Origin of the sequence: Streptomyces sp. NPDC005866 (assembly GCF_040629895.1) — a bacterium.
Classification (GTDB): Bacteria; Actinomycetota; Actinomycetes; order Streptomycetales; family Streptomycetaceae; genus Streptomyces.
Map to the genome: position 1 here is coordinate 1 of NZ_JBEXWP010000037.1, position 54175 is coordinate 54175.

A 54175-nucleotide genomic window follows, 5' to 3' on the forward strand; every position below is an offset into this window, starting at 1 on the left:
GCTTCACCTGCAACGCGGACACCAACGCAGCAACCAACGTCGCGGCAGGACAGGGCGGGATTCCCCGCCCCCGGCGCTCAGCCGGTGCCGGAGGGACAACACCGCCCACACGTCGGTCGAGTGTCCGTGAACCTAAGCCCGTATGGGCTGGAATCCCCCTCTTTTAAGAGGGGGAGGATGTCAAGAGGTGTTCGGCTATCCCCACCTACACCGAGATCGCCGGCATGCTCGACCGCAGCCCCGCCTCGGTACGTCAGCTCGCCCACCGGGCCCGCGCCCATGTCCACGCCCGCCGCCCCCGCTACCGCGCCCACCCCCGCGTCCGGCGGGAGGCGACCGAGCGGTTCGTCTCGGCCGCCCTCGGAGGCGACATCCACGCCCTCATGGAGATCCTCGCCCCCGACGTGACCGTCTGGATCGACGGCGGAGGCGTGCGGCAGGCGGCAGGGCTGCGCCCGGTCCACGGCCGGGAGAAGGCCGCCCGCATGCTGGCCGGCTACGCCACACGGCGCGCCGGGGACCTGGACGTCCACTACCGTCGCGTCAACGGCGACGACGCGGCGGTGCTGTTCACGGGTGACTCCCCGTACGCCGTGATGGTCATGGACCTCACCCCGGACGGCGACCAGGTCTCCGGCGTCTACGTCGTCACCAACCCGGCCAAGCTCACCCATGTACGACCGGACGAGGACCCGGCCTCGGACCGCCCTGAGCCCTCTCACGAACAGCGCCCCGGTGAGACCCCGGTTCAGTAGCGCGCCGTGCTCTCCAGCAGCGGCGGATAGACCGTACTGGGCACCCCGTCGACCGTGGCGCCCGCGTACTTGAGCATCGCGCCCATCCGGCCGTTGAGGGAGTGCGGGAAGCCGAGGGCCGGGGCCGAGACCTCGTCCAGTAGCGCTGTCTGCTCCGGTGCCAGGTGTACGTCGAGTGCGGTGACGTTCGCCTCCAGGTGGCCGAGCGTGCGCGGACCGATCAGCGTCGAGGTGACGCCGGGGCGGTTCTGGACCCAGGACAGCGCCACGGCGGCGGGGCTCGCGCCGAGTTCGTCGGCGACGGCGCCGAGGGCCTCGATCACGGCGAACTGGTCGTCGGTGGGCTGCCCGATGACGGCCGACCGCTTGGTATCGCCCGGTGCGGTCCGGCCCCTGCGGTACTTGCCGGACAGATAGCCGTTCTTGAGCGGGCTCCAGGGCAGCAGACCCATCCCCGCGTCCTGGGCGAGGGGGATCAGCTCGCCCTCGATGGTGCGCTCCAGCAGCGAGTACTCCATCACGCCGTCCTACCGATCTGCCCGCCCTCGCGGTCGGCGACGCTTCCGCGGAGCTCGTCGACGCCGCGGTCCGGCTGGTCCGGCTGCTCGACCGGCCCGCTGACATCCCGGTCCTCGCCCCGATGGTCGAACGGGAGATCCTGTGGCGGCTGATCAGCGGCGAGCAGGGCGCGCTGGTCCGGCAGATCGGGCTCGCCGACAGCCGACTGACCCAGATCGGCCGGGCCGTCCGCTTCATCCGTGACCACTTCACCGACCCGCTGCGCATCGAGGACCTCGCCCGGCTCTCCGGGATGAGCGCCTCCCCGTTCCACCGGCACTTCCGGGCGGTCACCGCGATGACCCCGATCCAGTACCAGAAACACATCCGCCTCCAGGAGGCCCGGCTGCGCCTGATGAGCAGTACCGAGGACGTGGCCGACGTCGGCTATGCGGTCGGCTACGACAGCGCCTCCCAGTTCAGCCGCGAGTACCGGCGCCAGTTCGGCCGGCCTCCGGGGGTGGACGCGGCCCGGCTGCGCGGGGCCGACGAGGAAGTCTTCCAGCGCCCGGAGAGTGTCTGAGCCGCGTCTGAGCGCGGCCGCACAGGTCAGTACGCTGGACGGATGCCAGAACACATATCCGAACGGTCTCGGCTGCGGACGCTGCGCGGGGACTGCGCCCGCTGCTTCGGCCTGTGCTGCGTCGCTCTGCCGTTCACCGCCTCGGCCGACTTCGCGGTCAGCAAGCCCGCCGGGAAGCCCTGCCGGAACCTCGGCGGCGACCACCGCTGCGGTATCCATGCCGAGCTGCGGCAGCAGGGGTTCACCGGCTGCACGGTCTACGACTGCTTCGGTGCCGGTCAGCGGGTCTCGCAGGTCACCTTCGGCGGGCAGGACTGGCGGACCGGGTCCGATGAGCACGCCCGCCGGATGTTCGACGCGTTCTCTGTCGTACGGCAGCTGCACGAACTGCTCTGGTACCTCACCGAGGCGCTGGGCCTGCCCGCCGCCCGCCCGGTCCACGGCGAGTTGAGACAGCTGCTGGAGACCACCGAGGAACTCACCGGTCAGACACCCGAGGAACTCGCCGTTCTGGACGTGGCCGCCCACCGGCAGCAGGTCAACGTACTGCTGCTGCGCACCAGCGAACTGGCTCGCGCGGGCGTGCGGGGCCGGAAGCGGGACCGCCGGGGCGCGGACCTGATGGGTGCCCGGCTCAGGGGCGCCGGACTGCGTGGTGCGAGCCTGCGCGGGGCCTGTCTGATCGCCGCGGATCTCACCGGCGCCGACCTGCGGGACACCGACCTGATCGGTGCCGACCTGCGCGACGCCGATCTGACCGGCGCGGACCTCACGGGCGCGTTCTTCCTGACCCAGCCACAGCTCGACTCGGCCCGGGGCGGTGCCGGCACCCGGCTGCCGGAGTCAGTCACCCGCCCCGTGCACTGGACAGCCGTCGCCCGCTGAGGCTGGTGCGTCCTCCGGTACGGTCACCGGCGCCGGGGCGGGACGGCGCCGTTCCAGCCGTAGCCGCAGCCCCTCCGGCATCAGCGTCAGCCGCTCGGTCACCCGCAGCCGGTAGCCGGGGTCGGCCTTCAGGCCGTAGCGGCGCAGCAGCAGGCCGAGGACCAGGGTCGCCTCGTGCAGGGCGAACTGGCGGCCGATGCAGGCCCGCGCACCCGTGCCGAACGGTTTGAAGGCGTGCGGGGCCCGGCCCCGTGCCGCCTTCGGCTCGAAGCGGTCCGGGTCGAAGCTCTCGGCGTCCGGACCCCACACCTGCGGGTCACGGTGCAGCATCGGGGTCAGGACCAGGGCCCAGGCGCCCCGGCGCATCGGATGGTCCCCGGCGAGCACGGTGTCCTGGCGGGCCTCGCGGGCGAAGGCGGGGGCCGTGGGCCACAGCCGCAGCGACTCGTCGAGGACCCGGCGGACGTACCGGAGCTTGGCGACCTGGTCGTAGCCCGGCGCCGGGGTGTCGCCCCAGACGCGGTCGACCTCGGCGGCGGCTCTGGCGGCGATCTCGGGGTGCAGGGAGAGGTAGTGCAGGGCGAAGGAGAGCGCGCCCGAGGTGGTCTCGTGGCCGGCGACCAGGAAGGTGATCACCTGCCGTCGTACGTTCTCGGCGGACAGTCGCTCCCCGGTCTCCGGGTGGGCCGTCTCCAGCATCCGGTCCAGCAGATCGCCCTCCCCGCGGCCGGTCCTGCGCCGCTCGGCGACCAGGTCGTCGACCGTGCGGTTGAGGTGGTCGATGTCGGCCGCGTTGCGCCGCGCGGCCTGCCGCAGCAGCAGCGGGGCCAGCGGTGAGGGCACGCTGTTGAGGCGCTGTGCGTAGGTGAGCGTGCCGACCATCGCGGTCACGAAGGGGTGCGGCCGGTCCCGCTCGAACGAGCCGAAGTCATGCCCGAACCCCGTGCGGGCGATCGTCTCCAGGGTCAGTTTGGTCATGTCCCCGGCCACGTCGACCCAGCGGCCGGCGGCCAGCTCCCGGTCCCAGTGGCCGGTCAGCCGGCCGGCTACCGACAGCATCATCGCGTGATAGCCCTCCATGGCCTCCCGGCTGAAACCCGGGGCCAGGACGTCATGCGCCAGCTGCCAGTTCGGCTCGTGGTTGTACGCCGTGAACAGGCCGTCCCCGGCGATCGGGCGCAGGTTGGCGACCCCCAGGCCCACGTGTTTGGCGAACCGTGACTCGTCGGCCATGTCGGCGGCCGGTCCGGCGCCCCACACGAACACGAACTCGTTGCCGAAAGCCCGGCGCCGGAAGATCGGGCCCAGCTGCCGGGCGAAGCGCATCGAGTCCTGGAGCGGCTTGTGCCGGTCGACGCCCAGGACGTCGCCGAGGAGGGGCAGCCGGTGCGGCGGGTGCGGTATCCGGTGCAGCTCGGGCCAGCCCTGCTCGGCGCTCCGGAACCCCTTCGGCAGCGGGCCGTCCGGCCCCGGCTCCGTCTGCGTGGCCGTCTCCGCCATGACGCGATCTCCCTAGGTACTGCGGCAGGTTGAGCTAGTTGTACGTGGGTTCAATAGGCGGACTCAGTCTCATCCTGTTGTTGAACCAACGTCAAGTAAAGTGCGGGCATGGTCGCGAACCAAGGTGAGCGCAGCCGCCGCAGACTCAGTACCGCGGCACGCCGTGAGCAGCTCCTCTCGGTCGGGGCCAGGCTCTTCTCCGAGAGTCCGTACGACGAGGTGTGGATCGAGCAGGTCGCCGAGATCGCCGGTGTATCCCGGGGTCTGCTGTACCACTATTTCCCCACCAAGCGTGATTTCTTCGCCGCGGTGGTGGAGCGGGAGAGTGAGCGGATGCTGCGGATGACGGCGGCCGAGCCCGGGGTGCCCGCCCGGGAGCAGCTCGCCGCGGGCCTCGACGTCTACCTCGACTACGTCCACACCCACGCGCACGGCTTCCGTGCCTTCCATCGCGCGGAGGCCTCCGGCGACCAGGCCGTGCGCCGTGTGTACCGGCAGGCCCAGGCCGCCCAGGAGCGGCAGATCCTCGCCGCGCTCGCCGCCGACCCCGAGTTCGGTCCCGCTCTCGAACGGCGTCCCGACACCCGGCTGGCGGTGCGCGGCTGGCTCGCCTTCACCACCCATGTCTGCCTGGAGTGGTTGCGTACCGAGGAACTGACGCGGGAGCAGATGCGGGATCTGTGTGCGCGGGCGCTGCTGGGCGTCATCTCCTGAGCGACGCGGTCCCTTTCCTCACCCTGTTCTCACGCACGTGACGCGCTCCGTGCTTGGCGTACTCCACGATCTCCGATAAGTTAGGTGAGGCTTACCTAAGGAGATTTGGGATGGGTGACGAACAGGCAGCCTGTTCGGCCGGGCCCGGCGCGGCCGAACAGGCCCGGTCGCTGCTGGCCACGGCGTGGTCGTGCATGGTGACCGCGGACGGCGGACGCGAGGAGTTCGTCGGCGCGCACTCCGTCGCCGACGACGGCCGGGTGCTGCTGCACGTGCCGGAAGACAGTGCCCTGCTCGCGGCCGCGATCTGTGCCCCGCGCGGCGAGCCGTCCGCGGTGCTGGAGTTCGCCGACGTGGCGCCCGTGCCGGTGCGCAACCGGATCCGGGCCCGGCTGTGGATGGCCGGCTGGTTCGTGCCCACCGACGAGCACCTTGTCTTCCAGCCCACCCGTGTGGTGCTGCGCCGGCCCTCCGGCGCGGTCGTCGTCGACCTCGACGAGTTCGCCGCCGCCCACCCCGACCCGCTGGCCGGCGCCGAGGCCGGACTGCTGACCCACCTCGCCGGCGCCCACCCGGACGCCGTCGAAAGGCTCACCAGGCTGGTCGAGCCCGAGAGCCTGCACGCCGCGACCCGCGTCCAGCCCCTCGCCGTGGACCGGCACGGACTGACCCTGCGCATCGAACGCACCCGCGCCCACGGCGACGTACGGCTGACCTTCCACGCGCCCGCCGACGACATCGCCCAGCTCACCGAACGCGTGCATGTCCTGCTGGCCCAGGCCAGTGCCGCCGCCTCCTGCCCGCGGACCCTACAGCGGCAGCGCGCAGACGGCGACGGGTGACGCGAACGGCGCGCCCGCGAGCCGGAGTTCACCGCCGCGCGGACCGACGGTGAAGACACTCACGGTGCCGGACCGCTGGTTGGACGCGAACAGCAGCCCGCCGTCCGGCGAGAACGCGATCTGCCGGGGAAAGTCCCCTTCCACCGGCACCGTGTCCAGCAGCCGCAGCCGGGCCCCGCCGGCCTCGACCGCGTACCGCGCGAGCGTGTTGTCGCCCCGGTTGGCCAGGTAGGCGTAGGCACCGTCCGCGGTGACCAGGATCTGGGCGGGGTAGTTGGTGGTACCCGCCTTGCTGCCGGTGGACTGTGGATCGCCGATCGAGAGGCGGCCGCCGGCCGGGTCATAGCCGCACACCGCGATCGTGTTGTCCACCTCGTTGGCCAGGTACGCGTACCGCCCGCCCGGATGGAAGGTCAGATGGCGCGGGCCGGCCCCCGGCTTGGTCTGGGCCTGGGCGACCTCGGTGAGCCTGCCCTTCGTGAGGTCGAGACGGTAGCTGTAGACCGTGTCGGTGCCCAGGTCGACGGCGAGGACATGGCCGCCGTCCGGGCTGGTGATGACCTGGTGGGCGTGCGGGCCCTGTTGGCCGGGGCCGGGCGGCGGGCTCGAGTGCGTGACCAGGTCCGTGCGCTCACCGAGGGCGCCCGTGGCCTCGATCGGATGGACGGCCACACTGCCCGAGGTGTAGTTGGCGCTCAGCAGCCAGCGGCCGCTCGGATGCACCGAGAGGTGGCAGGGGCCGGCCCCGCCCGTGCTCCGGCTGCCGAGGATCTTCCGGTCCGCCAGCCGTACGGCGGTCACACCACCGTCCGGGCGCTCGTTCACCGCGTACAGCGTGCGGCCGTTCGGATGGACGGCCAGATACGACGGGTCGGCGACGCCGGTGAGCGTGCCGGTGCCGGTGATCCGACCGCTCTCGGGGGCGTAGGTGGCGAGGCCGATGCCGGTGCCACCGCCGTCCACGGAGGTGTAGGTGCCGAGGTAGAGCGGGCGGGGACCGGCCCGCCGCTTCGTCGGGGACTCGGCCGCCGGGCGCGGTGCCGGGTGCGTCTCCTCGGGCGGTGCCGCCGGTGCCGGGACCGCCACCACCGCCGCCGCGCCGGCGACCGCGCCGACGAACCGGCGCCTGCTCCAGCCGCCGCGCGTCGCTTGCGTACCACTGCCCATGCCCGCACCTCAGGTCGTCGGTCGCCTCGGTCGTCACAGCAACCTTGGCGCGGGCACGTGGTCGAAGGCAAGACGGGCAACGGCCGTTGCAGAAGTTGCAACGACTGTTACCAGTCGCCATCCTCCACCGGCTTGCCGGGCGTGTCCTTCAGGGGGATCACCTGCCCCTGGGACGGCTGCTGCCAGGGCTCCAGGTCGTCACCGAGCCAGTCGCCGACCGGCTTGACCGTCTCCAGGGCGTCCGTGGGGGCGAGATCCTGGGCGTCCTGGTCGTAGTAGTCGTACCAGGGCAGTCCGGCGCGGGTGTACGCCGCCCGGTCCACCGGTGACGGCGGCGGTGCCTCGTCCGTGATGCGGCGCCACTCCGGGGGCGTGACCAGGTGCACGAAGATCCGGCCGGCGGGGCTGTCGGCCCAGTCCCGCAGCGGCCGGTCGTCCTGGTAGACCTCCTGGCGCATCGAGCCGCCGACCCCGAGGCCCATCGCGGCCGAGGTGGCGGGCGGGGCGGCGTCGGGTGCGGCGGCCATCATCGGCAGTGCCGCGCCGTAGCCGCCGGGCGCTCCCGCCGCGGGCGTCCGCTCCCGCCGCAGCCGCTCCTCGTGGCGCCAGTCGGCGAGGGGCCTCTCCTTGAGCGCGAAGGACTGGAGCTGCACTCCGCCCCACACCTCCTCGCCGGTGACCTGCCCTTCCACCGTGGCGCCGAGACCGAGCGGCACCGCCACGAACTGGCGGACTGTGCCCTTCCCCGAGTTGATGCCGTCCAGCCAGGGCTGCCGGGGCAGGCTCAGGTAGTTCTGCGGCTTCCGGGACAGCCGGTCGCGCCACGGCTCGCCGCAGACCGCGCACACCTTGCCGACGCCGACCTGCAGGGCGGCCGGTTCCACCGTGCCCGCGAAGCTCAGCCACATCGCCTCGCGCAGATACACCGGCAGCATCACACCGCCACGCGCCCGCCACCCGGCCGGGACCGTGTCCGGATAGTCGCTGACCCGACGCAGCGGGAACTCGCCGAGCCCCGGCGGCAGCGGATGCGTCCCCGTCTCCGGCAGCCGCAGCGTGCGCACGAAGCGAACCGCCACCCCGCCCGGCAACCGCAGTGTGTTCCCGTCGATCCGTACCGCCGTGTCGGTCATGGGCGTGCTCCCTTCCCCGTTCTGAACTCAGAACGCCCCGCATCACCCGGCCGGTTCCGCAGCAGCCGCTCCGATACGCCGACCCGCTCCCGCAGCCAGGTCAGCCACGGCCGCTTGGCCCGCTGCTCGCCGGAGACGCGGTCCAGCTCCTCCAGCAGACGGCGGGTGCGGTGCTCGGTGTCCAGCTCGTCGAGGAGCCGGTTGACCTCCGTCAGGACGGCTCCCAGGAGCTGCCAGTTCCGGTCGTCGCGGCAGGCCTCGTCCCGGAGCAGGTCGGCGAGCTTGTCGCGGGTGCCGGTCGCGGTGTGCAGCTCGGCGGAGAGCCGGGCCTCGGCCGATTCGGCACTCTCGCTGATACTGGTGGTCACCAGCACCGCGAAGCTCACCACGGCGTCGGCGATCTGGGACAGCAGCTGCTCCACGGCCGCCCCGGTGTCCGGGGCGAACAGCGGTTCGGGTTCGCGGGCCTTGGCCAGGTCGGTGAAGGTGCGGGCCAGCACGCGCAGCACGACCGTGCAGATCTCCAGCGTGTCCAGACCGGTGCGCAGCACCACCCGGTGCAGCAGGCCCTCCTTGACCCGGGGATTGAGCCGCAGACTGTCCTCGGCCTGCCGCAGGGCCGCGTCCACCTCGACGATGGCGTGGTCGAGCCGGCGGGCCTCGTGCAGCCGCTCGGCCGCCTGCCGCCACGGCGTCATCCCCGACGCCTCCTCGCCCATCCGCAGCATCAGCTGCCGCAGCCGGCGGGCCAGGCCCTCGATCGACTCCCCCGCCTCGTCCACCCACACCGGGGGAGGGAGCAGCAGATTGCAGGCCATCCCGACGACCGCGCCGATCAGCGTCTCCACGATCCGCGCCCACGCCGTACTGCTGATGGTCGTGACCCCGAGCACCAGCATGGCGCTGATCGCCACCTCGGGCACGTACTCGTCGACGCGCACCAGACGCCCCACCGCCAGTGAGGCCACGATGAGCAGGGCCAGGCTCCACCAGGTCAGCCCCACCAGCTGGCTGAAGGCGATGGCGACCAGCACACCGGCCACCACCGAGTTGACCCGGCGGAAACCGTTGGTGAGGGTGGCGTACAGGGTCACCTGCACGACCAGCAGCGCGGTCAGCGGGGCGGTCAGCGGTGCCGGTTCCGGGCTGAGACGGAGCGCGAGGACGTAGGCGATCGTGGCCGCGGCGGCCGAGCGCAGCGTCTGGACGACCACCGGGTCCCGACGGCGCCGCAGCAGTTGCGGCAGACCCTTGGTCCACTTACGTACGTCTGGCATCCCTTGGCCTGTTCCCACTCGTGCGTCACGTCGAACGTGTTTTCCACGGATCACTCGGGCGCCGGTGGCTGGATGACCAGGGTGGACTACGGAGGGTTCACCAAGGTCGCGCCCCGGCACCCGCAACCGAACACCAGGCCGACGCGTCTCCTGCTCCCGAGGTGTTGAACGGACGGGCCGGGCGAAAGGGTTGGAACGTTGAACTTCGGTTCGGTGCTGTGCACGGTGGCGGGCCTCGGACTCCTCGGGGTCGCGGTACGTGAAGGCGCGGTGGTACGGCGGCTGCGCCGGCACGGGCTGCACACCTGGGGAGTCGTCGTGGACAACGTGCGCACCAACGACAGCGAGGGGCCGAAGTGGATCCCGGTCATCGCCTTCACGGACCGCTTGGGCTACCGCGTGCAGTTCTCGCCGCGCATGCACGGGTCCGGCATGGGGCTGGCGACGGGACGGCAGGTGGAGGTCGTCTACCTCGCGGCGAACCCACGGATCGCCCGGGTACGCATGTGGCGGCACGTGGTGGGACCACTGGTGTTCCTCATGTTCGGTGGGGCTGTCTTTCTGGGAGCCGGGGTGCTCATCGCCGTGACGAGCTGATGGTCCGCCGCACCCTCACCCGCTTCGGAGCTCCGGAGGGTGCGGGCACCGCCTGCCCGGCCGGGACGGGCGGCCAGACGCCGGTCAGTACGCCCGAGGCGTAGGCGCGGGCGACCAGTTCGGTGCGGTTGGCCGTGCTCCAGCGGGCCGACATGTGGCGCAGACGGTAATGACGCCGTCCTTGCTCAGACCGAGGTCGCGGGCGGAAGCCGCGCCACTACTCGATCTCCTCGTCGCCCGCCGTCGACCCCCACCACGCCGACCTGTGATGATCTCCCTACCGGAGGTTCCCGCCAGCTCCGGCAAGGCCACCTACCGCGGTACCGGCTCCGGCCACCTCGCGACGCTGCGCCCCCGCGACACGCTGTTCGTCCGCGTCCAGCCCTGCCGGGAGGCCTTTCGTGTCGACGGCAGCGCACCGGTCGTCATGATCTCCGCGGGCACGGGCCTGGCCCCCTTCCGGGGCGCCGTCGCCGACCGCACCGCCGCGCTCGCGGCGGGCGCCGAACTCCGTCCCGCCCTCTGCTACTTCGGCTGCGACGCCCCCGGCGCCGACTTCCTGCACGCAGAGGAACTCCGCGGCGCCGAGACCGCCCGAGCCGTGTCGCCGCGCCCGGCCTTCAGCACGGCGGGCACCTTCGTCCAGCACCGCATCGCCGCCGAGGCCGACGAAGTCTGGGCACCGCTCGGCGCCGGAGCCCGGGTGTACGTCTGCGGCGACGCCAGCAGGATGGCCCGGGCGTGCGGGAGGCGTTCCGTACGATGTACCGGGAACGGACGGCCGGCGGAGATGCCGGAGAATGGCTGAACTCCCTGGTGGCGGACGGCCGTTATGTGGAGGATGTGTACGGGGGGGTCCTGATCGGCCCCCTCGGCCGGAGCGCCCCGCAAGGGGCGCGGGGAACCGCGCGACCAATGCCTTTCGGCCGGCAGCCGCGCACAACCCGTGGCCCCACGGTGCTCACGTCTCCTGATGAAAGCCTTAGCTCATAGCGTGAACTAAGGGTTGGGAAAATATCGCTTCCCGCCGCCCGAAGGAGTATGTTGCAGGTCGGGCAGGGTTCGTGAAGGGAGCCACATGGCGGGGCGGAACGGGCGCACGGTACGCGACCTCAGGAGGGCCAACCGCACGGCCGTACTGCAGCGGCTCTATTTCGACGGCCCCCTCAGCCGCTTCGAGCTGGGCCCGGCCACGGGCCTGAGTTCCGGCTCGGTCAGCAACGTGGTCGCCGACCTGGTCGCCGACGGCCTGGTCGAGGAGGCCGGCAGCGTCGACTCCGACGGCGGCCGCCCCCGCACCCTGCTGCGCGTCGCCCCGAACAGCGGTCACATGATCGGCGTCGATGTCGGCGAGACCCGGGTCAGGGTGGAGCTGTTCGACCTCACGCTCACCGAACTCGCCCGCGTCGAGCGCCCGCTGGAGCAGCAGGGCTACGACGTCGAGGTGATCGTCGGCCACATCCGCGACGGCATCGCGGAGGTCCTCGCGACCGAGGGGGCCTCGCCCGAGCTGCTGCTCGGCGTGGGGGTCGGCGTCCCCGGCATCGTGGAGCCCACCGCCGACCGGGGTGCCGTGGTGCACGGCCAGACCATCGGCTGGGACGCCGTCCCGCTGGAGGCCCTGCTCCGCTCCGGCTGCCAACTCCCCGAACAAGTGCGGTACTTCATCGACAACGGCGCCAAGACCCTGGGCCAGGCCGAGATGTGGTTCGGCGCCGGGCGCGGCGCGGACAACGCGGTCGTGGTGCTGTTCGGCTCCGGCGTCGGCGCCTGTCTGGTCACCGCCGAGGTGGAGCACGGCCGGGCCGTCGAGTGGGGCCATCTGACGGTACGGGTGCGGGGCCGCCGCTGCCGCTGTGGCGCGCTCGGCTGCCTGGAGGCGTACGCCGGCGCCGAGTCGCTGCTCGCCCGCTGGCGCGAGGAGGGCGGCCGTCCGGCCGAGGGCACCGACGAGGAGACCGCGCTCACCGCGATGCTCGCCGCCGCCTACCCGCCCGAGGGCACCGAGCCCGACCCGATCGCGCTCGCCGTCCTGGAGGAGACCGCCGAGTACCTGGGCGCCGGCCTCTCCGACCTGATCAACCTCTTCCAGCCGGAGCGGATCCTGATCGGCGGCTGGGCCGGCCTCCAGCTCGGCGCCCGCTTCCTGCCCGCCGTACGCCGGTACGCGACCACGTACGCACTGCGCCACCCCGCCGAGCAGGTCACCATCGACCTGGGCCGGCTCGGCCCGGACGCCGTCACCGTCGGGGCCGCGATCCTGCCCCTCGCCGACTTCTTCAGCCGCGGCGGCCGCCGCGCGGAACCGGCGACCGAGGACCGGCTCCCCGCCTGGCGTACGGCACTGGCGGAGCGGACCCCGCGCTGATCCCGGCCGGGGCGCGCCGGACGTTTCGCAATCTCCCGCCGCGGTACACGCGGGAACGGGACGCCTGGAACGACGCCGCGAGGGGAGTACACCGTGGGAGAGAAGCAGGGCGACAAGCCTGTGCCCCGGGACCTGCAGGACCAGCAGGCCGGCCCGGGTAAGGACCGGTGGGACGCGGCCGAGGGGCCGGACAAGGACCCCGGCGCCGACATCCCCGACACCGACGAGGCCGGCACGGGACCCCGGGGCGCGCCACGCTCGGGCGCGGTACACCCCGAGGATCCGCTGCCCGACGAGCCGTCGGCCTGAGCGCGGGAGGGACAGCCATGACCCTCGCAGACCGACTCCGCTCCTGGCCCGTCTACCGCCAGCTCACCGGCCCCGACCGCACCGGCCGGGGCGCGGCCGCCAAGTCGTCGTACACCGGGAACCTGCGCCCGCGCACCGAGAGCGCCGAGCGCGTGGTGCAGTCGGTGTGCCCGTACTGCGCGGTCGGCTGCGGCCAGCAGGTTTACGTCCGGGACGAGAAGGTCGTCCAGATCGAGGGCGACCCGGCCTCCCCGGTGAGTCGCGGCCGCCTCTGTCCCAAGGGCTCGGCCACCCTCCAGCTCACCACCGGACCCGCCAGGGAACACCAGGTCCTCTACCGGCGGCCGCACGGCACCGGCTGGGAGCCCCTCGACCTGGACACGGCGATGGACATGGTCGCCGAACGCGTGATCCGCACCCGGCGTGAGACCTGGGAATGGGAGTACGAGGGCATGCGCACCGCCCGCACCATGGGCATCGCCAGCCTCGGCGGCGCGACCCTCGACAATGAGGAGAACTACTTCATCAAGAAGCTGCTGACCGGCCTCGGCGTGGTCCAGGTGGAGAACCAGGCCCGGGTCTGCCACAGCTCCACCGTCGCCGGCCTCGGTACCTCCTTCGGGCGCGGCGGCGCCACCACCTTCATGCAGGACCTCCAGCACTCCGACTGCATCGTCATCGAGGGCTCCAACTTCGCCGAGTGCCACCCCGTCGGCTTCCAGTGGGTGATGGAGGCCAAGCTGCGCGGCGCCACGATCATCGACGTCGACCCGCGCTTCAACCGCACCAGCGCCCTCGCCGACCTGTACGTCCCGATCCGCGCGGGCACCGACATCGCCTTCCTCGGCGGGATCATCAACCACGTACTGACCGAGGAGAAGGACTTCCGCGAGTACGTCCTGAAGTACACCAACGCGGCCACCCTGGTCAGCGAGGACTTCCGGGACACCGAGGACCTCGACGGCGTCTTCTCCGGCCTCGACGAGGAGAAGGCCCACTACAACCCCACCAGCTGGCAGTACGAGGGCGTGGAGGTGCAGCAGCCCACGGGCGAGGCCGACGAACAGTACGAGGAGCGCACCCGGAAGGCGGCGGGCGCCGAGGCGCACGGCTCCGGCGGCGCCCGCACCGGACACCGCGCCCCCAGCGACGAGACGCTCCAGCATCCGCGCTGCGTGTACCAGATCCTCAAGCGCCACTACGCCCGCTACACCCCCGAGATGGTCGAGAACGTCTGCGGCATCCCACGTGAGTCCTTCCAGAAGGTCTGCGACGCCCTGACCGCCAACTCCGGGCCCGACCGCACCAGCTCCTTCGTCTACGCCGTGGGCTGGACCCAGCACTCCACCGGCAGCCAGTTCATCCGCGCTGCGAGCGTCCTCCAGTTGCTGCTCGGCAACATCGGACGCCCCGGCGGCGGCATCCAGGCCCTGCGCGGCCACGCTTCCATCCAGGGCTCCAGCGACATCCCGACCCTGTTCAACCTGCTGCCCGGCTACATCCCGATGCCGCACGCCCACGCCGACATGAACCTGGACAACTTCATCGAGGCGAGCCGCACGGTGAAGGGTTTCTGGTCGAACATGCGGTCCTACGTCGTGAGTCTGCTCAAGGCGTACTACGGCGACGCGGCCACCGCCGAGAACGACTTCTGCTTCGACCATGTGCCGCGGCTGACCGGCTCGCACTCCACCTACGACACGGTCATGGCCCAGCTCGACGGCGACTGCAAGGGCTACTTCCTGCTCGGCGAGAACCCGGCCGTGGGCTCCGCCAACACCCGTCTCCAGCGCCTCGGCATGGCCAACCTGGAGTGGCTGGTGGTCCGGGACTTCTCCCTGATCGAGTCGGCGACCTGGTGGCTGGACGGCCCCGAGATCGAGACCGGCGAACTGCGCACCGAGGACATCGGCACCGAGGTGTTCTTCTTCCCGGCCGCCGCCCACACCGAGAAGTCCGGTTCCTTCACCAACACCAACCGCTGGGTGCAGTGGCACCACGCCGCCGTCGAACCCGAGGGCGACGCGCGCAGCGACCTGTGGTTCGTGTACCACCTGGGCCGCCGCATCCGGGAGAAGCTGGCCGGCTCCACCGACCCCATGGACCGGCCGATCCTCGACCTCGCCTGGGACTACCCGGTCAGCGGGGAACACGATGAGCCCGTCGCCGACGCCGTGCTGGCCGAGATCAGCGGCCACGGCCCCGACGGCGGGCCGCTGAGCGCCTACACCGAACTCAAGGAGGACGGCTCCACCCGCTGCGGCTGCTGGATCTACTGCGGTGTCTACGCGGACGGCGTCAACCAGGCCGCCCGCAAGAAGCCCGAGTGGGAGCAGGACTGGGTGGCCGCGGAGTGGGCCTGGGCCTGGCCCGCCAACCGCCGCATCCTGTACAACCGTGCCTCCGCCGCGCCCGACGGCACCCCGTGGAGCGAGCGCAAGAAGTACGTCTGGTGGGACCCGGAGGAGGGGAGGTGGATCGGCCGGGACATCCCGGACTTCGTGCCCGACCGCGCCCCCGATTACGAACCCGACGAGGACGCCGAAGGCGTGGCCGCACTGCGCGGCGACGACCCGTTCATCATGCAGGCCGACGGCAAGGGCTGGCTCTACACCCCGGCCGGCCTGGAGGACGGCCCGATGCCCACCCACTACGAGCCCCAGGACTCCCCGTTCCCCAACGCCCTGTACCCGTCCGTCCCGCGCAACCCGGTGCGCCAGCTGCTGCCCCGTGAGGGCAACCGCTACCACCCGAGCGGAGACGAGAAGGGCGCCGAGGTGTACCCGTACGTCGTCACCACGCACCGCCTCACCGAGCACTTCACGGCGGGTGGCATGAGCCGTTGGTCGGAGTATCTCTCCGAGCTGCAACCGGAGTTCTTCTGCGAGGTCTCGCCCGCCCTGGCCCGCGAACGCGGCCTGGAGAACGGCGGCTGGGCCACGGTCGTCACCGCCCGCAACGCCGTCGAGGCTCGGGTGCTGGTCACGGACCGGATTCGGCCGCTGCGCGTCCAGGGCCGTACCGTCCACCAGATCGGCCTGCCCTTCCACTGGGGACCCAACGGCGTGTCGACCGGCGACGCGGCCAACGAGCTGGTGGCCATCGCCCTCGACCCCAACGCCCACATCCAGGAGGACAAGGCGCTGTCCGCCGACATCCTGCCCGGCCGCCGTCCGCGCGGCCCGGACCTGCCGAAGCTGGTCGCCGAATACCGCAGGCGGGCCGGTATCACCGCGGCCACCGGAACGGAGGTACGCAAGTGAGCGAGGAACGCGTCGGGTTCTTCACCGACACCTCCGTCTGCATCGGCTGCAAGGCCTGCGAGGTCGCTTGCAAGGAGTGGAACGCCCTTCCCGAGGACGGCCTCTCCCTGACCGGCATGTCGTACGACAACACCGAGGCGCTCGGCGCCTCCACCTGGCGGCACGTGGCCTTCATCGAGCAGCCGCGCCCGGACGGCCGCACCGAACTGCCCGTGGTGGACGGCGAGTCCGCGGACACGGGGGCCTCCGACATGCGCTGGCTGATGTCCTCCGACGTGTGCAAGCACTGCACGCACGCCGCCTGTCTGGATGTCTGCCCGACCGGCGCGTTGTTCCGCACCGAGTTCGGCACGGTCGTCGTCCAGGAGGACATCTGCAACGGCTGCGGCTACTGCGTGCCCGCCTGCCCGTACGGCGTCATCGAGCAACGGCCGTCCGACGGGCGGGTGTTCAAATGCACGATGTGCTACGACCGCCTCGGTGCCGGGCAGGAACCGGCCTGCGCCAAGGCCTGCCCGACGGAGTCCATCCAGTTCGGGCCCCTGGACGAACTGCGCGAACGGGCCGCCCTGCGCGTCGACCAGCTGCACGAGCAGGGGGTCACCGACGCCCGGCTGTACGGCCACGATCCTGACGACGGCGTCGGCGGCGACGGCGCGTTCTTCCTCCTGCTGGACGAACCCGAGGTGTACGGGCTGCCCCCCGCTCCCGTGGTCACCACCCGCGATCTGCCCGCCATGTGGAAGCACGCGGGGGTCGCGGCCCTGTCCCTGCTGGGCGGCCTGGCGGCCTGCTTCGCGGTCGACGGCAAGACGTCAAAGGCGGGGCGGACGGGACTGACAGGACTGGCGGGACTGACGAGAGGGAACCGGCGATGAGCGTCACCGACCGTGCAGGACGCAAGCGGCGCGGACGAGGTGAGCAGGCCGTCGTCCCCCGGGCCGAGTTCCAGTCCTACTACGGCCGCCCGGTCATCAAGCCGCCGTCCTGGGCCGCCCCCGACATCGCCGGGTACTTCTTCCTCGGCGGGCTGGCGGGTGCCGGATCGGTTCTCGCGGCGGGCGCGCACCTCACCGGTCGCACGACGAGCGCGACCGCACTGAAGGTGTCCTCGCTGGCCGCCGTCTCCCTGTCGGCCGCCGCGCTCGTCCACGACCTGGGCAAGCCGAGCCGGTTCGCCAACATGCTGCGGGTGTTCAAGCCGACCTCACCGATGAGCATGGGGTCCTGGCTGCTCAGTGCCTACGGGCCTGCGGCGGGTGCGGCCGCCGCGAGCGCCGTGACCGGCCGGTTGCCGCGGCTCGGGGGCGCGGCAACCGGCGCCGCGGCGCTGCTCGGGCCGGCGGTCGCCACATACACCGGGGTGCTGGCCGCCGACACCGCCGTACCGGCCTGGCACGGCGCCCACCGTGAACTGCCCTATCTGTTCGGTGCCTCGGCTTCGGCCGCGGCGGCCGGAATGGCCCTGGTGACCGGACCCACGCACGAGAACGTACCCGCGCGCTGTGCCGCCGGGCTGGCGGCGCTGGCGGACGCGGCGGCGGAGCGGGCAGCGGAACGGCGGCTGGGCATGGTCGCCGAGACCTGGCGGGAAGGACGGGCCGGCACCCTGCTGCGGGCCGCGCGGTACCTCACCGCGGCCGGCGCCCTGGGAGCCGTCGCTCTCGGTGGCCGCCGGGCGCCCGCGGTCGCCTCGGGACTCGCCCTCCTCGCCGGCTCTGCGTGCACACGCTTCGGCGTGTTCGCGGCGGGCGTGGCGTCGGCGGAGGACCCGAAGTACACGGTGGTCCCGCAGCGGGAGCGGATCGAGAACGAGAAGAGCGAGTAGGTAGTGCGGCTCAGCCGCGAGTCGTGACGGGGGAGTCGTGACGGGGGGCGGGGACGGCGGTCAGCCGACCTTGCGGCCGTGCATCGGCTCCGTCGCCGTCCCCGCGCCCTCGCGCATGCCCTCCAGGAACTCCCGCAGAACCTCGGTCGAGGTGCGGCGCGGTCGCCAGCCCAGTTCCTCGCGAGCCCGGGTGCAGTCCATCAGGGGCAGCCGCAGCACCGCGTCGAAAAGGTGCGGGGAGGCGGGCAGCAGGTGCAGCCCCCAGGCCGCGGCGATCGCCGACCGGGCCGCCGTGCGCGGCAGCCGGACCGGACGGCCACCGAACTGCTCGGCCAGCACCTTCGCGTCCAGGGGCGGATCGGCGGCCAGGTTGAAGGCGCCGCGGACCTGGGTCGCCACAGCCAGCCGGAAGGCCTCGGCCGCGTCGTCGGTGTGCAGCGTCTGCACCCGCAGCCCGGGCACGTCCGGCAGGAAGTGCAGCAGCTCGGGCCGGGCCAGCGGGCCCGGCAGCAGCCGCCCGCCGAAGATGCGGCGCTGTTCACTCGCCGACTCCCGCTTGAACAGGAAGGCCGGGCGCATCCGCACCACCCGGACGTCCGGATGGTCGCGTTCGAAGATGTCCAGGGTCCGTTCCAGGTAGGCCTTCTCCCGGCAGTAGGCGGCGTCCGGCCAGCCGTGCGTCGGCCAGGACTCGTCCACCGCCCGGTCCTTGGGGCCCGGCGCGTACGCGCCGACCGAGGAGGCGTGCACCAGCACCGGCACCCCGGCCGCCGCCACCGCCTCGAACACCCGGATACCACCGAGCACATTGGTGCGCCAGGTCCGCGCCGGGTCCCGCGTCGGCTGGAACGCCCACGCGAGATGAACCACCGCGTCGGCGCCCGCGAACAGCTCGGCCAGCGGGGCCTGCTCGGAGGCGATGTCGGCCGCCGCCCACTCCGTCTTCGCCGGTGTCCAGTCCGGCGTCCGCCGGGCCAGCCCCAGGATCGACCCGACCTCCGGATCCTCGCCGAGCGCGCGCAGCACACTCGTACCGACGTTTCCGGTGGCTCCCGTGACGACGACCTTGCGTCCCGCTGAGGTGTTCACCTTCGGCTCCTCTCGCCGGCGGTCACCGCCCGGGTACCCGGGCGCCCGGTGGGCACACCGCCCGGGGCGGCCACGCCACCGGAGACAACCGACCCGGGCGTCAGCGCGCCGGAAGGACGAGGGCCGCAGGAATTCCGCAGGCCGGTGCCGACCCGGCTGCCGTCCACGCCGGCAACGAGCTCTGCACCGACGCGGGAGCGTGGCGAGGCACGCGGCGGCAGGAGCGCTGCCGTGCGTCACGCGAACGCGTTCACGCCCGTCAGCTCCGCCGAGAGGTCCCAGAGCCGGGCGGCCTGCTCGGGGTCGATCGCCCAGGCCTGCACGCCGGTCGGCTCGCCCTCCACGGCGGGCTCGGCGATGTCGCAGTCCTCCAGGTACACCCCGCCCATGGCCGCCAGCTGCGGGGAGGTGGCCGCCCAGGTCTGGGTGGCCGCACCCTGCTCGGGCGTCTTGAGGCCCTGGAAGTCCAGCATGTTGCCCTGCTCGTCCATCCAGCCGCGCTCGATCTTCTCCTCGCGGGGGATGTGCCGCTGGAGCGGGGTCATGATGCCGCCGGGGTGCAGGGAGAAGGCCCGTACGCCAGAGGCCTGGCCGAGCCGGTCCAGGTGCACGGCGAACAGCACGTTCGCGGTCTTGGCCTGGCCGTACGCCTGCCACTTGTCGTAGCCCTGCCGCCACTGGACGTCGTCCCAGCGGATCCCGGAGAAGTGATGGGCGCGCGAGGAGACCGACACGACCCGGGCGCCACCGGGCTCGATGGCCGGCCAGAGCCGGTTGACGAGGGCGAAGTGCCCGAGGTGGTTGGTGGCGAACTGGGCCTCCCAGCCGGCCCCGACCCGGGTCTCGGGGCAGGCCATGATCCCCGCGCTGTCGATCACGAAGTCGACGGTCCGGCCCGAGGCCAGGAACCGCTCGGCGAAGCCGCGCACGCTGTCCAGGTCACCGAGGTCCAGCTCGTCCACCTCGACCCGGTCCAGGCCGGCCAGCGCCTCCCGGGCGGCCTGAACGCGTCGCGCGGGGACGACGACGTGGGCGCCCGCCTTGGTCAGCGCCGTGGTGGTCTCCAGGCCCAGCCCGGAGTAGCCGCCGGTGACGATCGCGAGCCGGCCAGCGAGGTCGAGGCCCGCCAGGACGTCGTCGGCCGTGCTGTCCGCGCCGAAACCGGAACCGATCTTGTGTTGAGGAGTCTTGGTGTTCATGACTTGAACGCTACGAATTGGAGTGCGCTCGAAGTCAAGCGGGAATCCGGGCCGCTCGAACCGCGCCCCGAACGGCTCCGGACAGTGGAAAGCCCCGGCCGCGACGGGGGATTCGCGGCCGGGGCGGTCAGGTGGTGGGCACGGATGGCGGTCGCCTCTCGGCGAAAGGCTCCACAGGGCTTCAGCCGAACGATCGTCCCTGTGGGCAAAAGGTGAGGCCCGGGGACACTGTCCCATCCGCACCCACAGATGATTCAACGGACAACCACCCCGCGGTGTTCCGGACCCTGACGTGATCCGAGTCACCCGGCCCCGGTCCAGGCCAGCAGCCGCTCGGCCGGCCAGGTGTTCACCACGCGCTCGGCGGGCACCCCGCACTCCTCGGCCCGGGCGCAGCCGAGGATCTGCCAGTCCAGCTGGCCGGGCGCGTGGGCGTCGGTGTCGATCGAGAACAGCACACCAGCCTCGACGGCCCGGCGCAGCAGCCGCCGGGGCGGGTCCAGACGCTCCGGGCGGCTGTTGATCTCCACGGCGGTTCCGGCCTCGGCACACGCGGCGAACACCTCGTCCGCGTCGAACTCGGACTCCGGCCGCCCCCGCCCCGTGATCAGCCGGCCGGTGCAGTGGCCCAGCACGTCCGCGCGCGGATCGCGTACGGCGGTGACCATGCGCCGGGTCATCGAGCGGGCGTCCATCCGCAGCTTGGAGTGGACCGAGACGACGACCACGTCCAGCCGCTCCAGCAGCTCCGGCTCCTGGTCCAGCGAGCCGTCCTCCAGGATGTCGCACTCGATGCCGGTGAGCAGCCGGAACGGCGCCCAGGAGGCGTTGAGGTCGGCCACCACCGCCAGCTGTTCGCGCAGCCGCTCCGGGGACAGCCCGCGCGCCACCGTGAGCCGGGGGGAGTGGTCCGTGAGCGCCGCCCACTCGTGGCCCAGCGCGGCCGCGGTGCGCCCCATCTCCTCGATCGGGCTGCCGCCGTCGGACCAGTCCGAGTGCAGATGGCAGTCCCCGCGCAGCAGCGCCCGCAGCCTGGACCCGGGGCCCGTCGGAGGCTCACCCGCCTCCTGCTCGAGCTTGCGCAAATATCCGGGCACATCTCCGGCCAGCGACTCCCGGACCACCTGGGCCGTTTTCGGGCCCACGCCCGGCAGCGATTCGAGGGTGCCGGCCCGGGCCCGCTCGGCGACCTCGTCGGCGGGCAGGGCGGCCAGGACCCGTGCGGCGGTGCGGAAGGCGCGGACCCGGTAGCTCGGTGCGAGCGACCGTTCCAGCAGGAAGGCGATCCGTTCCAGCGCCTCGACGGGTTCCATGGCCACCTCCACCGTCAGGGTGACTCAGGCAAGTCACTTCCGCCCGGGGAGATCTACCCTCGATTGCATGACCGAGATAGCGAGCCCGTTCATCTCCCAGCCGCGGATCCTGGTGCTCGGGGTCATGGCCGGCAGGCCGGGCGCCCCGCCCTTCCGCATTGTGGAGATCGACGGTCAGGTGGTCGGTGAGGCGAGGGGCATCATCGATGTGCTGGAGGTCGCCGCGGCCTACGGGATCACGGTCCACGACCTCGACGACCCGTCCGTGGTCTGCTGGGTGGGCGGGGACAAGTTCACCTGGGCGCCCCGCCGCTAGGGCCTGTTCGGCGGATCATGCCGGCGCCGTTTCTTGCAGTCGGCCTGATCCGCCGGACAGGCCCCTGGTCAGCAAGCCCTGCTCTCAGCCGATCGTCCACTTCTGGTTGGCGCCGCCCGAGCAGGTCCAGATCTGCAGCCGGGTGCCGTTGGCCGAGTTGTTGCCGGTGACGTCCAGGCACTTGTTCGCCTGGGGGTTCACGATGTCGTTCGCCGACGAGACGGCCCACTTCTGGGCGGCGCTGCCGTTGCAGTCGTAGAGCTGGACCGTCGTGCCGTCCGCCGTGCCGCCGCTGGTGACGTCCAGGCACTTGCCCAGCGCGCGGAGGGTGCCGTCGCTGCCGACCGTCCACTGCTGGGCGGCGCTGCCGTTGCAGTCGTAGAGCTGGACGGGGGTGCCGTTGGCGGAGTTCGCCCCGGCCACGTCCGCGCACTTGCCGGCCAGGCCCTTGATCGCGACGCCGGCCGCCGTGTCACTCGTCGTCACCGACACCGAGTCCACGAGCAGCTGTGCCGGGAACGCCGTGGAGCTGTTGGGGTCGCCCGGCCAGTAGCCGCCGACGGCCAGGTTCAGGATCAGGAAGAACGGCTTGTTGAACGCCCAGGTGTTGCCGCCCACGTCGGCGGGCGTGCGCGTCTGGTAGACGTTCCCGTCGACCGACCAGGTGATCGAGTTGGGTGCCCAGTCGACCGCGAAGGTGTGGTAGGCGTCCGCGAAGGCCTGACCGTTCGGCAGCGTGTAGCCCGCGCCTATCCCGGCCGAGCCGGAGTAGCCGGGGCCGTGGATGGTGCCGTGCACGGTCGAGGGCTCGAAGCCGACGTTCTCCATCACGTCGATCTCGCCGGAGTTCGGCCAGCCGACCTGCCCGATGTCGTTGCCGAGCATCCAGAACGCGGGCCACATGCCCTGCCCGCGCGGAATCTTCATCCTGGCCTCGACATGCCCGTACTGGGCGGTGAACTTCCCGGCGGTGTTCATCCGGGCCGAGGTGTACTGACAGGTGCCGTACCAGCACTGGTAGTTGGCGGGGTTCTCCTTCTTGGCCGTGATGACCAGGTGACCCTGGCCGTCGAGGGCCGCGTTGTTGGTGCCCGACGTGTAGTACTGCCGCTCGTGGTTGTTGACGTTGTCGCCGGTCTCCAGGGTCCACTTCGAGGAGTTGACCGCCGAACCGGCGGGGCCGTCGAAGGTGTCGGAGAAGGTCACGGCGGCCGCGCCCGCGGCGGCGGCCTCGGCCTGATGCGCGGGACCGACCGCGACGGACCCGACGAGGGCGGCGGACAGGGCGGCGAACAGGCAACTGCGGAGCAGTCGTGGGGAGGTCACGGCTCTTCCTTCCGTACGGCGGCCGGGCGCGGGAGGCGTTCGGCCGAGGTGGGGGGTGAAGGCGTCGCCTGTTGATTTAAGGAGTGAGATAAGTGTGAGGTCAATACCTTGGTACGGACCAGTACCGGACGATCTCGGTCGCCGGACCGTCGGGCTCGCCCGCCGTCACGCCTTGCGCTTGCGCGCGTGCACCGCCCGCCCGAGCCGCCGGCCCAGCAGCAGCCAACCGATCAGCGCTCCCGCGGTGTTGAGGATGACGTCGTCCACGTCGAAGGCCCGGCCGGTGACCAGCGCGCCCTGCGCCATCTCCACCAGCAGCATGACGATCGCGGTGAGCGCCAGCACCCGCAGGACGCCCCGGGCGCTGGGCGCGAGGACCGGCACGAGGATGCCGAAGGGGAGGCCGAGCAGGACGTTCCCGCCGATCTGTTTGACGGCGTCACGGAACGCGGGCTGGTCGAGATAGATCTTGAGGGTGGCGCCCGGGTGCAGATTGGTGTGGGCGATCGACACGGACGCCGGTGACGGGTCGAGGGTCAGCCGGGCCAGGACGACGGCGAACGCCACCATCACGGCGAAGGCACAGGTCATGGCCAGCAGCCGCAGCGGAAGGGGAAGCGGGCGGCGCTCGACGCCGGCCTTGGCGGAGGCGCCGTTCCTGGCGGAGCCTTTCGGCTTCGCGCCGCTGCTCTTCTTGCCGGCGCTCTTCTTTCCGGTGCCGCCCGCCTTGGCGGTGGCACCCTTCTTCGTGCCGGCGTCCGGCTTGGCGGTACGGAGCTTGACGACGCGTGCGGCCCTGGTGAACACCCCGGCCTTCCTGTCGGGCCCCCCGCCTCCCTTCGTCCCCTCGTTCTTGTCGTTCTTGACGATGCGCAGACGCGAGGCGGCGCTGACCATTGGTCCTCCACTCTTAACCTTCCGGGGCGCTAAGCCAGTTACCCGCGAATCGTGCGGGGATGCCGAACTCCCGGCGGCGGCCGGAACGCGCCGGTGGTTTCCCCTCGCGCTCCCTGGGCACTCCGGGTCCGTTCCGCGTGCCGCCGCTGAGGGCGGTGGCTGCGGTGCTTGGATGCCAGAAGCGGCGAAACGGACATCACGCCGCACGGTGACCGGAGGAGGCGGCGTATGACCGGGCGTACGGCGCTCGTCGCTGCGGCCGAACTGCTGACCTGGTGGGTCGGACTGGCCCTGCTCTGGCTGGTGTTCATCGGCACCGTCGACACCCTGGAACGGATCGTCGGCGCGAGCGCGGCGGCCGTCGGCGCCCTTGTGGCCCGCGCCGGCCGACGGGCGGTGACCTGGCGGTGAACGGCTGGATCCTGGCGGCGACCGTGCTGCTGGGCGGGGGAGCGGGCACGGCCCTGTGGGCGGTCGCCACCGGCCCGCTCAGCCGCCGGGTTGTCGCCCAGAACCTCGCCACCTCGGCGGTCTGCCCCACCCTGCTGCTGCTCTCCCAGGGCTACGGCCGTACGTCCTACGTCGATCTCGCGCTGATCCTGGCGCTGCTGGGCCCGGTCGGCACCCTGGTCTTCGCCCGGCTGCTCGCGGACGACCTGGAGGGCGATCGGCCCAGCGCCTGGGGCCTGACCTGGACGGCGGCCGGAGTCGGAGCGGTGGTCGTGCTCGTGCTGTGCGCGGTGACCGGACCCGGTCGGGCGATGGTGAAACTGCTGGTGGTCGGGGCGCTGCTGATCGGCGGGAACCTGGTCGCCTCACGGGCACTGTCCGGCGGGCTGCGGGGGGTGCGCGGTGGCTGACGCGGTGATCGTCGTCGCACTGCTGCTCACGGCCGCCTCGGCGACCGTGGCCGTGGCGACCCGCGACCCGGCACGCCAGGCCCTGGTCCTGTCCCTGCTCGGTCTCTTCCTCGGTGCCGTGTTCACCGTGCTCCAGGCCCCCGACGTCGGCCTCTCACAGCTCGCCGTCGGCTCCGCGCTCACCCCGCTGCTGATCATGCTGTCGGTCCGCAAGGTCAAGCGGCGCGGCAAGGAGGGGGACAGGTGACCCGGCGCCTGCGGCTGTGGCTGCTGGCCGTCGGCGGCGCGGCGCTCGCCGCACTGCTGGTCGCCGCCTGCCTCGACCTGCCGTCCTTCGGCGGCCGCAGCCACCCCTACGGTGAACGCGCCGTCCGAGCCTCCCTGGCCCGGCACACCGCCAACGTCATCGCCTCCGTCAACTTCGACCAGCGCGCCTACGACACCCTCGGCGAGATGAGCATCCTCTTCGCCGCCGTGCTCGGCTGCGTGGTCCTGCTGCGCCAGACCAGCGACGAGCACCGGGCCCGCCCGCAGCCCGCCGAAGTCGCCCGGCCCGTTCGCCGGTACGCCCTGCTGGTGCTCCCCGTCGCCCTGGTCACCGGCCTGTACATCATCGCGCACGGCCAGCTCAGCCCCGGCGGCGGCTTCCAGGGCGGGGTCGTCGCCGCGACCGCCCTGCACCTGCTCTACCTCGGTGCCGACTACCGGGCCCTGGAACGCGTCCGCCCCATCGGTGCCTTCGAGGTCGCCGACTCCCTCGCCGCCTGCGCCTACCTGGTCCTGGGCCTCTCCGGGGTGCTGGCCGGCACCGGGTTCCTCGCCAACACACTGCTGCCGTACGGCACGTTCAACACGCTGTCCTCCGGCGGCCTGGTCCCCCTGCTGAACGCGGCCATCGGCATGGAGGTGGCGAGCGCGGTCGTGGTGCTGCTCGCCCGCTTCCTCGACCAGGCCGTGGAGATCGAGGAGGAGAACGGGAGTTGAGACCCCGGTGATGCACGTCTTCCCCTACCTGGTCGCCGTCTGGATCTTCCTGACGGGGTGTTACGGCCTCGCCACCAGCCGGAACCTGATCCACGCCGTGGGCTGCCTGGCCGTCGTACAGTCGTCGACGTACGTCCTGCTGCTCGCGGTCGGCTACCGCGACGGCGGCACCGCACCGGTCTTCTCCGATCTCAGGCCCGGGACCCGGCCGCTGGTCGACCCGGTCGTGCAGGCCCTCGCCCTGACCGACGTGGTCGTCGGCGCCACCGTCACCGCGCTGCTGCTCGCGCTGGTCCTGCAGATCGCCAAGCGGCACGGCACGGTCGACCCGGACGAACTGACGGAGCTGCGCGGCTGATGCACCACCTGCTGCCGCTGCTCGTGGCCGTCCCGCTGCTCGGCGCCACCCTGCTGGTGGCCGCCGGCCGCCGGCTGCCCCGGGTCGTCGCCGAGAGCTTCGCCTGCGCGATGTGCGCGGGCACCTGCGCCCTCGCTGTGATCCTGCTGCTCAACTCCTCGCCCCCGCTGGTCGAGTGGGTCGGCGGCTGGCGGCCGGTCGGCGGGGAGAGCGTCGGGATCGTGCTGGCCGGGGACGGTCCCGCGCTCGGCATGGCCGCCCTCGCCTCGCTGCTGACCCTGGCCGCACTGGTCTATTCCTGGCGCTACTTCGCGGAGCCGCCACACCGGCACGCGGGCTCCTACCCGGCGCTGATGCTGGTCTTCCAGGCGGGCATGTGCGGGTTCGCGATCGCGGGCGACCTGTTCAACGCCTTCGTCTTCTTCGAGCTGATGAGCGTCGTCGCCTATGCGCTGACGGGCTACCGCATCGACGAGGCGAAGGCGGTGCAGGGGGCGCTGGCCTTCGGCGTGGTCAACTCCCTCGGCGCCTACGCCATGCTGACGGGCATCGGACTGCTGTACGCCCGCACCGGGGAGCTCGCCATGGCGAAGATCGGCCGCGGCCTGGACACGCACGGCAGCCCCGACGCGCTGGTCCTCGCCGCCTTCGTCCTGGTGCTCACCGCACTGCTGGTCAAGGCCGCCGCCGTACCCTTCCACTTCTGGCTCCCGGACGCCCACGCCGTCGCCCCCACCCCGGTGTGCATGCTGCTCTCCGGAGTCATGGTCGAGTTCGGCAGCTACGGTGTGTGGCGGGTGTACCGCACGGTCTTCGCCGGACCCGGTGGCATCCCGGCCGCCGACCTGGAGCGCGCGCTGCTCGTCCTCGGCGCGCTCACGGCCGTGCTGGGTGCGTTCATGTGCTGGCACCAGCGGCACATCAAACGGCTGCTGGCCAACTCCACGATCGCCCACACCGGACTGTTCCTCGTCGGCCTGGGCGTCCTCACCCCGGAGGGCGACGACGGAATCGCCCTGTACCTGCTCGGGCACGCCGGGGTGAAAGCCGCCCTGTTCGCCTGCGCGGGGATCCTCCTGGACCGTTACGGCAACGTCGACGAACGTGCGCTGCACGGCCGGGCCCGGGAACTGCGCACGGTGGGCGTCCTGTTCACCCTCGGGGCGCTGGCCCTCGCGGGGCTGCCGCCGTTCGGCACCGCGCTCGGCAAGTCGGTCGCCGAGGAGGCGGTGGGCGGTCCGCTGACCGTGCTGTACGTCGTGGTGTCCGCGGTGACGGCGGGGGCGGTGCTGCGGGTCGCCGCCCGGGTCTTCCTCGGCCTCGGGGCGAGGCCGCCCAAGGGCGACGCCTACGAGACCACCGGGACCGGGGAGGAGCCCGAGACCGAGGGCCGGCTCGGCCGGATCCCGGGCACGATGACCGCCGTCCCCGCCGTGCTGCTCGCCGGCGCCCTCGCCGTGGGACTCGCCCCCGGGTTTCCGGAGGCGCTGGCCCATGCCGTCAACGAGAGCGGTGCCCCGGTCGCCGTCCACTGGACGGCGACCGGGCTCCTGCTGGGCTGCCTCTCCACCCTCCTGGCCGTCGGCCTGGCCGCCCTCGCCGTCGCCCGCCCCGGCCGGCTGGTGGCCCGGGACTGGGCGCTGCCGCTGCGCCGCCTGCAGTCCGGGCACGTTGGGGATTACGTGGCCTGGCTGCTGGTCGGCGCCGCCGCGCTCGGGGCGCTGGCACTGCCCGGAGTGCTGGGCGGCTGATCACACGGTCCTGGTCAGACCGTGCCGTAGGACACATGCACCTCCGTGAACCCGAGGGAGTGCAGCAGGCCCTCCAGCATGTCGGTGGTGTTGGTCTCGGCCCGCTGGGTCAGACCGCTGGTCGTGGCCGCGTCCGAGATGTGCTTGACGGCGAGCTTCTGCACCGCCTGCTCGCTGTTGGGGTTGTCCGAGAACAGGTCGCCGAGCCGATCCAGCAGACCGCGCTGCTTGGAGACGGCGTAGGAGTGGTCGGCGTCCAGGGCGGCCTTGCCGAGTTGAGCGTGCGGCAGCCGGATGGTGGCCTTCGTGCGGGCGTCGTTGACCGTCACATCCTTCTCGGCGACCTTCCCGAGGTCGACATAGGAATCCACGGTGCCCGCCCCCACGTACAGGGTGCGGGTGCCGCGGATCGCGCTCGGCAGGTACTTGGCGTCCTTCTCGAGGTCCACGACGACCTGGAAGTTGCCGGAGGCGGCGTCGTAACGGCTCATGTCCTGGATGGACTTGAGCAGGGCGGGGCCCGTGTTGTCGCGGGTTTCCGTGCCGAACAGGTCCTTGATGCCCGGCAGCACCGCCAGCTTGATCCCTGCGAACAGCACCACGAGCACCAGCACGAACGCGGTGAGCAGTTTCGCCCAGCCGGGCATGCGCCGGGGCCGGGCCTTCACGGGAGTCTCCTTCACGGAGCTCTCCTTGGTGGAACTCGCCATGCGACGGTCCTCCTTTCCACCGAGACGAATGCCCACCGCAAGCCTTGCCAGACCGCGTTGTTGGCCGATTGAGACAGCTGACGCACGACTGGTACACAGGCCCTAGACCCGCTCGGCCAGCTCCGCGATCCGGCATGCCGACGGTGAACCCGGATCCGCTGTCACGAGGACGACCTCCTGGTCGTCCTCCGGCACCAGCAGGACGTCGCAGTTCAGCCGCAGCCGCCCCAGCTCCGGATGGTCGAGGACCTTGGTGCGATGCCCCGGGGCATGCACCGGATGGGTCGCCCAGATCCGCCGGAACTCCTCGCTCCTCGCGCGCAACTCGCTTATCAGAGACGCGAGATGCGCGTCGTGCGGATACCGCTCGGCGGCTCGCCGCAGCCGGGCCACCACGATGTGACCGAACTCCTCGGCGCTGGAGCTCTCGTACATCCGCCCCTGGTCCAGGAAGCGCCGCCGCGCCAGGTTGGTCGTGCCGCGTCCCAGGTCTCCGCCGAGCAGCAGCTGGGCAAGGGGGTTCCAGGCCACCAGACCGTAGGAGGCGTCGGTGACGATCGCCGCGGTGTCGGGCAGCCGCTCCAGCATCCGGGCCACGTGCGGGCGCACCCGCCGTACGGCCATCGGGGCGGGCGGCGGCGCGGCCGAGCCGGCCAGCCGGAAGAGATGGCTGCGCTCGGCGGGGGGCAGCCGCAGGGCACCGGCCAGCGCCTCCAGGACGCGGGGGGAGGGGCGGGGGCCGCGGGCCTGCTCAAGACGGGTGTAGTAGTCGACCGACATATGGGCCAGCTCCGCGACCTCCTCGCGCCGCAGGCCGGGCGTACGGCGCGGGACGATGCCAGGGGAGAGCCCCACCGTCTGCGGGCGCAGTCCCGCCCGGCGCTCCCGCAGGAAGCGGGCCAGTTCCTGCCTCGCCATACAGCCGCCTCCCCGGTCCGCCTGGTACAGGTGGTCCCTGGCAGGACGGACGCGGCCGGGGAACCGTGGCTGTCATGAACGATCGCACAGCACTCGTCACCGGTGCCAACAAGGGCATCGGCTTCCATGTCGCCCGGCTTCTCGTCGAGGAGGGCTTCAGCGTCCACGTGGGTTCCCGGGACATCGAGCGCGGTGAGCGGGCCGCGGCGGAGATCGGCGGTGACGCGCGGCTCCTGGTCCTCGACGTCACCGACCCCGACAGCGTCGAGCGCGCCGCCGCCCGGGTCGACCGCCTGGACGTCCTGGTCAACAACGCCGGCGTCCAGCCGGTGACCGGCCCGCCCACCGCAACCGGCGTCGAGGACCTCCGGCGGACGTACGAGACGAACGTCTTCGGCGTCGTCGCGGTCACCAACGCCTTCCTGCCCGCCCTGCGCCGCTCCGCGCATCCGCGCATCGTGAACGTCTCCAGCGGCACCGCCTCCCTCACCTGGAGTACGCACCCCAATCCGCAGTTCGCCCACGGCAGCCCCTGGTCCGCCGCGTACCGCTCTTCCAAGGCCGCGCTCAACGCGCTGACCGTCCTGTACGCCCAGGAACTGGCCGAGGACGGCATCAAGGTGAACGCCCTCGCCCCGGGGCGGCGGGCCACCGAACTGGTCCCCGGGGCGGCCGAGGGAGGCGGTGATCCGGCCGAGGGCGCACGAGGGGCCGTACGGCTGGCGCTGCTGCCCGACGACGGTCCTACCGGCGGGTTCCACTCCTGGGACGGCACACCCGTGCCGTGGTGAGGGCGCCACGTCCGTAGCATGAGCGCGTAGCCCGTATTGATCATGCGAGGAGCGGATCGTGCGAGACATCGCAGTCTTCAGCGGCAGCGCCCACCCCGAGCTGGCCGAGGAGGTCTGCGCGCACCTCGGGGTGCCGCTCAGCCCGACGCGGGTCAGCCGGTTCGCCAACGACTGTCTGGAGGTACAGCTCCAGGCGAACTGCCGGCAGCGGGATGTCTTCCTGATCCAGCCCCTGGTCCGGCCGGTGCAGGAGCACCTGGTGGAGCTGCTGCTGATGTGTGATGCGGCCCGTGGTGCCTCAGCGGGCCGGATCACCGTCGTCATGCCGCACTACTCCTACGCCCGCTCCGACAAGAAGGACGCCCCGCGCATCTCGCTCGGTGGCCGCCTCGTCGCCGACCTGCTGGTGGCCGCGGGCGCGAGCCGGGTCCTCGCCATGACCCTGCACGCCCCGCAGGTGCACGGCTTCTTCTCGGTGCCGGTCGACCATCTGCACGCGCTGCGGGAGCTGGCCGCGCACTTCCGCCGGTACGACCTGACACGCACCACCGTCGTCTCGCCCGACCTCGGCAACGCGAAGGAGGCCGCCGCCTTCGCCCGGCTGATCGGCGCCCAGGTGGCGGCCGGCGCCAAACAGCGGTTCGCCGACGACCGGGTCATCATCAGCTCCGTCATCGGCGATGTGGCCGACCGGGACGTCATCGTGCTCGACGACGAGATCGCCAAGGGCAGCACGGTCATCGAACTGCTGGAGCGCCTGCGGGAGCAGGGGCCGCCGCGGTCCATCCGGGTGGCGTGCACGCACGGGCTGTTCGCGGGCGGCGCGCTCAAGCGGCTGAGCGAGCAGCCCGACGTGCTGGAGATCGTGTGCACCAACACCGTGCCGGTCCCCGTCGAGGAGTACACGGACAAGCTGCGGATCCTGTCCATCGCCCCGGCCCTGGCCGAGGCCGTACGCCGTATTCACAACGGTGAGTCCGTGAGCGCCCTGTTCGACGAGCCGCGCAACCTCTAGGCAGGGAAGTAGCCGTAGCGGATCGGAGTCCGACATGACGTCATAACGACCCGGACGTGGCCTCCGGCCGGCCCAGGGCGGTGTCCAGCGTCGCCAGCGGAGGCAGTAGCCGCGACAGCCCCGTCACCCTCAGTAAGCGCAAGGTCAGCGGATGCGTACACACGAGCTGGAGTTGGCCGCCGCGCTCCAGCACCCGGCCGCGTGCCCGGTACAGCAGCCGCAGCCCGGAGCAGTCGAAGAAGTCGATGTGCAGCAGGTTGATCACCACCCGGGAGCCCGCCCGCGCGGTCGCCCGGTCCAGGTAGGGCGTGATCTCCGCCGCCGCCGCGATGTCGATCTCGCCCCGGAACTCCAGCACCGTGTATCCGCGGTCCCGGTGGATGCGCAGGTGCCGGGTGAGCGGCGCGGGATCCTGTCGGGGTTCCTGGCGCACGACGGCATCACCTCTCACCCCAGCCGGTCCAATTCCGTTCCCTGCTCTGCAAGTTACCCTCGATGGAGAGAATTTGAGCATGTTCGATTGACATATGTCTGCTGCTTCGGTGCGCCATTTTCTGTGGCGTGCGCGACAGTCGGGGAACGGGCACGTGGGAGCGCTACCGCTCCGCTACGACAACGCGTGCCACGCCTTGCTCAGCACTTGGCGGAACCGGTGCTGTCCTTCACCTCCTGCGGCAACTGCCGCTGACGGCGGCCACCCCGCCTACCGCGCCACCTGGCTGCCGCTCAACTGACCGGCGGCCGCCGCGCCGACGCCACCGGCACCGTCGTCCGCGCCGGCGAACCGCTCGGCGCCACGATCGTCGTCCTCGGCGCCGGAGAGGTGGGCCTGTCGGCGGTCATGGCGGCCGCGCTCACTCCCGCCACCACGGCCGAACGCCTTTGGCCGGCCAGGGAGTTGGGGGCCGCGCACAGCGGCGACACGACCCGGGACCGGGCCGTACGGGGCATGAGCACGGGCTGTGGGTGATCCAGCCCGTGCTCATCTTCTGGCCCCTGGGGTCAGTCCACCACCAGGACCAGCTTCCCCGTGGTCCGGCCGGTGCCGCCCAGCTCATGCGCCTTGGCGGCATCGGCCAGCGGGAAGGTCCCCGCGATGGTGGCCCGCAGCTTTCCCTCCTCCGTCAGCTCGGCGATCGCCCGCATCCCGGCCCGGTCGGCGTCCACCAGCATCCGCACCGCCCGTACCCCCAGCCGCCCGGCCTCCTCGTACAGCTCCGCCGAGCCCACCGGCAGGATCGACACCAGGACCCCGCCCGGCCGCAGCACCCGCAGCGAATCCAACGAGGTGTCACCGCCGATCGTGTCCAGGACGACGTCCACGTCCCGCACCGCCTCCGTGATCTCCACGGACCGGTAGTCCACCGGCTCGTCCACGCCGATCTCCCGCAGGAAGCCGTGCTTGCCCGCGCTCGCCGTGCCGATCACATACGCGCCGCGCGCCTTGGCGATCTGCACCGCCACATGCCCGACCCCGCCGGCCGCCGCGTGGATCAGCACCCGCTGCCCCGGCCTCACGTCGGCGTATTCCACCAGCGCCTGCCAGGCCGTCAGCGACACCAGCGGCAGCGCGCCCGCCTGGACGTGGTCGATCGCGGCGGGCTTCGGCACCAGCGCATGGGCGGGCATGATCACGTACTCGGCGTGCGTGCCGTGGCCGAACGGGTAGGGCGCCATACCGAAGACCTCGTCACCGGGCTTGAAGGCGGCGACACCGATCCCGGTCTCCTCCACCGTGCCGGAGACGTCCCAGCCCAGGACGAAGGGCGGCTGACCCAGAAAACCACCGGTCTCCCGGTGCTTCCAGTCGGTCGGGTTGACGCCGGCGGCCCGCACCCGGACCAGCACCTCGTTGGGGCGCGGCCGCGGCCGCGCAACCTCGATCACCTTCAGTACCTCGGGGCCGCCGAGGACGTCCTGGCTGACCGCACGCATCGTGTTCACATTGCTCATGGTCACCCAGCCTGCCGGGATGCGCCCGCCCGGGAAATGGCACGATGGTCAACCTTCGATGGAATCGTGCCAGACCTGCCGCCTCCGCGTGCCAGACCTGTCGTCTCCGGGCGGGAGTGAACGTTCCGGCCCGCACCGGCGTCGAAGGACGGCAGCGGTGGCGAGGAACAGGGGCGGGCATGCGCAGAGGACTGGCGGCGGCGACACTAATGGTGGCGGCAGCGGCGGTGGCCTGCGACGGTGGAAGCGGGCCGGAGCTCGTGCTGAACGGGTCGCCGCCGGCGACGCCGTACAGCGGGCGGCTGGACATCCCCGCCAAGGAGGCCGACGTGAGCACGCCGCAGGCCCTGCGCACCGCCTCCGGCGCGGCGGGCCGTGCGCTGGAGTGCGACGGGGAGATCTACTGGGGCACCGGGCCCGACGGCTGGAGCGAAGACGACGGCGGCGACTCGCCCGAGGACGGCCTCCGGCTCTTCTTCGACATGTTCGACCCGGAGGTACCGCGCGGCGGCTACCGTGTGGAGCGCCGGGAAGCGGACCGGGTGCTGTACTCCTACGACGTCGGCGGGCGCACGAAGGTGGCCGTCGTGGTCGCCAAGGACCAGCGGGACAGGCCCGGTTGGGGGCCGGAGACCAACGCCTCCTGCGACCCTGCCGAACTCCCGGCGAGCGTGACATCGGGACCCGGCCGGCACGAGATCTGGACGGACGCGAGCGGTCGGCGAGTGCCCGTCACGAAGATCACCAGTTACTCCGGCGCGGAGCACTGCGGCTGGCAGTCCGCGCACTTCCTGACGCTCGGTGAGAAGACGTACGTCCGCGACCCGCACGGGGTGTTCGCCGGGGACTCCGTGCTCGACGGCCGCTACGACGGCGACATCGCCATGCCCGCCGACGCCCACGACACCGGCTATCGCCTCCGCCACTGGCGGCTGTGGCTGACGGACGACGGCGGCACGGCATACGTCCGCACCTCCCAGGGCGTGGAGGCCTGGCCGAAGGAGCGGCGCGCCTTCGCCTGCGCCTGACCGCTCAGCGGCTCATGTGCAGGGCGACCAGCAACTGCCAGACCTGGACGGCCACTTCGCCGGGCCCCGCGTCCAGCAGGCCGTGCAGCCAGTCGGCCAGCACCCCGGCGAAAGTGGCGGCCACCGCCGAGGCCACCAGCGGGGCGTCGGCCGCGCCGGCCAGCTCCCGCTCGGCCAGGCTGCGGGCCCGCAGGTCCCGGTGCAGCACCCGGCCCAGCGGACCCCCGCCGCCCGGCGCGAGCAACTCCCGGTACAGGGCCGCGTGCGGAACCAGCCCCGCGAAGAACTCCGTCAGCGCCGGCGGCGCGTGCACCGGATCGGGCCGGCCCCGCCAGGCCTGCAGCGCGTCCACCGCCTCCCGTACGACGTCCGCGCAGGCGTCGACCGCCAGCGCCTCCAGGCCGTCGTAGTGGACGTAGAACGTGGCCCGGCCCACCCCGGCCCGGCGTACCAGTGCGGCCACCCCCACCTCCGCCAGCGGCCGCTCGGCGCACTCCTCCAGCAGGGCCGCCCGCAGCCGCGCCCGGGTGCGCGCGGCCCGCGGATCCTCGACCGCCGGGCGGGGCACCGGGCCGGTCACCGGGCCGCGAGGACGGCGGCCAGGGCCAGCGCGCCCGGCAGCGCCTGCGCGAACAGGTGGGTGACCGGACGGACGTACGAGATCCAGGCCGTCGAGACCATCCTCGGGGTGCTGCGGAGCGCCGGATTCCCGGACGCGGAGGCGGTCCGCGTCCATCACGCCTTCGTCGACCAGGCCCTCGCGTACGGCGCCCTCGACTCCGCCAACACCGCCTTGCCCAAGCCCGCCCGCGAGGCCGAGGCGGACGTGTGGCAGGCGACCTACGCCGGGCTGCCCGCCGCCACCCACCCGAACATCGCGGCCACCGCCCGCCAGCTGGTCGCCTCGATGCGGGGCAGTTCCTATCCGGCCGCCCTGGACCTGCTGCTGACGGCGGCCGAGGCCCGGCTCACGCACATCCGTGCCGCGGCCGACTGAATCCGGAGATGGGGGACAGACGCACTGGGAGAACCTTCCCAGGGAGGAAGCATGGCACTGGTGACCGCAGCCGTCGTGGTGCTCGACTGCGCCGAGCCCGAGAAACTCGCCCACTTCTACCGGCAGTTGCTGGACGGCGAGGAGAGCGAGGCGTCCGCCAACCTCGTCGAGATCCGCGCCGTCGACGGCGTCCGCATCGCCTTCCGGCGTGACGTCAACGCCACCCCGCCCAGCTGGCCGCGCCCCGAGAACTCCCTCCAGGCCCATCTCGTCTTCCTGGTCGAGGACCTGGACGAGACGGAGCGCCGGGTGGTCGGGCTCGGCGGACGGCCGATCGAGGCACGGGACCCGGCCGGGCCGTACGAGGAACGTGGGTACGCGGACCCGGCCGGACACTCCTTCACCCTGCGCCTGGTGCCGCCCCTGGCACCCAAGCAGGGCTGACACCGCTCAGTCCCGGCCGCCCTTGCCGGCCGTCGGCCACGCCCCGGTGGAGCGCTCGATGGCCGTGGCGCCGGTACGGTCCACGGCACTGCGCACCACCGCGAAGACGGCGCCCTGGAGGGCCGCGGCCAGCAGCACCTCGCCCCAGCCGCGGTCCCGGTCCAGGGCGTCAGGCGCGTCCTCCTCGCCGCTCAGCGCCATCCAGGTCCGGCGGAATACCAGTGCGCCCAGCGCCCCGCCGGCCCAGCTCAGCACGAAGCCGAGCGGCGTGTAGACGAGAGCGAGCTTCTGCTTCTTCCTGCGCTTGGCCATGCCTGCCTCCTGTTCTCAGGGCCGCCCCGCGACCGGAACCTCTTCGCCCGCCGGCACCGGGCCGGGCGGTGTCCCGTCCCCGAAGGGCCGGCCGCCCAGCTGCTCCCGGTGATGGGGCGTCAGCCACCCGGCCAGATCCGGGCCGAGGGGCACGACACGGGTGGGGTTGATCCCGGTGTGGACCTGGTAGTAGTGCCGCTTGATGTGGTCGAAGTCGACGGTGTCACCGAATCCCGGCGTCTGGTAGAGGTCCCTGGCGTACGCCCACAGCACCGGGTTCTACGTCAGCTTCCAGCGGTTGCACTTGAAGTGGCCGTGGTAGACGGCGTCGAACCGCACCAGTGTGGTGAACAGCCGGATGTCGGCCTCCGTGATGGTTTCCCCGACCAGATAGCGCTGCCCGGCCAGCCGCTCGGCGAGCAGACCGAGCCGCCGGAACACCGCCGTGCACGCCTCCTCGTACCCCTCCTGCTCGTGCGCGAACCCGGCCCGGTAGACACCGTTGTTGACGTCCTCGTAGACCTCCGCCATCACCGTGTCGATCTCGTCCCGGTGCCTGACCGGGTACAGGTCCGGTGCCCCCTCCCGGTGCAGTGCCGTCCACTCGGTGGCCAGGTCCAGGGTCAGCCGCTGGTAGTCGTTGGTGACCAGCCTCCCGCTCGGCACGTCCACGATCGCGGGCACGCTCACCCCGCCCGGGTAGCCGGTCTCCCGGCGGTCGTAGGCCTCGCTGAGGAACCGGATGCCGAGCACCGGGTCACGGCCGTCGGGGTCGAGTGTGAAGCGCCAACTGCGGTCGTCCTGGAGCGGATCGGTGACGGCCAGCGACAGGGCGTCCTCCAGGCCCAGCAGCCGCCGTGAGACCAGTGCCCGGCTCGCCCATGGACAGGCACGGCTGACCACCAGCCGGTAAGGCCCGGCCGTCACCGGCCAGCCGTCCCGCCCGTCCGCCGTGATCCGGTCCCCGAAGTAACTGGGGGACCGGGAGAACGCCTTGTGCCCGTACGAGGTGTTGCCGTCACCGCTCATGAATCCTCCTTGGCGAGGGGCGGGCGTGGGCCGATACACGCCTGAGGGCTGTGTTCCCGATGTTCCCCGATTCGTGCCTCCCGCACGGTGTGATCGGCTCGGGCCGGGGCAGTCGGCGGTGGTGAGTGGGACTTCATCGCAAGAACATCCGAGTCAGTCCAAGGCTGACAGCAGGACACGTCTGACCGTGGTCGTGGCGCTCGCCGCCAATCTGGTGATCGCCGTGGCCAAGGCCGTCGGTGGTGTCGTCGCCGGCTCGCCGGCACTGCTGTCCGAGGCTGCGCACTCCGTCGCCGACAGCCTCAACGAGGTGTTCCTGCTGGCCGCCCTGCGCCGCAGCCGCCGTCCGCCCGATGAACGGCACCCCTTCGGCTACGGCAAGGAGCGCTTCTTCTGGTCGCTGCTGGCGGCCGTCGGGATCTTCGTCATGGGCGGCTGCTTCTCCTTCTTCCAGGGCGTCGAGGCGCTGCGCAACGGCGCGGAGGAGAAGCTCAGCGGCTACGTGGCGGGCCTGATCGTGCTGGGTGTCGCCCTGCTCGCCGAGGGCGCCTCGCTGCTCCGGGCGCTGCACCAGGCCCGCCGGGAGGACCGGGGGCTGCGGGATCCGGCGCTGCGCACGGTCGTCGCCGAGGACGGCACCGCGGTGCTCGGTGTGCTTCTCGCGATGGTCGGCATGGTGCTGCACATGGTCACCGGCCAGGTCGTCTGGGAGGCGTCGGCCTCACTGGCGATCGGCGTCCTGCTGGTGTTCGTGGCCTACCGGCTGGGCGCCGACGCCCGCACCCAGCTGATCGGGGAGGCCGCGGATCCGGAGCTGAGTGCCAAGATCCAGGAGCGGCTGGCGGAAGAGCCCGAGATCGACAGCCTGGAAGCGCTGTTCACGATGAAGCTGGGCCTCGACTCGACCCTGGTCGCGGCCCGGGTCGACCTGATGCCCGGCCTGGACAGTGAGCAGGTCGAGGAGGTCCTGGTGCGCATCAAGCGGTCCCTGGCCCGGTCGCTCAGCGAGACGGCCCAGATCTTCCTGGACGTGACCGACAGCTCCGCGCAGGAGGCACGCGAAAGCCCCGCCGCGACGGGGGAACGCGGCGGGGCCTGACTTCCGGCTGCCCGGCCCGAAGCCGGTTCATGCCTGCGGGAAACAGATTTTTCTAAATTCCGACGTTCCCCGGCCGGAAAGGATTCCCGGAATCGTCAGCTCCCCTGCTGGGGGCTCAGTTCCCCTGCTGATGCTCCAGCACGAACACCGGGATCTCCCGGTTGGTCTTCGTCTGGTACTCGGCGTACGGCGGGTACGCGGCGACCGCGCGCTTCCACCACTCGTCCTTCTCCGCGCCGGTGACCTCACGGGCGGTCATGTCCTGCTTGACTGCCCCGTCCTGGAGCTCGACATGCGGATCCGACTTGATGTTGAAGTACCAGACCGGATGCTTGGGCGCACCGCCCTGCGAGGCGACCACGGCGTACTTCCCGTCGTGCTCCACCCGCATCAGCGGCGTCTTGCGGATCTTCCCGCTCTTGGCCCCCCGGGTGGTCAGCAGGATGACGGGCATCCCGGTGTCCAGCAGGGTCGTGCCCTTCGTCCCGCCGGAGCTCTCGTACAGCTCCACCTGCTCGCGTACCCAGGCTGTCGGGCTGGGCTCGTACTCGCCCTCAAGAGGCATGAGGTCCGTCCCCTCTCGCTTCCAAGACTGACGCCATGATTCAACACCGGGAGTGCCCCGGATCATCCGCACGACACCGGGCCCTCCTTTACCTCCCCTACCTCGCGGGTAATCGCACTTCCCGCCCACCGCGGGCACAGTCGTGCACACACCCCGTCCGTCCGACACCCGAGGCAGGTCGCCCCCATGTCCCCCACACATGCCGTCGTCGAGGAGCTGCTCCGCCGGATCGGCGGGGGCGCCCCCGAGCGGATCGCCGAGCTGTACGCGGAGGACGCCGACTGGCGGCTGAACTGGCCGCAGGACGAGCACGACCGCCCGGACACCCCCTGGATCACCCACCGCAGCGGCCGCGCCGCGGCCGCCGCGCACTACCGGGACCTCGCCGAGCACCATGTCCCCGGGCGGGCGGACACCCGGATCGAGCGGGTGCTGGTCGACGGCGACGACGCGGTCGTGCTCGGCGAGATCCGGCAGACCGCGAGGCCCACGGGGCGCTCGTATCACGCCAGGTTCGCCCTGCACCTCACCGTCCGGGACGGTCTGGTCGTACGGCACCACGTCTACGAGGACAGTCTCGCCGTGGCCCGTGCCTTCGCGCCCTGACCACGCGCCGGGGCCTCAGCCCGGCGACAGCGCCATCCGGGCCGCGAGCCCGAGCATCACGCAGCTCGACAGCAGCGCCGTGACCAGGCGTCCCCTGTGGCCGGTCAGGCCCCGGCCGAGGAGCGCGCCGCCGCCCGCCAGCAGCAGCTGCCAGCTCGCGGACGCGAAGAAGGCCGCGAGGACGAAGACGCCCTGCTCCACCGGCCGTTCCGGCTCGGCGGAACGCGTGCCGACCACCAGGGCCGCGAAGTAGATCACCGTGGTGGGGTTGAGCAGCGTGATCCCGAGGAGGCCGAGATACGCCCGTCCGGGGCCGGGTACCGGCCGCTCGGCCCGGGTCGTGAGCCGGCGCTCCCGGTGCTGGCGCAGCGCGACCGCCGCACCACGCACGGCGAGCGCCACCAGGACCAGCGCCGAGGCCCGGCGCAGCGGGCCGAGTACCGGCAGCAGCGCCGCCGCCAGCGCGGCGCCGCCGACCGCGGCGAGCAGGGCGTACAGTCCGTCGGCGCTCGCGACGCCGAGCGCGGCGCAGGCGCCGGTCCGCAGTGACGTGCGAGCCGTGAGGGACACTAGATATGTGCCGACCGCGCCGACCGGGACGGCGATCCCGTACCCGGCAAGCAGGCCGGCGACGAGCGCGGCCGTCACGGGCGTGCGGGCTCGGGCCTCCAGGGACGCTTCGGCTGCTGCTGGACCCGCCCCCGACCGACGGTCGCGCAGATCAGCGGCACCACGGCGTCAGGAGTGTTCATGCGCAGATCCTGTGGCCCGCGTCGCCGCCCCGGCAAGCGAATTTCGGCGCGGAACCGTCCCCCGACCGCGTGCGGTTCGGCCAGATCACCCGATTCACCGATCTGGCTGAACTTGCGGTCGCCCCATAGGTGCCCCGGGCATCTAATGAAGATCGGCACGACGTACGACATTCGTCTGCGAGGTCTTCCATGAACGAACTGACGGACCTGACGGAACCCACGACTCCTGTCCCGGCCGACCCTGTGGCCTGGCCGCAGGACCGCACATGCCCCTACCACCCGCCCACCGGCTACGACCCGCTGCGCGAGAGCCGGCCGCTGTCCCGGGTCACCTTGTTCGACGGCCGCCCCGTGTGGGTGGTCACCGGTCACGCCACGGCCCGGGCACTGCTAGCCGACCCCCGGCTGTCCAGCGACCGCCGACGGACCGACTTCCCCATGCCGACGGCCCGGGCCGCCGGGGTCCGCGACCGCCGGATCGCCCTGCTCGGCCTCGACGACCCGGAGCACCAGACCCAGCGCCGGATGATGATCCCGGCCTTCACCGTCAAACGGGCCACCCAGTTGCGGCCGTCCATCCAGCGGATCGTCGACGAACTGCTCGACACGATGGTCGCCCAGGGGCCGCCCGCCGATCTGGTGAGCGCCTTCGCCCTGCCCGTGCCGTCCATGGTCATCTGCGATCTGCTCGGCGTCCCGTACGCCGACCACGAGTTCTTCGAGGCGCAGTCCCGGCGGCTGCTGCGCGGTCCGACGGCCGCCGACTCCCAGGAGGCCCGGGCAGAGCTGGAGACCTACCTGGGCGGCTTGGTCGACAGCAAGAGCCGGGACGCCGTTCCCGGCGACGGTGTCCTCGACGAACTCGTCCACCAGCGGCTGCGCGACGGGGAGCTGACCCGCGGCGAGGTCCTCTCGCTGGCGATGATCCTGCTGGTCGCCGGCCACGAGACGACCGCCAACATGATCTCGCTCGGCACCTTCACCCTGCTCCAGAACCCCGAGCGGCTGGCCGAGCTGCGCGCCGACCCGGCGCTGATGCCCGCCGCCGTGGAGGAGCTGATGCGGATGCTGTCCATCGCCGACGGCATGCTGCGGATCGCCCTGGAGGACATCGAGGTGGCCGGCACGACCATCCGTGAGGGCGAGGGCGTGCTCTTCGCGACCTCGGTGATCAACCGCGACGCGGCCGTTTACGAGGACCCCGACACGATCGACTGGAACCGCTCGGCCCGGCATCACGTGGGCTTCGGCTTCGGCATCCACCAGTGCCTGGGCCAGAACCTCGCCCGCGCCGAGCTGGAGATCGCCCTGAGCACGCTCTGGGAGCGGCTGCCGGACCTGCGGCTCGCCGTGCCGCCGGAGGAGATTCCCTTCAAACCCGGCGACACGATCCAGGGGATGCTGGAACTCCCCGTGACCTGGTAAGAGGCTTCTGCCATGCACATCGAAATCGACAGGGACGTCTGTATCGGCGCCGGCCAGTGTGCCTTGACGGCCCCGAACGTCTTCACCCAGGACGACGACGGCTTCAGCACCCTCCTCCCCGGCAAGGAGGACGGCGACGGTGATCCGCTGGTCCGGGAGGCGGCCCGGGCCTGCCCGGTGCACGCCATCACCGTCAAGGAGCCGACGGGCTAGGGCCTGTTGCGAAAGTCCCGCCTGCCCCGCGACGCCCGGCACGCACTCTCGCCGCACCGGGCACAAACCCAAGTACGTCCAGTACGAGGGCTTGCACCCGGCACTCGCCCAGCCTCCGGCCGGGGGGACCCCCAGAGCGCGCACCGGACGCCGCGGGGCCCGCCCTCCGGGCGGGCGACGGGACTTTCGCAACAGGCCCTAGGCCCGCACTCCCCTTGCCCGAAGGCCTGGTTGGGCAGGCCCGGGCCGTGCTCCCGGCGCTCGCCGTGGCCTGACCTCACCGGCCACGCAGCAGCGCCCGGGCCGCTTCGCGCGCCTCGGCCGCGGGCTCCGTGCTCCCGGTGATGCCCGCGGTCACCATCGCCCCCTCGGCCAGCAGGAACAGCGGCCCGGTGAGCGAGGGGTCCAGCCCGGCACCGGCCACCAGGCCAGCCAGGTAGTCACGGAACGCCCGCTTGTGGCCCCGCACATGGTCCACCACGCGCTCGGAGGTGGCACCCAGCTCGCCGTACGCGTTGATCCACGCGCACCCCCGGAAGTCCTCCTCGCCGAACCACCCCGCCAGCCAGTCGAATACGGCGAGCAGCCGCTCCCGGGGATCCGCCTGCCGCTCGACGTGCTCGGCGAGCCGCTGCCGCCAGCGCACGTCCCGGCGCTCCAGATAGGCCACGACGAGCTGTTCCTTGGCGGGAAAGAGCTGGTAGAGGCGCTTGAGGGAGATGCCGGAGGCGCCGCGTATGTCGTCCATGCCGACGGACTGCACCCCGCGTCCGTAGAACAGCCGCTCGGCGGCGTCCAGGGCCTGCTCACGCGCGACCGCGCTGTCCATGACCACTCCCGGATCACTCCTTGACGAGAGAACGTGCGTTCTCCTACATTAGCAGCGACGGAGAGAACGAACGTTCTCCACCGAAGGAGGAAATCATGGCCGACCGTCCGCCCCTGCCGCCCTTCACCCGCGAGACCGCCGCCCAGAAGGTCCAGGCCGCCGAGGACGCCTGGAACAGCCGCGACCCGCAGCGCGTCGCGCTCGCCTACTCCGAGGACTCGGTCTGGCGCAACCGGGACGCCTTCGTCACCGGCCGCGCCGAGATCGTCCGGTTCCTCACCGCCAAATGGGCACGGGAGCTGGACTACGCGCTCCGCAAGGACCTGTGGGCCTTCGACGGCAACCGCATCGCGGTCCGATTCCAGTACGAGTCCCACGACGCGGCCGGGCAGTGGTGGCGGTCGTACGGCAACGAACTCTGGGAGTTCGACGAGCACGGGCTGATGACCCGGCGCGAGGCCAGCATCAACGACGTCCCGATCGAGGAGCACGAACGCCGGATCCACGGTCCGCGCCCGGAGTCCGAGCGGGGCCTGTCGTTCCCGCTCCGGTAGGTCCCGCATAAGGTGCCCGGATGACCGATGCGACCTCGAAGCCGTTCCTCTACCTCGTCGTCTGCGCGGCCGGCAGCGCCGCCGGCGTCGGCAGTCTGATCACCGCGGCCCAGGAACGCGGCTGGGAGGTCGGGGTCATGGCCACCCCGGTCGCCATGAACGGATTCTTCGACACCGCCGAGGCCGAGACACGCACCGGCCGCCCCATCCGGTCGGCCTGGCGCCGGCCCTCCGACCCGCGCCCCTTCCCGCCGCCGGACGCGGTGGTGGTCGCCCCCGCCACCTTCAACACCGTCAACAAATGGGCCGCCGGGCTCGCCGACACCCTCGCCGTTGCCACCCTCTGCGAGGCCCTGGGCCTGGGCGTCCCGATCGCCGTCCTGCCGTGCGTCGCCGACGCGCTGACCGCCCACCCCGCCTACCAGGAGAGCCTGACGCGGCTGCGCGGGCTGGGCGTCCGCTTCGGCGACCCGCACGCCGGCGGGACCGAAGTGGACGGCCGGCGCCCCGAGTTCGCCTGGGAGCGGGCGCTGGACCTTTTGGAGCAGAGCTGACGGCGTCCGATTACCGCCGTCGTGACGCGAGGCCGGACGGCGAGCCGACGTACGCTCGGCTCTTGCGACGTGATCTCTAACGCGGGAGACAACGATGGAGTACGTGAAGCTCGGCCGCACCGGCCTGGACGTGTCCCGGATCTGCCTCGGCTGCATGACCTACGGCCTGCCCGACCGCGGCACCCACGAGTGGACCCTCGACGAGGAGGCGTCCCGCCCGTTGATCCGGCAGGCGTTGGAAGCGGGCATCAACTTCTTCGACACCGCCAACGTCTACTCGGACGGCACCAGCGAGGAGATAGTCGGAAAGGCGCTGCGCGACTTCGCCCGGCGCGACGAGATCGTCCTCGCCACCAAGGTGCACGGCCGGATGCGCCCCGGCCCCAACGGCGGCGGTCTGTCCCGCAAGGCGATCCTGACGGAGATCGACCAGAGCCTCGGCCGCCTCGGCACCGACCACGTCGACCTCTACCAGATCCACCGCTTCGACCACGAGACGCCGATCGAGGAGACGATGGAGGCGCTGCACGACGTCGTCAAGGCGGGCAAGGCCCGCTACATCGGGGCGAGTTCGATGTACGCCTGGGAGTTCTCCAAGGCCCAGTACACGGCCGAGCGGAACGGCTGGACCAAGTTCGTCTCCATGCAGAACCACTACAACCTCCTCTACCGCGAGGAGGAGCGCGAGATGCTGCCGCTCTGCGCCGACCAGGGCGTGGGCGTGCTGCCGTGGAGCCCGCTGGCCCGGGGCCGCCTCACGCGTGACTGGGGCACGGTCACCGAGCGCAGCGCCAATGACAACTTCGGCGACCGCCTCTACCAGGAGGGCGACCGCGCGACCGTCGAGGCGGTCACCCGACTTGCCGACGACCGGGGCGTCCCGCGAGCCCAGGTGGCCCTGTCCTGGCTCCTCCGCCAGAACACGGTGACGGCCCCGATCATCGGCGCGTCCAAGCCCGGGCACATCGAGGACGCGGTGGCGGCAGTGGAGTTGGAGCTCAGCGACAAGGAACTCGATGAGCTCCAGCGGCCCTACGGCCCCCACTCGATCGCCGGCCACTGAAAGCGCCACGTCAGGGGCGAGGGGCTGGATCATTGTGCGGCTCCGCCGCGTGGGCGCGACCAGCCCCCACCCACCCACCCGCACTCGACGGCTACCGCTCCGTACCGCACGGCCCAGCCCCCTCGCTCTCCAGCAAAGGAACCCTCTCCCCAGCCATCGTCAACGTCCGGTAATACCCCCCGATCCGCACCGCGGACCGCCCCACGTAGTGCCCGATGAACGACCGCCGGAACCGGTCCACGGACCGGTTCGGCTGAGACCCGTGCACCAGACTCCCGTTGAAGAACAGGACATCCCCCGGCCCCATGTCCACCGGCACCGCCACCAGCCCCTCCGGCGGTGCCACGTACTCCCGCGCGAACGACAGCTCCGCATCCGACTCCTCCGGGCAGAACAGCTCCATCCGATGCGTCCCGGGCACCACCTCCAAGCCACCGTTCTCCCGGTCGATCTCCTCGCAGGCGACCCACGCGGCGACGCATGTCCCCGGCTCCACCCGCAGATAGAAGTTGTCCTGGTGCAGCGCCTGCCCCCGGGCCCCCGGCGGCTTGAAGTAGAACATGCTCTGCGCGGCCAGCACCTCCTCCCCGAACAGCTCCTCCAGGATCACCCGCAGCCGCGCGTCCAGCAGGAACCGCCGGGCGAGCGCGCTGATCTCGTGCGGCTGCATGACACGGGGATACCGGTGCAGCGGATCCCCCGTCGGCCCCGGCCGGAAGTGGCCCGGCACCGGCCGCCCCGCCGCGTGCAGCGCCGCGAACTGCGCGCACAACCGGTCGATCTCGTCGTATCCGAAAAGCCCGCGTACGACGGTGAACCCGTCCTCCTCGAACCGCCGCACCATGGTGGTGTCGATGCCCGTGACTGCCATACCCGCGCTCCTCGGTCCGGTGCCCTGGGCCTGTCAGGCTAGGCCGACGCTTACGCGGAGAGGATGTCCATGACCGCCGAGGGATTGCCCGGGACCGCTGTCCCGGCTCCGCCGCCGGGCATGGTCGTCACCGGCCGCTACGACCAGGGGCCCGGCTACCGCGTCAACCGCCCTCAGGGATCGAGCAGTTGGCTGTTCACCTGGACCACGGACGGCCGCGGCCTGCTCCGGCAGGGAACCGCACAGACCTCGGCGGGGCCGGGCGACCTCGTCGTTCTCGCACCCGGCGTCCCGCACAGCTACACGGTCGGGCCCGGGGCGAGCCGCTGGCGCTTCTGGTGGACCCACTGCCAGGCCCGTCCCGGCTGGGCGCAGTGGCTGGGCCCGTGTGCCGTGGGCGACGGCGTGTACGCCGTCGGCGCCCCCGACGACGCGCACGCCCGGATCGAGGCCGCGTTCCGCCGGGCGCTGGCCGACTCCCGCTGGACCGGCAGCGGCGCGCCGCCCGCCGCCGTACCCGGCGAAGCGCCCGTCGCCGTCGCGTACGGCAGCGCGGCACGTGATCTCGCCCTCTGCGTGCTGGAGGAGGTGGTCCTGCTCGCGACGGCCGGCGCGCACCGGGCACCACCCGGTCCGGACGCCCGGGACGCGCGCGTGCGCCGCGCCGAGCAACTGATCATTGCCGACCCGGGCGCCCCGCACACCGTCGGCTCGCTCGCCGCACGTGTCGCGCTTTCGCCGTCCCGGTTCGCCCACCTCTTCACCCGGCAGACCGGCGTGCCCCCGATGCGCGCGCTGCGCGAGGCGCGGCTGCGACACGCCGCCCGACTGCTGGAGAGCACCGACCTGACCGTCGAGCGGGTCGCCGCCGCGTCCGGATTTCCGAGCCCGTTCCATTTCAACCGGGTTTTCCGCGAAAGATACGGTGTCCCGCCCGGCGCCTACCGCCGTTTCGATGAACGTCCGTAATGCCCGCGGTCATTGGTTCGTGGACGCCGTCGGCCGGACGGCCTGCGCAGGTCGGGCCGTGGTTCAATGGTTGGTGCCGATGCCGGGGCGGTCCGCCCTGAAACCCCGCGCCAATTACGATGTCGATACAACGACAAAGCGCGAGTAACCCCATTGACGACTCGTCAAATCAGCGCAAGCTCCAGGCAATGCGCAAAACCCCGAGATCCCTTGTTATGCCCTGCTGGCCTGTGCCAAGGTGTGCCGTGTCGGCATGCGGACAATCATTTCACCCCCGCATGCGCGAGGCCGCTCCCGTACGCCCCCCACGCTTCAAAAGAGCTGCCGACGGCGGACGTTCGCGGGCCGAACCCCCAACAGGCCCATCCGATCATGGCATCGGCCGGGGCGCATACCGCTCGCATACCAGTTGGTATGGACTTTATCCCGCGTTGCGTCTGGAAGGAAAGCCGCCGTGAATGACGCAGGCCTGGGGAATTCCCCTACCCCCGCCCGGCCGTTCGACGTCACCGACGAGCAGCTCAGCGCCGAGCTCAAGCAATGGACGGGCACGGCGCCCGCGCTGCACCCCGTCGGTGAACTGCTCGACCGCCACTGGGAAGCGGCCTTCGCCTACGCCCGTCTGTGCACCGACGGGACCCGCGGCGCGGGAATGCTCACCACCGCCGCATTCACCCGGCTTTTCGGTGAATCCCTCCGCCAGACCGGCCCCACCGCCGCCTGGCGTCCCCGACTGCTGGTCACCGTCCGCCGTATCGCCGCCGAATGGGACAACGACGGCCGCGGCGAACTCCTGCACCCCGAACTGCGCGCAGGCAAGGGGGAGCGGGCCGCCTCCCGGCTGCTCCCACCCGCGAACCGGCGGCTGCTCTCCCGCGCCTTCCAGCGCCTGACCCAGTCCTCCCGGGCGGTGCTGTGGCACACCGAGGTCGAGTCGGAGCCGCTGTCGAGGCCCGCCGGGCTGCTGGGCCTCGACGAGCAGGACACGCGGGTCGCACTGCGCCGGGCCCACGAGCGGCTGCGCGAGGAGTGCCTCCAGGTGCACCGCGAACTCGCCCACGAGGACGACTGCCAGCGTTACGTCCGGATGATCGACGTGACCTTCCGGCGCGGCGGCGTCGACATCGACCCAGACCTCCTGCAGCACCTCAACGGCTGCAACCACTGCCGGTACACCGCCGACCAGCTCCACCAGTTCAACGGCGGCCTCGGCCTCGCCCTGGCCGAGGCCGTGCTCGGCTGGGGCGCCCGCGCCTATCTGGAGTCGAGGGCCGGCCTCACCGCGGAGCCCGCCGAGCAGGAGGCCACGCCCGACGGCGGACTCGCGGGCGGCGAGGCATTCGCGCCGGCGACGGCCACGCCGGGCAACGACATGGTGGTGCACCCCGTTCTCACCCGCCGCGCCAAGCAGCGGGCCGCCCGCCGGGTGCGCCGCCGAAACCTTGCCGTGGCCGTGGGCACGGTGAGCGGTCTGGTCGTGCTGCCACTGGTGCTGTGGTCGGTGCTCGGCTCGGGCGACGGCTCCGGCTCGGCGGCCGCCCCCAAGCCCGCCGTCACGCCCGGAGCCGGCGCCTCCAGCTCGGGACCGTCCTGGATCGGCACCAGCCAGACCACCCAGGGGACCCTGCGCGGGCGCCTGCACAACATCGCCTCCGGCCTGTGCATCGGCGTGGTCGGCAAGAAGGCCGTCAAGGGCGCCGAGACCGAACTCGCCGAGTGCTCCTCCGTCGCCGGGCAGCAGTGGACGTACGAGAACGACGGGCTGCTGCGCAACGGCGCCGACCCCGGCCTGTGCCTCGACTCGCACCTCGGCTACTCCGTCCAGCTCGCCCCGTGCCCGGCCGCCTCCGGGACCGGCAGCCGGAGTATCCGCTACGACTTCACCCTCCAGGGCGCCCTGGTGCCCCGCTGGGACCAGGAACTGGCGCTCGCCCCGGCCGCCACCGACGGCGGCGGCTCCCTGGTGGTCAAGACCCGGGCGAACGTCGGTGCCCAGCGCTGGGTGATGGACACCTCCCAGCCCGACCTGCAGATGCAGATCGTCAACTGGGACGCCGAGACCCCCCCGGCGCCCGCCCCGACCCCGTCGGCCACCGCCACAACCAAGGCCGCCAAGACCCCCGCGCCGACGCCCACCCCGTCGGCGTCCAGGACGACCGCGCAGCCCACGCCGCCGAGCAGCACCCCCAGCCACAACCCGTGCGAGGAGTACCCGGGCTACTGCTACGGCGGCTGGGGCTACGACGGCGGCTACGGCGGCGGCGGTCACCGCGGCCGCTGAGCCGGTACCGGCTCAGTGGTGGTGGTGCGGCGGCGGGGGCGGCATCGTCGTCAGGTCCGGCGCCCCCTCCGGCCAGACCAGCAGCACCGGGCAGGGCGCGTGGTCGACGGCGAACCGTACCGCCTTGCCCAGGCTGTGCGGCCCGAGCCGGGACCGGTCGCCGTCCCGGGCCAGGATCAGCAGACCGGCTCCCTCGGCGGCGGCCACCACCTCCCGCTCGATGCGCCCGGTCCGCTCCAGCCGGGTGCACGACCGCCCCAGCCGTGCCTCGGCCGCGTCCAGCAGTTCCGCCGCAGACGTTCCGCCGAGCTCCACCAGCCGCGGTTCCGGGTCCGTCTCCGAACCGGCCCGGCCCAGCAGCCCCGCGAACGCGCCGTGCGCGAGCCCGGCCGCCTCCGGCTGGGCCACGTGCAGCAGCACCACCTCGGACGCGTCCCGCGCGTAGTCGCGCGCCGCGTCCACACAGGCGGGCCAGGTTCCCTCGACCAGCCAGACGATCACCCGCATGTCCATGGCCTCCCGTCTAGGTCCCGACCACCTGGAGCGCTCCCCACAGTGCCACCACCGCGCCTCCCAGCGCGGCCGGCACGGCGAGCAGCCCCAGCCGGGTGAACTCCCCGAGATCCACCCCGTGATCGTGCTGGTGCACGATCCTGCGCCACAGCAGCGTCGCGAGCGAACCGGCGTAGGTGAGGTTCGGCCCGATGTTCACCCCGAGCAACACCGCCAGTACCGCGCCCGGCCCGGTCTGCGCGGCCAGCGGCAGCAGCACCAGTACCGCCGGCAGGTTGTTGACGATGTTCGCCAGTACGGCGGCCAGCGCGGCGATGCCCAGCAGGGCCGGCAGCCCCGTCCCGTCCGGCAGCACCTGCCCGAGGGCGTCGGCCAGGCCGTTGTCGACGACCGCCCGCACCACGATTCCGAGCGCGAGCACGAACGCCAGGAACGCGGGAGCGGCCGCCTTCACGACCGACAGCGGTGTCGCCTGCCGCCGTACCAGCGCCCGCCCGGCGAGCACCAGCGCGCCCGCGCACGCGGCCCACGCGGGGTCGATCCCGAGTGCCGAGGTCAGCACGAATCCGGCGAGCGTGCAGGCCACCGTCACCAGCGCGAACAGCGGGAACCGGGGCGGCTCGCCGGTGTCCTTCGCCCCCGGGGCCGCCGAGGACAGGTCGCGGGCGAAGAACCGCCGGAACACCAGGTACTCGGCGCCGATCGCCACCAGCCAGGGCAGCACCATCAGCGCCGCGAACCGGGTGAAGCTCAGCCCGCTCGCCGCGAACGCCAGCAGGTTCGTCAGATTGGACACCGGCAGCAGCAGCGAGGCGGTGTTCGACAGATGCGTACAGGCGTAGACGTGCGGCTTGGCCCGCACCCCGGACCGGGCCGCCGTCGCGAACACCACGGGCGTCAACAGCACCACCGTCGCGTCCAGGCTCAGCACGGCGGTGATCACCGAGGCCAGCGCGAACACCGCGGTGAGCAGCCGCACCGGCCGTCCGTCCGCCCAGCGGGCCATCCACGCCCCGCAGGCACGGAACAGCCCCTCCACGTCGCAGAAATGGGCGAGCACCAGGACGGCGGCGAGAAAGCCGACGACTGGGCCCAGCCGTTCGGCCTCGGCACGGGTGTGGTCCAGCGAGATCGCGCCGGTGGCGATCACCACCCCCGCCGCCGGTACGGCGAGCACCGCCTCCGGCCAGCCGCGGGGCCGGAGCACGGCCCAGGCGAGGACGGCGGCGAGCAGAAGGACGGACAGGGCCTCGGCGAGCGGGGTGTTCAGGGCGCGTTCCTCAGGGCGTGATCAAGTGCGGCCCGCCCATGAAAGCAGACGGACCCGGTTACGAGGACCGGGTACCCGCCGCGCCCAGGAACTCAGCCCACCCGCTGGTCGGCTCCTGTCCCGGGTTCAGGGTGCGCAGGGTGCGCAGCACCGCCGGGTCCTGCGCCTCCAGCCACGCCACCAGCTGCTTGAAGGAGACGAAGCGCACATCCTCGTACTCGGCCATCTTGCCGATCGCCTCCTCGACGGCGTCCATGTAGATGCCGCCGTTCCAGCGCTCGAAGTGGTTGCCGATGAAGAACGGCGCCCGGTTGGTGCTGTACGCCCGCTCGAAGCCCGCCAGATAGGTGTCGCGGGCCTGGGTGCGCCAGGCGTCGTACTGGGACTTGTCGCCCAGCGGGTTACCGGCGGACTGGTTGTACATCATGTTGTAGTCCATCGACAGGACCTGGAAGGAGTGCCCGGAGAACGGTATGGACTGCAGGGGGAAGTCCCAGATGCGGTTGCCCTGCACCTTGCCCGGCCAGATCTGCAGGCCGCCGGGGGAGCTGGCGTCGTACTTCCAGCCGAGCGCGGCGGCCGTGGGCAGCAGGTTGGTCTGGCCCTCCAGGCACGGGGTGCGGCCGCCGATCAGCTCCTTGCGGTAGTCGAAGGGCAGCGGGTCCAGGTCGGTGAAGCCGGTGTTGGTCTTCCACTTGGTGACGAAGCCGATCGCCTGCTCGATCTCGCTGCGCCACTCGGCGGGGGACCAGTTGCGCACGCCGTCGGAGCCGCAGAAGTGCCCGTTGAAGTGGGTGCCGACCTCATGCCCCTCCAGCCAGGCGGCGCGCACCTGCTGGAGCGTGTTGTGGATGTGCCGGTCGGAGAGGTAGCCGATCGCGGAGGCGCCGACGGCGTGCCGCGGGGGCCGGTAGAGGTCCTTCTTGGCCTCGGGCAGCGTGTAGATGCCGGACAGGAAGAACGTCATCTTCGCGCCGTGGTCGGCGGCCACCTTGCGGAAGCGGGAGAACAGCTTGTTGCTGAGCTCGCCGGCGCCGTCCCATGAGAACACCACGAACTGCGGCGGCTTGGCGCCGGCCGCCATCCGGGCGGCCTTCGGCTGGTGCGGCTGGGCGCCGGTGTCGGCGGTGGAGCCGTCCCCGATGAGCTTCAGGGGCTTGGCCGGTACGGCCTTGCCGCCGCCGTCCGCCGAACTGCCGCCGTTCACCGTCCAATTGCCGTTCGCGCAGCCCGACACGGCGCCCAGTGCGCCGAGGGCCCCCGCCGTCGCGCCCGCCGTCAGCACCCGCCTGCGAGAGATGCCGCTCATGTCCGTCCCCGATTCCGTCGTCCCGGGCCCCTCGCGGGGCCCCTTGCCGTGTGGTCGACGGGTTCGATGGACGGGCCGGCGAAAAAGATCGGAGCCGGGGGCGCGTGTTGCACGCCTGTGACAGTCGTGGCCCGGACATGACGAACCCCGCTGCCCGGGCTAGTGGGCAGCGGGGTTCGGCGAGCGGGGTGATCAGGCGCCGGTACCGGCGCTGAACACGGTCAGACGTACCGAGGAGGCGTTCCCGGACACCGGGACCGTGCCGCCCTTCCAGGTGACCTTCAGCGAGTCACGCTCGTCCGGCGGGGTGACCGCCAGCGCGGCCGGGGTCGCCGTCTTGGCGCCGCTGATCTCCGGGTTGGAGAAGGTCAGCCCCGCCCAGGCGCTCTGCCCGGGCTTGAGGGTGACCGTCGCGGGGGTGCTGCCGGACTCCCGCGTCGGGTCGGCGCCGAGCTGAGTACCGGCGGCGTTCACGAAGGCCGCGCCCGGGAAGCCGCGGACGGTGCAGGTGCGGCCCGACTTGTTGGTGAGCACGATCGGGAAGTTCTCCTGACCTGCTCCCGGGTTGTTGCCGCCCACCGAGGCGGTCAGCTCGGAGGTGTGGCAGCGGGTACCGGCCGCGGCCGTGGCGGCCGTCGTACCGTCGCCACCGGTCGTCGAGCCACCGCCCGTGGAGCTGCCGCCCGTCGTCGAGCCGGTGCTCCGGGACGCAGAGGAGGACGCCGTGCCGGACGGCGTGGAACCGGTGTCCGGCGCGCTCGAACCGGCCGAGTCGCCGGTCGCGGGCGCGGCCGTGCCCGACACCGACTCCGGCGACTTGCCCGGGCTGCCGTTGCCGCATGCGGTCAGGAGGCCCAGGGCGGCGACCGCGCTCGCGAGCAGGGCCGCCCCGCGCCGCAAGGACTGGGACGTGTGCGCCATGTCTCTCCACACTCCTGGATGGTCGCGGCACGCGTGCGAGGCGTGCCCGAGGCGCTCCGTGCGCCGTCACTCCCATCCGATGCGAGAAACGGCGGAAAGGTTCGGGGGCACGCCGTGATTCATCGGGTCAGGTGACCCGGATCGACCGGAGTATGCCGTCCGTGGTGACGTTGTCGACGGCCCCCTTCTGCCGTACCTGTACATACACCTGGGGCCGGCCGTCCCCGCCGGCCGGGGCGAGGGCCGCCTCCTGGATCGAGCCGCCGGCCCCGGAACAGTCGCTCCAGGTGCGGACCCGGCCCTTCCAGGAGGCGCTCGTGAACGCACGGCTGCCGTCGTAGTGGCACTGCGAGTGGGAAAGGGCGTCCACCTTGGCCGTGACGTCGCCGTGCTCGCTGAGGCCGATGAACACGCCGTTCACCGCGGTGGTCAGGTCCTGCCATGCCGACACGTCGTCGGCGACCTCCAGCCCCGGCTCGTGCCCCGAGGAAAGCCCCAGGGCCTTGGGATTCCAGCCGGAGTTCCGCAGCTCGCCCGCCCAACCGGACGGCACCTCGGCCACCACCCGCCCGGTGGAGTCGGCGACCTTCGCCCCGTCGACCGCCGAGCCGTTCCGGTCGACGAGCGTGACCGCGAGAGCCGTACCCCCGGCCGCGAGGACCGCGGCGACGGTCAGCGTGATGGCGTTGAGCCGCCTGCGGACGCCGTCCAGGCGCCGTGGCCGGCGCGCCGCCGCGGCCGCCGCCAGCCGGTCCAGCTCGTCGGCGAAGGTCTGCGCGGTCGGCCAGCGCCGCTGCCGGTCCGGCTCCAGGGCCCGCATCAGCGCCCGCTGGACGTCGTCCCCGAGGCCCGGCCGCAGCCGCTCCGGCCGTACCACCTTCCCGGGCGCCGCCGGCACCGTCCCGGTGACCAGCTCGTAGCCCACCGCACCCAGCGCGTACACGTCGGCGCGCGCGTCGATGCCCTCGCCGGGGTCGGCCTGCTCCGGCGGCTGATAGCCCGCCGAACCGGCGGCGAGCGTGAGCCCCGACGCCTGCGCCAGGCTCTTCGCCAGCCCCAGGTCGGCCAGCAGCACCCGCCGGGTGCCGTCCTGCGCGGTGCGCAGCAGCACATTGGTGGGCTTGATGTCCCGGTGCACGATCCCCGCCCCGTGCAGATCCGCCGCGCCGCGCGCCGCCAGCGCGGTCAGCCGCAGCGCGTCGGGGATCGGCAGCGGGCCCGCCCCGAGCAGGTCGGCGAGGGTGCCCGCGTCGGCGTACTCCATCACGAAGTACGGCCGCCCGTCCGGGAGTTCGCCGATGTCGTAGACCTGCACCACCCGCTTCGAGTCGGCCCGGCGCAGCAGCCGTGCCTCGGACAGGAAGCGGTCGTG

Annotated in this window: 54 protein-coding genes and 7 pseudogenes (1 of these 61 cut by a window edge); 34 read left to right on the top strand and 27 right to left on the bottom strand. The window is 72.1% G+C overall.

The features are described from left to right. Positions 1-184: 184 nt before the first annotated feature. A pseudogene (locus ABZ396_RS37045) lies at positions 185-755 on the top strand (nuclear transport factor 2 family protein); the annotation flags it as partial. On the opposite strand, the gene ABZ396_RS37050 reads toward ABZ396_RS37045, so the two are convergent. Next, on the bottom strand, positions 749-1273 hold the full coding sequence (locus ABZ396_RS37050; protein WP_358926814.1) for an aldo/keto reductase: 525 nt from the start codon (positions 1271-1273) through the stop codon (positions 749-751). The pseudogene ABZ396_RS37045 and the gene ABZ396_RS37050 overlap by 7 nt on opposite strands. A gap of 26 nt (positions 1274-1299) precedes the next feature. Between ABZ396_RS37050 and ABZ396_RS37055 the strand changes: the two are divergent. Both ABZ396_RS37055 and ABZ396_RS37060 read left to right on the top strand, forming a co-directional pair. Beyond that, a pseudogene (locus tag ABZ396_RS37055) lies at positions 1300-1836 on the top strand (AraC family transcriptional regulator); the annotation flags it as partial. A 42-nt stretch (positions 1837-1878) separates the two neighbouring features. Beyond that, complete coding sequence (locus tag ABZ396_RS37060; RefSeq protein ID WP_358926813.1) at positions 1879-2721, top strand: pentapeptide repeat-containing protein; 843 nt, start codon at positions 1879-1881, stop codon at positions 2719-2721. Here ABZ396_RS37060 and ABZ396_RS37065 read toward each other — a convergent pair. Then, positions 2680-4221, bottom strand: a complete 1542-nt coding sequence (locus ABZ396_RS37065; protein WP_358926812.1) for a cytochrome P450 — start codon at positions 4219-4221, stop codon at positions 2680-2682. The genes ABZ396_RS37060 and ABZ396_RS37065 overlap by 42 nt on opposite strands. A gap of 108 nt (positions 4222-4329) precedes the next feature. Here ABZ396_RS37065 and ABZ396_RS37070 point away from each other — a divergent pair, with 108 nt between their 5' ends. Together ABZ396_RS37070 and ABZ396_RS37075 are read left to right on the top strand one after the other, a co-directional pair. Continuing rightward, the gene (locus tag ABZ396_RS37070) at positions 4330-4935 is read left to right on the top strand and encodes a TetR/AcrR family transcriptional regulator (RefSeq protein WP_358926811.1); all 606 of its coding nucleotides are present in this window, start codon (positions 4330-4332) and stop codon (positions 4933-4935) included. Positions 4936-5045: 110 nt separating this feature from the next. Next, on the top strand, positions 5046-5777 hold the full coding sequence (locus ABZ396_RS37075; protein ID WP_358926810.1) for a DUF2470 domain-containing protein: 732 nt from the start codon (positions 5046-5048) through the stop codon (positions 5775-5777). On the opposite strand, the gene ABZ396_RS37080 is transcribed toward ABZ396_RS37075, so the two are convergent. The 3 genes from ABZ396_RS37080 to ABZ396_RS37090 form a co-directional block, all read right to left on the bottom strand. Next, on the bottom strand, positions 5745-6944 hold the full coding sequence (locus ABZ396_RS37080) for a lactonase family protein (RefSeq protein WP_358926809.1): 1200 nt from the start codon (positions 6942-6944) through the stop codon (positions 5745-5747). The two genes, ABZ396_RS37075 and ABZ396_RS37080, sit on opposite strands and share 33 nt — an antisense overlap. Positions 6945-7051: 107 nt before the next feature. Then, on the bottom strand, positions 7052-8077 hold the full coding sequence (locus ABZ396_RS37085; protein WP_358926808.1) for a hypothetical protein: 1026 nt from the start codon (positions 8075-8077) through the stop codon (positions 7052-7054). Then, a complete protein-coding gene (locus ABZ396_RS37090) occupies positions 8074-9354 on the bottom strand; it encodes an FUSC family protein (protein ID WP_358926807.1) in 1281 nt (426 codons plus the stop codon). The genes ABZ396_RS37085 and ABZ396_RS37090 overlap by 4 nt, the downstream gene beginning before the upstream one ends. Positions 9355-9552: 198 nt before the next feature. Here ABZ396_RS37090 and ABZ396_RS37095 point away from each other — a divergent pair, with 198 nt between their 5' ends. Next, the gene (locus tag ABZ396_RS37095; RefSeq protein WP_358926806.1) at positions 9553-9951 is read left to right on the top strand and encodes a DUF3592 domain-containing protein; all 399 of its coding nucleotides are present in this window, start codon (positions 9553-9555) and stop codon (positions 9949-9951) included. Here ABZ396_RS37095 and ABZ396_RS37100 read toward each other — a convergent pair. Further along, a pseudogene (locus tag ABZ396_RS37100) lies at positions 9932-10173 on the bottom strand (hypothetical protein); the annotation flags it as partial. The gene ABZ396_RS37095 and the pseudogene ABZ396_RS37100 overlap by 20 nt on opposite strands. On the opposite strand from ABZ396_RS37100, the pseudogene ABZ396_RS37105 reads away from it, so the two are divergent. From ABZ396_RS37105 to nrfD, 6 genes and pseudogenes are all read left to right on the top strand, one after another. After that, positions 10158-10800 (top strand): annotated as a pseudogene (locus tag ABZ396_RS37105) (reductase); the annotation flags it as partial. The pseudogenes ABZ396_RS37100 and ABZ396_RS37105 overlap by 16 nt on opposite strands. Positions 10801-11029: 229 nt before the next feature. Next, positions 11030-12319 (top strand): ROK family transcriptional regulator, encoded by a 1290-nt coding sequence (locus ABZ396_RS37110; RefSeq protein ID WP_358926805.1) that lies wholly within the window; start codon positions 11030-11032, stop codon positions 12317-12319. Between the two features lie 93 nt (positions 12320-12412). Beyond that, positions 12413-12628 carry a hypothetical protein gene (locus ABZ396_RS37115; protein WP_358926804.1) on the top strand — a complete coding sequence of 72 codons (216 nt, stop codon included), beginning with the start codon at positions 12413-12415 and terminating at the stop codon, positions 12626-12628. A 17-nt stretch (positions 12629-12645) separates the two neighbouring features. Next, a complete protein-coding gene (fdh, locus tag ABZ396_RS37120; RefSeq protein WP_358926803.1) occupies positions 12646-15891 on the top strand; it encodes a formate dehydrogenase in 3246 nt (1081 codons plus the stop codon). Next, a complete protein-coding gene (locus ABZ396_RS37125) occupies positions 15888-16769 on the top strand; it encodes a 4Fe-4S dicluster domain-containing protein (RefSeq protein ID WP_358926802.1) in 882 nt (293 codons plus the stop codon). Before fdh ends, ABZ396_RS37125 begins: the two co-directional genes overlap by 4 nt. After that, positions 16766-17719, top strand: a complete 954-nt coding sequence (gene nrfD / locus ABZ396_RS37130; RefSeq protein WP_359186828.1) for an NrfD/PsrC family molybdoenzyme membrane anchor subunit — start codon at positions 16766-16768, stop codon at positions 17717-17719. The genes ABZ396_RS37125 and nrfD overlap by 4 nt, the downstream gene beginning before the upstream one ends. A 60-nt stretch (positions 17720-17779) precedes the next feature. Here nrfD and ABZ396_RS37135 read toward each other — a convergent pair whose 3' ends face one another. The 3 genes from ABZ396_RS37135 to ABZ396_RS37145 form a co-directional block, all read right to left on the bottom strand. Then, on the bottom strand, positions 17780-18808 hold the full coding sequence (locus ABZ396_RS37135; protein WP_358926430.1) for an SDR family oxidoreductase: 1029 nt from the start codon (positions 18806-18808) through the stop codon (positions 17780-17782). Between the two features lie 236 nt (positions 18809-19044). Next, on the bottom strand, positions 19045-20007 hold the full coding sequence (locus tag ABZ396_RS37140; protein ID WP_358926429.1) for an SDR family NAD(P)-dependent oxidoreductase: 963 nt from the start codon (positions 20005-20007) through the stop codon (positions 19045-19047). A 302-nt stretch (positions 20008-20309) separates the two neighbouring features. Then, the gene (locus ABZ396_RS37145) at positions 20310-21320 is read right to left on the bottom strand and encodes a PHP domain-containing protein (RefSeq protein ID WP_358926428.1); all 1011 of its coding nucleotides are present in this window, start codon (positions 21318-21320) and stop codon (positions 20310-20312) included. Between the two features lie 67 nt (positions 21321-21387). Here ABZ396_RS37145 and ABZ396_RS37150 point away from each other — a divergent pair, with 67 nt between their 5' ends. Then, positions 21388-21636 carry a hypothetical protein gene (locus ABZ396_RS37150; protein ID WP_358926427.1) on the top strand — a complete coding sequence of 83 codons (249 nt, stop codon included), beginning with the start codon at positions 21388-21390 and terminating at the stop codon, positions 21634-21636. Between the two features lie 84 nt (positions 21637-21720). On the opposite strand, the gene ABZ396_RS37155 is transcribed toward ABZ396_RS37150, so the two are convergent. Together ABZ396_RS37155 and ABZ396_RS37160 are read right to left on the bottom strand one after the other, a co-directional pair. After that, positions 21721-22962, bottom strand: coding sequence for a family 16 glycosylhydrolase (locus ABZ396_RS37155; RefSeq protein WP_358926426.1), 1242 nt, complete (start codon positions 22960-22962; stop codon positions 21721-21723). A 165-nt stretch (positions 22963-23127) separates the two neighbouring features. Next, the gene (locus ABZ396_RS37160; RefSeq protein ID WP_358926431.1) at positions 23128-23553 is read right to left on the bottom strand and encodes a VanZ family protein; all 426 of its coding nucleotides are present in this window, start codon (positions 23551-23553) and stop codon (positions 23128-23130) included. Between the two features lie 534 nt (positions 23554-24087). Here ABZ396_RS37160 and ABZ396_RS37165 point away from each other — a divergent pair. The 6 genes from ABZ396_RS37165 to ABZ396_RS37190 are packed head-to-tail and all read left to right on the top strand — an operon-like array spanning position 24088 to position 27812. Then, on the top strand, positions 24088-24270 hold the full coding sequence (locus tag ABZ396_RS37165; protein WP_358926425.1) for a hypothetical protein: 183 nt from the start codon (positions 24088-24090) through the stop codon (positions 24268-24270). After that, positions 24267-24719, top strand: coding sequence for a monovalent cation/H+ antiporter complex subunit F (locus ABZ396_RS37170; RefSeq protein ID WP_358926424.1), 453 nt, complete (start codon positions 24267-24269; stop codon positions 24717-24719). Before ABZ396_RS37165 ends, ABZ396_RS37170 begins: the two co-directional genes overlap by 4 nt. Then, on the top strand, positions 24712-24966 hold the full coding sequence (locus ABZ396_RS37175) for a hydrogenase subunit MbhD domain-containing protein (protein WP_358926423.1): 255 nt from the start codon (positions 24712-24714) through the stop codon (positions 24964-24966). The genes ABZ396_RS37170 and ABZ396_RS37175 overlap by 8 nt, the downstream gene beginning before the upstream one ends. After that, positions 24963-25703 carry a hydrogen gas-evolving membrane-bound hydrogenase subunit E gene (gene mbhE, locus ABZ396_RS37180; RefSeq protein ID WP_358926422.1) on the top strand — a complete coding sequence of 247 codons (741 nt, stop codon included), beginning with the start codon at positions 24963-24965 and terminating at the stop codon, positions 25701-25703. The genes ABZ396_RS37175 and mbhE overlap by 4 nt, the downstream gene beginning before the upstream one ends. A gap of 10 nt (positions 25704-25713) precedes the next feature. After that, positions 25714-26061: a sodium:proton antiporter gene (locus tag ABZ396_RS37185; RefSeq protein ID WP_358926421.1), complete on the top strand. Its 348-nt coding sequence runs from the start codon at positions 25714-25716 to the stop codon at positions 26059-26061. Next, positions 26061-27812: a complex I subunit 5 family protein gene (locus tag ABZ396_RS37190; RefSeq protein WP_358926420.1), complete on the top strand. Its 1752-nt coding sequence runs from the start codon at positions 26061-26063 to the stop codon at positions 27810-27812. The genes ABZ396_RS37185 and ABZ396_RS37190 overlap by 1 nt, the downstream gene beginning before the upstream one ends. A gap of 14 nt (positions 27813-27826) precedes the next feature. Here ABZ396_RS37190 and ABZ396_RS37195 read toward each other — a convergent pair whose 3' ends face one another. Both ABZ396_RS37195 and ABZ396_RS37200 read right to left on the bottom strand, forming a co-directional pair. Next, the gene (locus ABZ396_RS37195; RefSeq protein WP_358926419.1) at positions 27827-28522 is read right to left on the bottom strand and encodes a DUF4230 domain-containing protein; all 696 of its coding nucleotides are present in this window, start codon (positions 28520-28522) and stop codon (positions 27827-27829) included. 102 nt (positions 28523-28624) lie between these two features. Further along, positions 28625-29440 carry a helix-turn-helix transcriptional regulator gene (locus ABZ396_RS37200; RefSeq protein WP_358926418.1) on the bottom strand — a complete coding sequence of 272 codons (816 nt, stop codon included), beginning with the start codon at positions 29438-29440 and terminating at the stop codon, positions 28625-28627. Between the two features lie 74 nt (positions 29441-29514). Here ABZ396_RS37200 and ABZ396_RS37205 point away from each other — a divergent pair, with 74 nt between their 5' ends. After that, positions 29515-30231, top strand: coding sequence for an SDR family oxidoreductase (locus tag ABZ396_RS37205; protein ID WP_358926417.1), 717 nt, complete (start codon positions 29515-29517; stop codon positions 30229-30231). Between the two features lie 58 nt (positions 30232-30289). Next, complete coding sequence (locus tag ABZ396_RS37210) at positions 30290-31246, top strand: ribose-phosphate pyrophosphokinase (protein ID WP_358926416.1); 957 nt, start codon at positions 30290-30292, stop codon at positions 31244-31246. Between the two features lie 40 nt (positions 31247-31286). Here ABZ396_RS37210 and ABZ396_RS37215 read toward each other — a convergent pair whose 3' ends face one another. Continuing rightward, positions 31287-31679: an anti-sigma factor antagonist gene (locus tag ABZ396_RS37215; RefSeq protein WP_358926415.1), complete on the bottom strand. Its 393-nt coding sequence runs from the start codon at positions 31677-31679 to the stop codon at positions 31287-31289. 219 nt (positions 31680-31898) lie between these two features. On the opposite strand from ABZ396_RS37215, the pseudogene ABZ396_RS37220 reads away from it, so the two are divergent. Then, positions 31899-32162 (top strand): annotated as a pseudogene (locus tag ABZ396_RS37220) (NAD(P)-dependent alcohol dehydrogenase); the annotation flags it as partial. A gap of 86 nt (positions 32163-32248) precedes the next feature. Here the strand turns inward: ABZ396_RS37220 and ABZ396_RS37225 are convergent. Next, positions 32249-33199, bottom strand: coding sequence for an NADP-dependent oxidoreductase (locus ABZ396_RS37225; protein ID WP_358926414.1), 951 nt, complete (start codon positions 33197-33199; stop codon positions 32249-32251). Positions 33200-33378: 179 nt separating this feature from the next. On the opposite strand from ABZ396_RS37225, the gene ABZ396_RS37230 reads away from it, so the two are divergent. Then, positions 33379-34227, top strand: a complete 849-nt coding sequence (locus ABZ396_RS37230) for a hypothetical protein (RefSeq protein WP_358926413.1) — start codon at positions 33379-33381, stop codon at positions 34225-34227. 4 nt (positions 34228-34231) lie between these two features. On the opposite strand, the gene ABZ396_RS37235 is transcribed toward ABZ396_RS37230, so the two are convergent. After that, positions 34232-34795: a TetR/AcrR family transcriptional regulator gene (locus tag ABZ396_RS37235; protein ID WP_358926412.1), complete on the bottom strand. Its 564-nt coding sequence runs from the start codon at positions 34793-34795 to the stop codon at positions 34232-34234. A 72-nt stretch (positions 34796-34867) separates the two neighbouring features. Here ABZ396_RS37235 and ABZ396_RS37240 point away from each other — a divergent pair. Together ABZ396_RS37240 and ABZ396_RS37245 are read left to right on the top strand one after the other, a co-directional pair. Then, positions 34868-35224, top strand: a pseudogene (locus tag ABZ396_RS37240) (TetR/AcrR family transcriptional regulator); the annotation flags it as partial. Between the two features lie 51 nt (positions 35225-35275). Further along, positions 35276-35668 carry a VOC family protein gene (locus ABZ396_RS37245; protein ID WP_358926411.1) on the top strand — a complete coding sequence of 131 codons (393 nt, stop codon included), beginning with the start codon at positions 35276-35278 and terminating at the stop codon, positions 35666-35668. A gap of 6 nt (positions 35669-35674) precedes the next feature. Here the strand turns inward: ABZ396_RS37245 and ABZ396_RS37250 are convergent, their stop codons facing one another. Further along, positions 35675-35980 carry a DUF4235 domain-containing protein gene (locus ABZ396_RS37250; RefSeq protein ID WP_358926410.1) on the bottom strand — a complete coding sequence of 102 codons (306 nt, stop codon included), beginning with the start codon at positions 35978-35980 and terminating at the stop codon, positions 35675-35677. A 15-nt stretch (positions 35981-35995) separates the two neighbouring features. After that, a pseudogene (locus ABZ396_RS37255) lies at positions 35996-37009 on the bottom strand (glutathione S-transferase C-terminal domain-containing protein). Between the two features lie 121 nt (positions 37010-37130). Here ABZ396_RS37255 and ABZ396_RS37260 point away from each other — a divergent pair. Then, positions 37131-38108 (top strand): cation diffusion facilitator family transporter, encoded by a 978-nt coding sequence (locus ABZ396_RS37260; RefSeq protein WP_358926406.1) that lies wholly within the window; start codon positions 37131-37133, stop codon positions 38106-38108. A 115-nt stretch (positions 38109-38223) separates the two neighbouring features. On the opposite strand, the gene ABZ396_RS37265 is transcribed toward ABZ396_RS37260, so the two are convergent. Then, positions 38224-38673, bottom strand: a complete 450-nt coding sequence (locus ABZ396_RS37265) for a nitroreductase family deazaflavin-dependent oxidoreductase (RefSeq protein ID WP_358926404.1) — start codon at positions 38671-38673, stop codon at positions 38224-38226. Positions 38674-38859: 186 nt separating this feature from the next. Between ABZ396_RS37265 and ABZ396_RS37270 the strand changes: the two genes are divergently transcribed. Continuing rightward, a complete protein-coding gene (locus tag ABZ396_RS37270; RefSeq protein WP_358926402.1) occupies positions 38860-39279 on the top strand; it encodes a nuclear transport factor 2 family protein in 420 nt (139 codons plus the stop codon). Between the two features lie 15 nt (positions 39280-39294). Here ABZ396_RS37270 and ABZ396_RS37275 read toward each other — a convergent pair whose 3' ends face one another. Next, positions 39295-39927 (bottom strand): LysE family transporter, encoded by a 633-nt coding sequence (locus tag ABZ396_RS37275; protein WP_358926400.1) that lies wholly within the window; start codon positions 39925-39927, stop codon positions 39295-39297. Positions 39928-40220: 293 nt separating this feature from the next. Here ABZ396_RS37275 and ABZ396_RS37280 point away from each other — a divergent pair, with 293 nt between their 5' ends. Then, a complete protein-coding gene (locus ABZ396_RS37280) occupies positions 40221-41456 on the top strand; it encodes a cytochrome P450 (protein ID WP_358926396.1) in 1236 nt (411 codons plus the stop codon). A gap of 12 nt (positions 41457-41468) precedes the next feature. Beyond that, a complete protein-coding gene (locus ABZ396_RS37285) occupies positions 41469-41669 on the top strand; it encodes a ferredoxin (RefSeq protein WP_358926394.1) in 201 nt (66 codons plus the stop codon). Positions 41670-41946: 277 nt separating this feature from the next. Here ABZ396_RS37285 and ABZ396_RS37290 read toward each other — a convergent pair whose 3' ends face one another. Next, positions 41947-42498: a TetR/AcrR family transcriptional regulator gene (locus ABZ396_RS37290; RefSeq protein ID WP_358926392.1), complete on the bottom strand. Its 552-nt coding sequence runs from the start codon at positions 42496-42498 to the stop codon at positions 41947-41949. A 95-nt stretch (positions 42499-42593) separates the two neighbouring features. On the opposite strand from ABZ396_RS37290, the gene ABZ396_RS37295 reads away from it, so the two are divergent. The 3 genes from ABZ396_RS37295 (at position 42594) to ABZ396_RS37305 (ending at position 44669) form a co-directional block, all read left to right on the top strand. Continuing rightward, positions 42594-43052: a nuclear transport factor 2 family protein gene (locus tag ABZ396_RS37295; RefSeq protein WP_358926390.1), complete on the top strand. Its 459-nt coding sequence runs from the start codon at positions 42594-42596 to the stop codon at positions 43050-43052. Between the two features lie 20 nt (positions 43053-43072). Beyond that, the gene (locus ABZ396_RS37300) at positions 43073-43606 is read left to right on the top strand and encodes a flavoprotein (protein WP_358926388.1); all 534 of its coding nucleotides are present in this window, start codon (positions 43073-43075) and stop codon (positions 43604-43606) included. 94 nt (positions 43607-43700) lie between these two features. Next, entirely contained in the window at positions 43701-44669 is a 969-nt protein-coding gene (locus tag ABZ396_RS37305) for an aldo/keto reductase (protein ID WP_358926386.1), read from the top strand. 91 nt (positions 44670-44760) lie between these two features. On the opposite strand, the gene ABZ396_RS37310 is transcribed toward ABZ396_RS37305, so the two are convergent. Continuing rightward, entirely contained in the window at positions 44761-45540 is a 780-nt protein-coding gene (locus ABZ396_RS37310) for a phytanoyl-CoA dioxygenase family protein (protein WP_358926384.1), read from the bottom strand. A 69-nt stretch (positions 45541-45609) separates the two neighbouring features. Here ABZ396_RS37310 and ABZ396_RS37315 point away from each other — a divergent pair, with 69 nt between their 5' ends. Beyond that, complete coding sequence (locus ABZ396_RS37315) at positions 45610-46509, top strand: helix-turn-helix domain-containing protein (protein WP_359186837.1); 900 nt, start codon at positions 45610-45612, stop codon at positions 46507-46509. A 454-nt stretch (positions 46510-46963) separates the two neighbouring features. Further along, positions 46964-48790 carry an RICIN domain-containing protein gene (locus tag ABZ396_RS37320; protein WP_358923970.1) on the top strand — a complete coding sequence of 609 codons (1827 nt, stop codon included), beginning with the start codon at positions 46964-46966 and terminating at the stop codon, positions 48788-48790. 12 nt (positions 48791-48802) lie between these two features. On the opposite strand, the gene ABZ396_RS37325 is transcribed toward ABZ396_RS37320, so the two are convergent. From ABZ396_RS37325 to ABZ396_RS37345, 5 genes are all read right to left on the bottom strand, one after another. Further along, entirely contained in the window at positions 48803-49297 is a 495-nt protein-coding gene (locus ABZ396_RS37325; protein WP_358923968.1) for a universal stress protein, read from the bottom strand. A 16-nt stretch (positions 49298-49313) separates the two neighbouring features. Continuing rightward, positions 49314-50573 carry an arsenic transporter gene (locus ABZ396_RS37330; RefSeq protein ID WP_358923975.1) on the bottom strand — a complete coding sequence of 420 codons (1260 nt, stop codon included), beginning with the start codon at positions 50571-50573 and terminating at the stop codon, positions 49314-49316. Between the two features lie 58 nt (positions 50574-50631). Further along, complete coding sequence (locus ABZ396_RS37335; RefSeq protein WP_358923966.1) at positions 50632-51882, bottom strand: hypothetical protein; 1251 nt, start codon at positions 51880-51882, stop codon at positions 50632-50634. Positions 51883-52074: 192 nt separating this feature from the next. Beyond that, positions 52075-52803 (bottom strand): DUF4232 domain-containing protein, encoded by a 729-nt coding sequence (locus ABZ396_RS37340; protein WP_358923965.1) that lies wholly within the window; start codon positions 52801-52803, stop codon positions 52075-52077. Positions 52804-52930: 127 nt separating this feature from the next. Continuing rightward, on the bottom strand, positions 52931-54175 hold the 3' portion of the coding sequence (locus ABZ396_RS37345) for a serine/threonine-protein kinase (protein WP_358923963.1). 153 nt of this gene lie beyond the right edge of the window; only the last 1245 of its 1398 coding nucleotides appear in the window; its start codon lies beyond the right edge, outside the window; the stop codon is at positions 52931-52933.

Excerpts from the sequence above, each read along its gene's own strand:
- ABZ396_RS37050 (WP_358926814.1), bottom strand. The coding sequence starts at position 1,273 with ATGGAGTACTCGCTGCTGGAGCGCACCATCGAGGGCGAGCTGATCCCC.
- ABZ396_RS37060 (WP_358926813.1), top strand. The coding sequence starts at position 1,879 with ATGCCAGAACACATATCCGAACGGTCTCGGCTGCGGACGCTGCGCGGG.
- ABZ396_RS37065 (WP_358926812.1), bottom strand. The coding sequence starts at position 4,221 with ATGGCGGAGACGGCCACGCAGACGGAGCCGGGGCCGGACGGCCCGCTG.
- ABZ396_RS37070 (WP_358926811.1), top strand. The coding sequence starts at position 4,330 with ATGGTCGCGAACCAAGGTGAGCGCAGCCGCCGCAGACTCAGTACCGCG.
- ABZ396_RS37075 (WP_358926810.1), top strand. The coding sequence starts at position 5,046 with ATGGGTGACGAACAGGCAGCCTGTTCGGCCGGGCCCGGCGCGGCCGAA.
- ABZ396_RS37080 (WP_358926809.1), bottom strand. The coding sequence starts at position 6,944 with ATGGGCAGTGGTACGCAAGCGACGCGCGGCGGCTGGAGCAGGCGCCGG.
- ABZ396_RS37085 (WP_358926808.1), bottom strand. The coding sequence starts at position 8,077 with ATGACCGACACGGCGGTACGGATCGACGGGAACACACTGCGGTTGCCG.
- ABZ396_RS37090 (WP_358926807.1), bottom strand. The coding sequence starts at position 9,354 with ATGCCAGACGTACGTAAGTGGACCAAGGGTCTGCCGCAACTGCTGCGG.
- ABZ396_RS37110 (WP_358926805.1), top strand. The coding sequence starts at position 11,030 with ATGGCGGGGCGGAACGGGCGCACGGTACGCGACCTCAGGAGGGCCAAC.
- fdh (WP_358926803.1), top strand. The coding sequence starts at position 12,646 with ATGACCCTCGCAGACCGACTCCGCTCCTGGCCCGTCTACCGCCAGCTC.
- nrfD (WP_359186828.1), top strand. The coding sequence starts at position 16,766 with ATGAGCGTCACCGACCGTGCAGGACGCAAGCGGCGCGGACGAGGTGAG.
- ABZ396_RS37140 (WP_358926429.1), bottom strand. The coding sequence starts at position 20,007 with ATGAACACCAAGACTCCTCAACACAAGATCGGTTCCGGTTTCGGCGCG.
- ABZ396_RS37145 (WP_358926428.1), bottom strand. The coding sequence starts at position 21,320 with ATGGAACCCGTCGAGGCGCTGGAACGGATCGCCTTCCTGCTGGAACGG.
- ABZ396_RS37150 (WP_358926427.1), top strand. The coding sequence starts at position 21,388 with ATGACCGAGATAGCGAGCCCGTTCATCTCCCAGCCGCGGATCCTGGTG.
- ABZ396_RS37160 (WP_358926431.1), bottom strand. The coding sequence starts at position 23,553 with ATGACCTGTGCCTTCGCCGTGATGGTGGCGTTCGCCGTCGTCCTGGCC.
- ABZ396_RS37165 (WP_358926425.1), top strand. The coding sequence starts at position 24,088 with ATGACCGGGCGTACGGCGCTCGTCGCTGCGGCCGAACTGCTGACCTGG.
- ABZ396_RS37185 (WP_358926421.1), top strand. The coding sequence starts at position 25,714 with ATGCACGTCTTCCCCTACCTGGTCGCCGTCTGGATCTTCCTGACGGGG.
- ABZ396_RS37190 (WP_358926420.1), top strand. The coding sequence starts at position 26,061 with ATGCACCACCTGCTGCCGCTGCTCGTGGCCGTCCCGCTGCTCGGCGCC.
- ABZ396_RS37195 (WP_358926419.1), bottom strand. The coding sequence starts at position 28,522 with ATGGCGAGTTCCACCAAGGAGAGCTCCGTGAAGGAGACTCCCGTGAAG.
- ABZ396_RS37200 (WP_358926418.1), bottom strand. The coding sequence starts at position 29,440 with ATGGCGAGGCAGGAACTGGCCCGCTTCCTGCGGGAGCGCCGGGCGGGA.
- ABZ396_RS37205 (WP_358926417.1), top strand. The coding sequence starts at position 29,515 with ATGAACGATCGCACAGCACTCGTCACCGGTGCCAACAAGGGCATCGGC.
- ABZ396_RS37225 (WP_358926414.1), bottom strand. The coding sequence starts at position 33,199 with ATGAGCAATGTGAACACGATGCGTGCGGTCAGCCAGGACGTCCTCGGC.
- ABZ396_RS37230 (WP_358926413.1), top strand. The coding sequence starts at position 33,379 with ATGCGCAGAGGACTGGCGGCGGCGACACTAATGGTGGCGGCAGCGGCG.
- ABZ396_RS37245 (WP_358926411.1), top strand. The coding sequence starts at position 35,276 with ATGGCACTGGTGACCGCAGCCGTCGTGGTGCTCGACTGCGCCGAGCCC.
- ABZ396_RS37250 (WP_358926410.1), bottom strand. The coding sequence starts at position 35,980 with ATGGCCAAGCGCAGGAAGAAGCAGAAGCTCGCTCTCGTCTACACGCCG.
- ABZ396_RS37265 (WP_358926404.1), bottom strand. The coding sequence starts at position 38,673 with ATGCCTCTTGAGGGCGAGTACGAGCCCAGCCCGACAGCCTGGGTACGC.
- ABZ396_RS37270 (WP_358926402.1), top strand. The coding sequence starts at position 38,860 with ATGTCCCCCACACATGCCGTCGTCGAGGAGCTGCTCCGCCGGATCGGC.
- ABZ396_RS37280 (WP_358926396.1), top strand. The coding sequence starts at position 40,221 with ATGAACGAACTGACGGACCTGACGGAACCCACGACTCCTGTCCCGGCC.
- ABZ396_RS37285 (WP_358926394.1), top strand. The coding sequence starts at position 41,469 with ATGCACATCGAAATCGACAGGGACGTCTGTATCGGCGCCGGCCAGTGT.
- ABZ396_RS37290 (WP_358926392.1), bottom strand. The coding sequence starts at position 42,498 with ATGGACAGCGCGGTCGCGCGTGAGCAGGCCCTGGACGCCGCCGAGCGG.
- ABZ396_RS37295 (WP_358926390.1), top strand. The coding sequence starts at position 42,594 with ATGGCCGACCGTCCGCCCCTGCCGCCCTTCACCCGCGAGACCGCCGCC.
- ABZ396_RS37300 (WP_358926388.1), top strand. The coding sequence starts at position 43,073 with ATGACCGATGCGACCTCGAAGCCGTTCCTCTACCTCGTCGTCTGCGCG.
- ABZ396_RS37305 (WP_358926386.1), top strand. The coding sequence starts at position 43,701 with ATGGAGTACGTGAAGCTCGGCCGCACCGGCCTGGACGTGTCCCGGATC.
- ABZ396_RS37310 (WP_358926384.1), bottom strand. The coding sequence starts at position 45,540 with ATGGCAGTCACGGGCATCGACACCACCATGGTGCGGCGGTTCGAGGAG.
- ABZ396_RS37315 (WP_359186837.1), top strand. The coding sequence starts at position 45,610 with ATGACCGCCGAGGGATTGCCCGGGACCGCTGTCCCGGCTCCGCCGCCG.
- ABZ396_RS37325 (WP_358923968.1), bottom strand. The coding sequence starts at position 49,297 with ATGCGGGTGATCGTCTGGCTGGTCGAGGGAACCTGGCCCGCCTGTGTG.
- ABZ396_RS37335 (WP_358923966.1), bottom strand. The coding sequence starts at position 51,882 with ATGAGCGGCATCTCTCGCAGGCGGGTGCTGACGGCGGGCGCGACGGCG.
- ABZ396_RS37340 (WP_358923965.1), bottom strand. The coding sequence starts at position 52,803 with ATGGCGCACACGTCCCAGTCCTTGCGGCGCGGGGCGGCCCTGCTCGCG.